The sequence below is a fragment of the Parapedobacter sp. 2B3 genome, assembly GCF_041925275.1.
In the GTDB taxonomy this organism is placed as follows: Bacteria; Bacteroidota; Bacteroidia; order Sphingobacteriales; family Sphingobacteriaceae; genus Parapedobacter; species Parapedobacter pyrenivorans_A.
Genome location: NZ_JBHEUZ010000002.1, coordinates 1 through 57,671 on the forward strand (window position 1 = coordinate 1; position 57,671 = coordinate 57,671).

Below are 57,671 nucleotides of genomic sequence, written 5' to 3' on the forward strand. Positions count from 1 at the left end.
CCTACAAAAGCAATAGATGGTATAAAATCGTCGAATACGCTAAAAATGCCGCTTGACGGAAATCTGTCGTGCACCCGAAAGCTACACGCAATCGATTGATTAACGTTAAAAATGCTATTTTTGCGGCCAGCGCCTAGCCGATGGTAGCGAGTTTTTGGTGCTTTACCGATGTGCGGGCGAATACATGTATTATAAGTTGCCGATGATGACACCGAAGCGAAAGCCACTGGATACCTTGGGATATAACTTTGTCCCTGCCGAATACCTGCCGAATGGGAAAGATGAATACGAACTACGCGACAAGCAGCAATTGACGAGTTATACCTATCGACAGCTCGATACCGTAGAAATCGATTTGCTTATCCGCAACGGGAACTATGCTTCCAACTGGACAGATGTGTGGGTCACCGACCAATTTATACCCGACCAAGTGCAACGGTCTAAGTTTTATGGCCGCGTACGTATCGGCGATATGGAAGCTAGTTTTTTGGATTACCGCGATCTGCATCTACCCATCGGCATCTATAACAGTGTTGTGGTAAGCTGCGACATCGGTGGTTACAATGCCATCCACAACGTACGTTACATGGCCCATTTCATCCTTGGCGATGACGTGGTGTTATTCAATATCAACGAGATGGAGACAAGCAGTAATGCAAAATTCGGCAATGGTATCCTTAAGGATGGCGACCCCGAAAGCAGCTTGATCGCGTTGGAGTTATGCAATGAGAACGGCGGCCGTGCTGTGCTCCCGTTCGATGGGATGCAGGCCTCGGATGTGTATCTTTGGACACGCAACCGGCACGATGACCAGCTCCAAAAGCGGTTCCGCGAAATGGCACTGGCCCGGTTCGATACACGCAGAGGTTATTACAGTACCATCGGCCACCGTACGGTAGTCAAAAATACGGACACCATCAAGGATGTCCGTATTGGTACGGATGCCTATATCAAAGGAGTCAATAAGCTAAAGAATGTGACAGTCAACTCCATCGCAGGTGCTTATACGCAGATTGGCGAAGGATGTGAGTTGGTTAATGGCATCGTGGGCCACGGCTGCCGGATCTTCTATGGCGTTAAGGCGGTACGGTTTATCCTCTCGGCATTTTCACAGCTGAAGTATGGTGCACGCCTCATCAATTCGTTTTTGGGAGATAACAGCACCATTTCCTGCTGTGAAGTGCTCAACTCGCTCATCTTTCCAGCGCATGAGCAGCACCACAACAATTCTTTTCTCTGTGCGGCATTGGTGATGGGGCAGAGCAACATGGCTGCGGGTGCAACCGTGGGGTCTAACCACAACTCCCGTGCTGCCGATGGTGAAATCGTGGCCGGCCGGGGCTTCTGGCCGGGGCTCTGCGTAAGCCTGAAGCATAACTCGCGCTTCGCTTCCTATACCCTCATCGCCAAGGGCGACTTCATGCACGAACTGGACATCCGGTTACCCTTTGCTATGGTGAGCAACGATGTGCCAAACGACCGGTTGGTCGTCTTACCGGCCTATTGGTTTTTATACAATATGTATGCGCTGATGCGCAATAACACCAAATTCCTTAACCGCGACCGCCGCTCACTGAAAAACCAGTACTTTGAGTATGATGTGTTAGCACCGGATACTGTTAATGAAATGTTTGCAGCACTGCATGAAATAGAGGTGGCGGTGGGCCATACATTCTTTCCGCAGGCAACCGATACGGATGAGTGCGCCCAGCGTGGGCGTGACATCCTTGCCGATGATAACATCGATTTGAGCACCAAGGAAATTACGTTGGCGGGGGTGGAAAACTCCAAACGCCGCGTGGTGCTTATTAAGGTACGTGATGGGTACCGTATCTACCGGCGGATGATAGCCTATTATGGGGCCACGCAACTGAAACAGTATTTTGACACCCATACATTTCCACAATTCACGGAAGAATTCGGAACAGACCAAGCGTCTTACCAACGAGAGATGTTTGAAGATGTGGGGGGACAGCTCTTCCGGAAGCAGGACCTGAATGCATTGCTGAGCGATATCCGCGACGGTAGCCTTAACGATTGGGGAGCGGTGCACCAATGTTACCACCAGTTAAGCGATGCATACCCCGCGCACAAGTTCGGGCATGCGCTCGCATCACTGCTTGAGATAAACGGCATGCAACGAAGTGGATTGACACCCGCATTTATCCAGCAGGTGATTGGTGAGAGTACCGTTACCAAACAATGGATTTGCCAAGAAATCTATAAAACCCGGGCAAAGGATTACCAAAATAAGTTCCGGCAGATGGTCTATGAAAACGAAGCGGAACGGGATGCCGTGGTAGGTTCCTTGGCAGACAATACCTTTATCCATCAGCAGGCAATGGAATACGAGCGGTACGTTTCATCCATCCCACAAGTAAAATAGATGCTTCCCTTGAGGGCAACGGCGTATTGTTTTTTTGTGTTTATTTGCAGTGATGAACGCTGTACATGTACGTTGCCTGATTTTATTTCCTATCGGTTTAAGCCTGTTGTTGCTTTTCGGGGCCTGTCAACCTACAAATGGCGGCAGCCGTGCAGAAGGGGTAACCCACACTGCGGTGGCGGATGATCCTGTAAGCGTAGGTGTTGGCGAGCAGGCAGCCGTACATGTGCCGGTAGCCGACGAGTCAGCTTATGAAACGAAGCTCCAAGCCTTGGCCAACGGCGATACCACAGGACGCTGGCCCGTCGCCAACCAGCCGCAGCCACTACCGGGCGCCATATTGCCCCATAAGCGGATTATCGCCTTCTACGGTAACCTTTATTCGACGAGGATGGGTATATTGGGAGAACTGCCACCGGATGAAATGCTGGCCAAGCTCGACGATGAGGTAGCCAATTGGAATGCAGCTGACACGACTACGGAAGCAATTCCCGCGTTGCATTATATCGCGGTTACCGCACAGGGTAGTGCCGGGCGTGATGGAAAATACCGTGCCCGCATGCCGTTCAGCCAGATCGATTCTGTACTGCGGATTGCCGAAAAAAGAGATGCGCTCGTGTTCCTCGATATCCAAGTTGGGTTCAGCTCGCTGCAAGCGGAGCTCCCGCGGTTGGATACGTTCCTGCGGATGCCACATGTGCACCTCGGTATCGACCCGGAGTTTTCCATGAAAGATGACCTGCCTCCGGGAAAACGCATCGGTCATTTCACTGCGGACGACATTAATTTTGCTGCCGCCCACCTTGCCGAACTGGTACGCGCAAACAATTTGCCCCCCAAGGCGCTCGTGGTACATCGCTTTACACAGGGGATGGTGAGAGATTACGAGCAGATTGAGCTCCGACCGGAGGTGCAGTTGATAATCGATATGGACGGATGGGGTGCCCCTGCACTGAAGAAAAACACGTATCACACCTACGTTTTCCGCGAACCGGTACAGTTCACCGGATTCAAATTTTTCTACAAGAATGACCTGATACCGGCCCCGCACCGTATGATGAGGCTGGATGAGGTGCTTGCGTTAACGCCCCGGCCGATATATATCCAGTATCAATAGTTGAGATACAGGTTATATAGTACACACCGATCGTCGTCGGTAAGTACGGCATTTACTTCATGTTGGATGTAGTGCAATTTAAAGGCCCTAGTCGCTGCGTCTAGGTTGCTCGTGTCATACCCGATAATACGCAGGGCATCGACCGCATTGAAGTGCTCGGGCGGGGTGGCCAGTGAATCGCTCGGCCAGTAGCCAAACCCATTTTCAGCTAGCCGTTTCCAAGGAAAAAATGCACTGGGATCCACTTTTCGGGTAGGCGCTATATCCGAATGTGCTATGAAATTGGCTGTGGGGATATTATATTTCCTTTTCAGCGTATCGAGCACGTTGAGCAGGCTATGGATCTGCGCTTCGGAGAAAGGCTCGCTTCCATTGTTGTCGAGTTCAATACCCAGCGATACGGAGTTTAGGTCTGTCACGCTACCCCACTTACCGGCCCCGGCGTGCCAAGCCCTCACGTAGTCACTGAGCATCTGGTACACCTCCCCGTCGCGGCCGATTACATAGTGGGCGCTGACTTGTGCGTGTGGGACAGTAAACGTACGTAAAGTTTGTTGGAGGCTGTCTTGGGCCGTGTGATGAATCACCACGTAGTTGGGCTTCCGTAGATTGAAATGTATGGCCCCTACCCAGCGTGGGTGGTCTTTTGCCTGCGAGTCTTCCGAAATGAGTACCCTCCCCGATGTATCGTATGTGGTGACGAGCCGTGGCGTAGCATAGGGCAGTGGCTCCCGCATCTGCTCGGTGAGCGCTTTCAGCTGTTTTTTATAAATGCGGTTGGTCTCAGCGTACCGATTGGTACTGCATGCCGATAGCATCACTGCCGCGCCGATTAGCGACACGGCTCCCTGTATCGTGTACGTGCGTATCATCCATTGGGTTATTTCGGAAGCTTAAAGAGCAGCCCCAGTGCCAGTGTTTGGCTCGTTTGAATTTCGTCGTCCAGGCGGCTGTCATACAGTAGGATGCCACTGAGCGTTACATTGATGATTCGTGTAACGGAGGCTGTAAGTGTCGCGTCCAAGCGGTGCGATGGATCTCCAAGCTCCTCGTAGTTGGCAAACATGTTGTAGCGGCTTTTAAGATTAAGGTTACGCGCGATATTGCGGTCGAGATTGGCCGTAATCTGAAAAGCGAGGTCATTGCGGAAATTCTTATCCGATTCCACGCCAAATCGGGTAGCACCATTGCGAGGGACCAAACGTTCATCTAAAATAAAGGTTTGGCGGGCCGTACCTGTGCCGATCCGTAAGGAGAATGTATTATCGGGCTTGTATTCGATACCGAGCGATTCCGTTAAATAACCGGGGGCCATGAAGTTGGAAATCGTATCGGTAACGGTGCCGTCCGATCCATACGTCAAACCCATATCAAACTGGCTTTCGAACGTAAGCGACGTAAACAGCGACCAATGGTTGGAAACTTTAAGTGAAAGTTTATTGTCCCAAAACACGCGGTCATTATTCTTACGGGGTTGTTGATCTTTGTTTTTCTGTTTCCCGTATTGCATGAGGAGCTCCGTGACGAAGTTGGTATTATTGCGCGTATAATCGGATTTGTGGTTGAGCAGAAGACCAACAGAGATGGAGTTGACCCCACCCCCGGTCCAATTGTCGCTGAATGACGATTGGTTGGCATTGATGCCGAACGACGACCAATGCCGCCAATAGATAACCTTCAGGTCCAGTGCCGATATGGGCAAGGTTATGGGGCGTATGTCAAGTTCAGGTTTTTCAACCTTCAGACTGTTGGAATCGGGTTTATGCCGCAACTCGTCGATATCATAAGTTTGGGCACTGGCCAATGGCACCCAACCCCATAGGATAATCAGCAAAAAGTAAAACTGTCGTCTCATATCTGGCGCTAAAATAACAAATATCGTGCTGTTTTTCCACAAGCTACTTTATTTCTCGGCAGTCGGAAGCGGCGGCAACCTATGGGCGGCTGGATTTTGCCGGTAACGGGCCAGCGACGAACGGATGTAGAATGCGAGATTATAGTCGTTTGCACTGAGTATGAAGAAATATGAAGGGCGGTACTGCCGCATGAAATCAACCAGAAGTTCTCCCCGCAGGCCCGTCACGCTACTTACCAGATCAGGTGTAAATCGGTAGTCGATAACAGACTCGCGGTAGTCGCGCTCGATGATTTCCTGGAGCCTGCGCGAATTTTTGCCCTCCCGGCTCATGAGTTTATATAGCGCATCGATACTCAACCCCGCCCCCGTGGGCCCCGTAGAGAAAATAGAACCTGCATTTCCCTTCGAGTACGCGGTACTGTATTCTCGCTTGTTCTCCTCGAGGCGTTCCTCAGGGCTGCGCCTTGCTATCACAGACACTTCATCCAGCCATATCGTAGCGCGCGCCATATGGAAGAGCACCACCGTCTTGTCGGATACGGTGAGGGTATCTGGGTGATATCCCTTAGCCGCGGCGATGAGGATATCGCCAGGTGATGCATCGATGGTAAACTCTCCCCGCGTATTGTTGTAGCCGCCGTGGTCATTTGCCGTATTGTATACGTATACCTGTGAAATCCGCTGGTTGGTATGGGTGTCAAATACAATCCCCTGAATGGTTGTTTGCGCGGCAGCAAAATGGCCCCACGTACCTAGCAGTAGCCCACAAAGAAAAATACCGATATGTTTCACTGTCGTAAAACTACGGCTAAGTTTGCAGTCGGCGAAAAAATTAACATCATTTAGCAACTACGATACGTTATTGTGACACCAGAATCAGCTGGCCGACGAAGAGCGATTGCGTTTTGAGCCCGTTGAGATCCATCAGCTCGGCGGTTTCCATTCCATATTTGCGGGCGATAGCTGCGAGGGTATCCCCCTGTTTTACCTCATGGATGTCTATGCGTACGGGTGCTTTGGTTTGGGCTATCGGGGCTTCTTCTGCTTTATTTTCCACGATTTCCGTTTGCACTACCGCCTCCCGTTGGATCTTTTCATCGCGAGTTTCCGGTCGGTCGTATTGGTACAGCTGGTATCGTTCGATAAGACTGATCAACAGGTCGGCATACTTGGGATTGGTGGCATATCCTGCTGCCTTGAGTCCCCGCGCCCATCCTTTATAGTCGTCCTTGTCAAGCTCGAACAGTGCGGCATAGCGCTTTCGCAGGAGAAACTGCGAGTGGTCATGGAAGGAATCTTCCGCCCGTTTGTATACACGGAAGCAATCATTGCGCTGGTCGTCGTCGTGATAGGTTTTCCCCCCACTCCACTCGGGTGTGCATTTGATGCCGAAATGGTTATTGGCTTGCCGGGCAAGCGTACTGTTACCGTTGCCCGATTCGAGCAGCGCCTGGGCAAGTTTGATGCTGGCAGGTATACCGTACTCTTCCATCTCGGCAATGGCGATGTCTTTGTACTGCTCAATATAGGTTAATCCCGATAGGCTGGTAGTGAGTTTGGGGGGCGGAGTAGCCTCTTCGTGCTTATGCGGGCGGTGGGCCGGTTGCTCCCGCTTGGTTATACGCGGGTTCTGAAGCACATCTTGCTTGGAAAGGCATGATGAGAGCGATATAGCCGCCAAGAATGCATATAAGCATCTTTTCATTGCAAAATCAATTGTTGGCCTATACGTAACCGCGAGCTGGTAAGTCCATTTTCCCGCTGGATAGCCCGCACGGTTGTACCGTACTCGCGTGCCAGATCATACAAGGTATCCCCCTTTTTTACCGTGTACCATGTCACCTCGGCCGGAGTCTCTGCAACAGCCAATACGGTATCGGATTCGGGTTTTTCGTCCAGTTCGTCGAGGCTGTACTTACGGATCATGCCGATTACCTTTGATGACCAGGATGGACTTTGGGCGTAACCCGACCGGGCAATGCCCTGTGCCCATTTCCTGTATTCGTGAGCCTTATAGAGGTCAAATAGCTTTTCGGTGCTTTCACGTCGTTTGAGGAAATCGATGAAATCTTGGTACGATTCCTCTACCGATTCGTAGCCTTTGTAAGCCGAGCGGATTTCCTTGCTATTGTTGGGGCCTTTGATTCCGAAATGATTATTGAGATACCGAGCTATTCTGCTGTTTCCGTGGGCACTTTCGTGCATGGCAACCGCCAATATGATGCTGGCGGGGCAACCGTATTCTTCCATGTACTGGATGGCCGTGGCTTTATGCTGTTCTATATATGCCTGGGGTGTAATCTGCTGGGCCATGGTCCGGGCAATAAAAACGGCAATAAAAAGAGAGGTTAGGCATAAGGTGATTACAGTAGTTTTGTTCGTTACGTTCATTCCTCATGATTTTTGCCCCTTCATCGTTTCCGCAACAGGAAAAGCCCGTCGCGAATGGGGAGAATTAACTTATCTATGCGTTCATCGTTGGCAAGTTGATGATTTAGTGCGGCAATCTGTTGGGTTTGGTTGTCGTTGGCCGCTGCAACCACTTTTCCTTTCCAAAGTACGTTATCGATCAAGATTAAACCACCGGGGCGGCTTTTTTCAAGGGCGAGCTCATAGTAGGTGCCGTTGTTTTTCTTATCGGCATCGATAAACACCAGGTCGAACGGCCCAGCTATCGTAGGGATGATCGCGGTGGCATCGCCGATGTGGTAATGGATGCTATCGTTGAAATCGGACAGCGCGAAGTATTCGCGTACGCGGTCTTCGAGCTCTACGTTGTTGTCGATCGTGTGGATCTCGCCCGTTGTTGCAAGCCCTTCTGCCAGGCATAGCGTGGCGTACCCTGTGAAAGTGCCTACTTCAAGTATTTTCGTTGGCGACACGAGCTTGCTCAGGAAGGCCAACAGGCGACCCTGGTAGTGGCCTGAAAGCATATGCGGCGCCGTTTCCTTTAAGTAGGTTTCCCTGTTTATGCGCTGTAGGAGCGTTGGCTCTGTGTCGCATGTTTGCTCCAAGTAGCCCGTCAATATGTTGTCGAACATATCCATCGCCGACAAAAGTACGGAACATGAGTGAAAGTAGAAAGCCCCGTGTTTCGTCCCGTAATTAAGCACTTTCGTCCCTCGGTGTCTCTGCTCCGTCCCTAAGTCCCTATCTTTGCCGCCATAACAATTGGAGGGCGTAACAATTTGGCTTTCAGGTTGTCTTAAGTCTATATAGCGATATCGGGAAAGCAAATGGAGAAACTGACGCAATTTTTTTGGTGGTGCAGCGGTGTCCATCAATCCACACTGGCTAAATACCCCGCCGAGCATAGCAAGTATGTGGGCATTGGGGCAACGATTTTTTTCACAGGGTTTTTTGCCGCCCTGTCGGGTGGATATGCCCTGTATTTTGTGTTCAGTGGCGACGGTGGTGCCATCGGTTACGCCGTGCTTTTCGGATTGCTATGGGGACTGGCGATTTTCAATATGGACCGTTATATCGTGTCGAGCATCAATAAGAATGCATCCGGCTCCAAACAGTTCTTACAAGCTACCCCACGTATCCTGTTGGCGATTCTTATCGGTATTGTTATTGCCCGTCCACTGGAAATCAAGGTATTCGATAAGGAAATCCGCGACCAGCTGCGGGTTACCTACCTCGATCGGCAACGGGCAAGCATCGATACCCTCAATCGTGCATTCGATAGTAAATACACCATTGAGTTGGCCAAAATTGACGAATTGAAAACGGAGCGGGATTCACTTGAGGCAACTATCAAAGCTGACCGTGTGAAGCTCAAGATGGAGACCTTTGGTGAAAAAAGTATAGAAACATCGGGTATCGTGGGGTATGGGCCCTATGCCAAGCAACGGCAGGCCGAATTGGAAAAGCAAGAACAGCACCTGGACACGTTGCGGTCGGCTATCGCGGGACAGGAAGCCTTCATCGGGCAACGCAAGCAATTCGAAGGATTGATGGATGCCCAGTTACTCACCGGGGCGCAAATGGATAGCGCTGTAAACCGGGCAGGGTTTGCCGACCGAAATGCTGCGTTGGGCGACTTGAAGTATTATCCCGACGGAAGCGTCAACAGTTCGAACTATTGGTCGATAACCTTCATTATGCTACTTTTCATTTTTTTCGAATGCTTGCCTGTATTTGTTAAGTTAATGAGCGCCCGCGATGCTTATGATGTCGCGCTGAAAGACCAACAGGTGACTGATGTCCATCGTTCGGGCAGGGATCGTGATTCAGAGATAGCTATTATGGATGGGGTGTATGATACCAAGGTACAGCAGGGCATCGAACGGCAAAAGGCACAATTGTGGGAAGGGTAACACTCCGAATCCCATTCATCCCCACTTTTCCTGTTTTCATCCCATTTTATTGTCCCATCTCGGCCATTTGGCGTTCTTTGTCGGAAAAGCATTAAACTATGAAGCTGAATCGTATTGAAATTATCTTGGCCACGGGCATTTACGCATTTGCAATCGTGCTCATCTTTAGCAATCAAGGCGGCGCCTGGGGCACACGCGACGCCGTTTCGTTGATGGGCTATGCTACTGTCATATACGGAGCGTATGTGGCATTCACGCAGTGGATTTCGTCGGCATTTTTCAAGGAACGGAAAATCGATCTGGGTATTGCATTTACGTTATTGCTCTTCTTTTTGGTTTGGTTGGGGCTCACCACCTGTGTTTGGGTACGCGATTACCACCGGTGGGGTGATGGGGAGTTCGTCATCCACCTCAAACGCGGTGAATCGCTGGGTGGCGCATTGCTTGTGTTCCTGCTGCTTTTTGTCTACGAAGGTATTAAGCGCCTCATCCGGTACTTGCAGGAAAATCATAATACGTTCGGTACGCGTATTGCCAAGGAAAGTTTGGTGGTGCTGGGCGGCGGGGCATTGGTTTTTATGATGTTGATGGCTATTGAGCAAGACCTTGCCGTACTCTGGCTGAGTTTGGTGCCCTATGCCTATCTTATTTTTGCATTGAATGTATACGGGTTGTTGCCGTTGAAAGAGAAACGGAGATATACGTTCTCAATGTACCTGCTTTTAGCCTTGGGGCTATCGTTTGTTGCTTTTGTGCCATTTGGGTTGTTTTTTTTGAACGTCACCGGGTCGGCAGGGCCTTTATATTTCGTCATGTGGATTTGCGCCAACCTCACCATGCTACCGCTCGCCAATTTCGTATACCAGCGGCAGAAGGAACGCATCGGTCAACTGGTAAATCTCCAAACCGAACTTGGACAGACATCGGCCGGGCTGAGCTTCCTACGGTCACAGATCAACCCACATTTCCTGTTCAATATTCTTAACACCCTATATGGAACCGCGCTACAGGAAGATGCCGAGCGTACGTCCACAGGTATCCAGAAATTGGGGGATATGATGCGTTTCATGCTCCACGAGAACAACCAAGACCGCATCCTGTTGGCCCGGGAGATTGAATACCTCCGCAACTACATCGACCTCCAGTTGTTGCGTACCGCCACATCTCCCGAGATCACTGTGGAATGTGATATCAAGGATGCGTTAGAGAGTACTTATATTGCGCCGATGCTGCTCATCCCGTTTGTGGAAAACGCGTTTAAACATGGTGTCAGCTTGAACGAGAAATCGTGGATCAAGGTTAGCCTCTATGAATCAGATGGGGAGTTGTATTTCGATGTGCACAACAGTATCCACCGCAAACCGGAGTCCGACCCGGAACGGCGCCATTCAGGCGTTGGGCTGGAGAACGTAAAACAACGCTTGGTTGTACTTTATCCAGACCGGCATGAGCTGGTGATCCGCGAAACCACCCAGGAGTATTTTGTGCACCTAACCATAACATTGCAACCAAGATGAAACGCATCGTACGCCAACGATTTGGCCAGTTCTCATAAACTTAGTATCTTGGGTCCCGATGATTACTGCCATTGCTATAGACGACGAACCCATAGCGCTTGATGTGGTGCGTAGCCACGCAGCCAAGGTGCCTTTTCTGGATCTACAAGCTACGTTTACCAATGCGTTCGAAGCGATGGACTATTTGCGGCAATACCCGGTGGATTTGCTTTTCCTCGATATCAAGATGCCTGATATCTCGGGGATCGAGTTTTTCAAGAGTCTAAGTAGGAAGCCACTCGTTGTTTTTACCACGGCTTACTCTGAACATGCCGTAGCAGGCTTTGAATTGGATGCCGTGGATTACTTGCTCAAGCCTTTCTCGTTACCGCGATTCCTGAAGGCGTGCAATAGAGCACAGGAATGGCTGGAGCTACGTGGCAAGGATATCAAACCGGCGTGTCTCTTCGTCAAAACCGGTTATGATCAAGTCAAAATCGATTTCGATACCATCGACTACCTCGAAGCGACCGGCAATTATGTCAACTTTGTGCTCGGCGATAACCACGTGCTGAGCCGCATGACGATTACCGAATGCGAAGCATTGTTGCCCGTCGACCGTTTCGTGCGTATCCATCGTTCGTTTATTGCGGCTATCAACAAAGTGCAGAAAATCGAGCGGCACCAACTTGCCATCAACGGGAGCATATTGCCCATCGGCGCATCGTATATGGGTGCGGTGAAGCAATTGACGCCGAAACAATCGATTTGACCAATTGTCCGTTTTCGAACACTTACTGCCCGATATCGAACAGCGATGGAAGTATGTTCTTTTTCAAGCAGCTTATAGTCATGCGATTGCGGTTTTGGCGCAAACAATGTTTGCATTATGCCAAAACGAAATAAAGACATGTTTTTACCGATACGTTATATCGTCTGTTTGTTTGCGGCCATTGGTGCGGCTGCCATGCAGGTCAACGCGCAAAGTATGCTCACCCCCGATACGCTTACCTTGGAGCGGAGCATCACCCTCGCCCTGACACATAATCGTAATGTACAGCAGAGTCGCTTGCTGGCCGAACATCAAGCCATCAACTTACGGCAGACCAAACAGAACCTATTGCCATCGCTGGAAGCGGGTATGGGCCACAGCTACAGCCAGGGCCGGTTTATCAACCCGACGACGAACCAATACGTGGAAGAGAATTTCATTTCAGGAAACCAGCATGTTAGTAGCTCGTTGATTTTATTTGACGGGTTACGAATGTTTCACAACATTACGCAGCAGGCCCATGCGTACCGCGCTACCCAATTGGAGGAAAAGCTGACGGAAGAACAGGTGGCACTGGATGTCACCGCGGCGTACATCAATGTGCTTACCGCAAAGGATATTGTGGCGCAGATCGATAGCCAGGTGGCGGTAACCCAACGGCAGGTAGAGCGTAGTACGGCACTTTTCGATGAAGGAGCAATTGCCCCGGGAGATTACTACGACCTCAAAGGGCAATACGCCAGCGACCTTAATAGCCTGAATACGGCGGAGAATACCTTGAGTGAGAATTTGCTGAGCTTATTCCGGCTGTTGAACCTACCCTATGACGAACGCGTATCACTTGCGCCGTTACAGGAATTGCCCCTGCCGAAGGCTCCCGTACCGGATGCCCAAGCCCTTTACCAAACGGCCTCCGAACGGTTGGGTATTGTCAAAGCTACGGACCATTGGCAACAGCAGGCAAAATTTTCGTTGAAAGCAGCCCGGTCGTCGTATCTCCCCACCTTATCGTTGGGCGCGGGGTTGTCTAGTAACTATTCGAAAGACGGCATGGGTAGTTATTATACCCAAATGCAGAACAACCTAGGTCGCTCGGTGGCGTTTTCACTTTCGATCCCCATTTTCTCACGATTTCAGGTGCGGAACAACGTGGCCCGGGCAAAGCTCAATGTGTTGGATGCCGAACAGGTAGCCCAGTCCCGTCGCCACGAACTGCAACAAACCGCCCATCAAGTACTCTTCAACTTGGAGGCGGCCAAGGAACGGTATAAGAACCTCTTAGAACAGGTTATCCACTATACGGAGTCGTTCCGCATCGCCGAAGTACGGTTCAATGCCGGGGCAATCAACTCCGTAGATTTTCTCTTTGCCAAAAACAAAATGGACAATGCCAATGCAAACCTGGTCATTGCGCGCTACCAATGGCATCTTCGGCAGCGTATTGTAGATTACTACAATGGGGAATTGCTGATCGGTGCAGCAAACTGACCTGGAAGTGGGTGGAAATGGTTAACCCCGACATGCACCTGCATACCGCTATCGAAGTTGGCGTTCGCATCGGCGATGACATGCAGCGCAATGGCTTCATGCCGTACGGTGACTAGCTGATAGAATCCTTTAAATTGGATGTCTTGCACACTAAATAGGCCTCGCTCGCTTTCGGTAATTGACAGCCACTCGGGATGGATGGCCATCGCTGTATGGGTATCTATATCCAGTAGTTGGGCCTCCGTCGCTTCGAGGATATTGCTTTTAGCTAGCAATCGCGCGGTATATGCATTTGGCGGCTGTTGGTACAGCTGCGTCGGCTGGCCTGTCGCCATCAACCTGCCGCCTTTCAACACAATCAATTCGTTGGCCATGGAAAGCACTTCGGCTGGGTCGTGCGATACGAGCACCACGGTGAGCCCGGTTTCTTCTACAATATTACGGATATCCCATTGCAGGGTTTCCCTGAACGAAGCATCCACCTGATTGAAGGGCTCATCCATGAGGAGTACTTCGGGGCTATTCACCAGTGCCCGAGCCAGCGCTACGCGTTGTTTTTCGCCACCACTCAGGTCGGCGATGCGCTGCTTGGCCAAGTGGTCGATTCGCAGGCGGCGCAGGCTGGCCGCCGTTTCCCGGTGTTTACCGTCGAGGTCAGTATTGGACAGTTGAGATGCCACATTGTCCCACACGTTGGCGTAGGTGTTGAGGTCGTCAAACCCCTGCGATACCATACGCATAGCCTCGTGGCCGGGGATGAGTTTTTCGCGCGGGCCCGGCACCCGCCAGCCGCGGTAACGGACTTCACCGTTGTCCGGCTCCAGCAACCCATAGATGAGTTTGAGTAGCGTACTCTTGCCGCTGCCACTCTCACCGATAATGGCGGTGGTTTTCCCTTCGGGAATACCGAAAGAAACGTCGGCGATGGCGACAATTGGTTCCTTGCCGGCGAAAGCACGGCTTATACGGTCACCATGGATCAACGGCAGGCCTATACGCTGTACATCATTCGGTACCGAACAGGAAGGAACATTTGTAGAGGGTATCGCCATAAATAAAGGAGGGTATTCAAAAAAGGATAGGGAACACAGATGAAACGGATTGAGCAGCTTAACACGGGTTTCTTATTGTTTGTAATCAATGTATTTGAAATATTAATCTGTGAGCATCCGTTTCATCAGTGTTATCCGCGTTCTATTTTATCTCGTTTTATACGCCCTCTGCAAAATTACGAAATATAACGCAATGATTTTAAAATCCGAGCGTCAAGCCGAAGGCCATGGTTTGCAAGCCAGCTTGGTTCGGACTGTTCTCGAACAGGTCATTGAAGTAGTATTTGGCATAGATGCCGAATGAACCCACGCCGAAGCGAGCGAAGGCACCGTAGCGGAATTGGGTGAAGTTATAATCGTCTTTGAACTTCTGCTTGCCCAATTCGTCGCTTTTGAACCGTTGCGTCCCTTTGAGCAGAAAGCCGCCTTCGGGCCCGAATGCAAACCGCAACCGGCCCAAGCCACTGTAATGTTTGCTCCGTAACTCGAAGGTAAGCGGCAGCCGAAGGTAGGTGGAAGTGAGCCGGTTTTTGGAGTAGTCTATGGTAGATTGCTCCCACGTAAGTGGTGTGGTGTTTTCTAAGAAATCGATGTCTTCTCGCAGTCGGATATAGGTCCAGTCGAACCCTGCCGAAAGGAAGAGACGGAAATTATCATTGAAGCGATAGCCCGCCTGCAGCAGGTCGAAACCGAAATTGACCGTTTTGCCAGGGCGGTACTTGAAATCGCGGTTGTTGCCGGATAGCGTGAAACTGCCGTTATCCATCAGTTTGACCAAGCCGAGGTCGATCCGCGAGAACGTAATGCCATAGATGGGATGTGACTTCCTGGTACGCTCCACGGTTACTTTTACGTCACCGCTGTCCTTATCACCTTTTTCGTACTCGTACGTTTTTTCTGATTTCTCGATGGTGATGACACCTTCATCTTTCCCGGGGATGGTGATACGTACTTTCCGCCGCTCCCCGGTTTCTACATCTTCCATAATGACCGTATCCATGGCGGTGCGATGGTTTACCCGGAGGGTATCCGTTTTCTTTTTTTCCTGTGCGGTCGCCGTCAGCAAGGCGGTGCAGCATAATAGGGTAAGGATCATGTATTTCATGTTGACTTTATATTAAAGGGTGAATTACTTTATTCGCTTTTTCTTGTTTTTTGCTAGGCTGAAATTAAAGTCGAGCTTCAACGAACCTTCGCCGTCGTTGGAGAACGTAATTAGCTTCTCGTCGCGCTGATCGACCGCGCCCACTACATAGTTCAGGATGTTGCTTACCCCAAAGGGTTGTTTCGATGCTTCCACTGCGGCCAACAAAGTTTCTTCCTCTTCCTCCATTATTACAGGTGGCTGGATATCAGGTACGGTCGCCGCTATCGCTTCCTCACTTACTGGCTGGTTTGCTGAGGGTGGTGTAGCCTGCTCATTGTTTTTTGCAAATACCTGTGTGGGCGAAGCGGTCTCTTCGGTAATCACGGGCTGGCTATCGGCGGCTTCGGCAGGCCGATTGGCAGGCGGCGTCTCGGCCATCTGTATTTCCTGTTTGCTTTCGTTTTTCGGCGTTCGGTTTCGCTTGGCGAACAGTTGTTTCAGCCGATCCATGTCTAATGGTTCTACCGCCGCAGCGGGCTCATGAGCAGGTTCTTCAATAGCCGGGGCATCTGCTTCTTCCTCCTGCGCTACCGGGTTTTGGAGGTAGGTTACTTCTACCGGGCGGTTATACCAATACACGAAGCCACAAACCACCAGTACACTCGCGGCAACCGATATCCATCGGATAGGAAACCGGCGTTGTTGTTTTATTGGAACGATGTTGCTTTGCTCCTGTTCGTCGAGCTTTGAGGCAATCTTATCCCACAGGCCACTAGGAACCCCGGGGCGGAAGCTTTCGAACTTACCCGCTAACTGCCTGTCAAATTCGTTTTTCTTATTTGGATTCATGAATCCCTCCTTCTAGTTGTTTTATCCGTTGTTTCAGCCACGCACGCGCCCTGGACAATTGTGACTTGGACGCACTTTCACTGACTTGCAGTGATTGGGCTATTTCCTTATGTGAGAATCCTTCTACCGCATACATATTGAATACCACCCGGTAGCCATCGGGAAGCGCCTGTATTAGCCGCAGCAGGTCCTCGCATTCCAAGTTGTCCATCGCAAACGTCTGCTGTACATCGTCGTACTCTTCGTTCAGCTCCACTTGTTGTCCGCTGCGCATGTTCCGACGGTATGCTTCGATGGCCGTGTTAACAATGACGCGCCGTATCCATCCTTCAAAGGAGCCGTCGCCCCGGTAGCTTCCGAGGTTGCTAAACACCTTGATGAAGCCAGCCTGCAACATGTCTTCCGCCTCGAATGTACTGTTGGCGTAGCGCATGCATACCCCAAGCATTTTCGATGCCAATGCGTTGTACAGTTGCTCCTGAGCCTGCCGGCTGCCGCCTTTGCAGCCTTCATACAAACTTTCTATCGTAACCGTTCGCTCCAATTCGGGTGTGTTTATTACTATGATGGTAATATCGATAAAAAGGTTGCACGGCAGGAAGGTTTTTTTTCGGCCGTCGTGTTTAGGAGTGCTGATCGCTTTTCCCCTTATAGGTGCGGTCGTTTGCAGTGATGGCTACTAACCAGCGGTAACTTAGGCGATTGATATCCGTACTTGGGGTTATTTGTTAAACATTAAGTACGAAGTCAACTTGCTTATTTTTCCGTTTGTAAAATGAAATACATCACAGAAAACAGCATTAATTCCGCTGCCGTCTTGCATTTTTGCTTTTACAGTCCCTTCGGCAATGACGATGTTTCCTTCTTCCACGAGCCGGGTTATAGTGATGTCAGGATGCCCGTCAGCATGGGGATGTTCGATTTCTTCATCAAACGCCGCTTTGCCACGATGTAGATAAAATCCGGGCATTTCCCACACCACGTCGTCCGTTAAACACGATAATATTTTTTCGTGGTCGGAAGCACGGAACCCATCCATGTATTTTTCTACGATTTGTTTTTGTCTGCTCATATTGTTGTCGGGGTCAACTTATTTTTGACCTCCTAGTGGTCAACCCTTACTTTTTGTTCTGATAAAAATCATGGCAATGGCGGTCGTTACCACCCCGAAAACAAAGGCAAAAACGGTCGAGTTGATTGCATAGTTTTTGTAATTGAAATGTGCCTCTGCTTCCGCAGTCGTTTTATAATAACCCAATTCCACAGAACGTTTGATTACATTTGGAAAATATTCGGGTGTAATCACATAAGAAGTAATCCATTGTGTAAGCGGACTCAATAGCGCGATGAAGGCCGAGAGTAAGATGCCCGAAACTAATCCTTGTGTGTAGCTTATTTGTGCGCTATAGAAATTTTTCTTCTTGTCTTCCAACGCCAGGACCATAAACCATATGGCGGGTATAGCAAAGAGATTGGTAAGATAGAGGTGATAGTCAATATATTTTCCGTGCAGTCCGCACAGTTTTTCTAGCAACATCCATACTAAGGTCATTAGGGTGAAATATATTGCCCATTTGATTTCGATTTTTAAGTTTCCCATCGTTCGTTTGTTTTCCTTCAGTATTTTTTGAGTGCATCCCTAATGATGCGGTTATTTTACCTTACACGAACATTCGTGATGCTCGCCGATGTACTTAATGGATTCCTTGCAGAGCTCCTGTAAAGCTGGGATATGGATGTCAGCAAGTTTTTTCACATAAATGCATGCTTTGCTCATTTTATATTTTCCGAGGTTGGTTAATGCTAATTTACTTTTTTCGGTATCGGAATAGATATAGAGCGAAAATGCGGCCTTTCTTGGAGAAAACCCCAAAACGGGGGCATCACCTTCATGTCCGCTTTTGTATTTGTAATGGTAATTGCCAAAACCGATAATGGATGGTCCCCACATTTTGGGCTCACAGCCTGTGATATCCTGCATGATTTTCAGGAGTTCAAAGCTATCTTGCCGCTTCTGATCGGTGTCGGCAAAGGCATTGATGAATTCGTGAACGTCTGCCGATGTATAGTTGGTTTTGTTTTTTGCCATAACGGGCTACTTAATTGACACCTACCACAAATATATGCAATGTGTTCGGTATGCAAGATAGCTTGTTTCCAGCAAAAAAGCCGTCTCGTTTCAAACGAGACGGCTTTCAAATTTTTTGGCTGTTATTCCGCTAGGCGAGCAACCGTACGGGCTCTTCCAGCAGTGATTTGAGGGTTTGCAGGAAGGCAGCCCCGGTGGCACCGTCCACCACGCGGTGGTCGCACGTAAGCGTTACCTTCATGATGTTGCCAGGAACAATCTCGCCGTTTTTTACCACAGGTACCTGGTCGATGCCGCCGATGGCGAGGATACAAGCGTCAGGCGCATTGATAATGGCAGTAAACTCATCGATACCAAACATACCCAGGTTGGAAACCGTGAAGGTAGAGCCTTCCCAGTCTGCAGGCTGCAATTTCTTGGCCTTAGCGCGTTGCGCAAATTCTTTGACTTCCGCTGAGATGTGCGACAATGATTTGCCGTCTGCAAAACGCACTACAGGCACCAGTAATCCCTCATCGACGGCTACGGCTACGCCGATGTTCACGTGTTCGTTGTAGCGGATGGTGTCGCCCTGCCATGAGGCATTGATTGCCGGATGTTGCTTCAATGCTACTGCGGCAGCTTTGATGACCATATCATTGAACGATACCTTCACAGGTGCCACTTCGTTGATTTTAGCACGGGCCGGGATGACATTATCCATGTTGATCTTGATGGTGAGGTAGAAATGCGGCACGAGGAATGATTCGGACAGCCTCCTGCTGATGGTTTTCCGCATTTGGGTAACCGGTTTTTCGGTATAACGTTCCTCGCCTACGTACTGCGGGATGCTGACGGTTGTTTTTGCCGCTTCGCCTGCCGGTGCTTGTGCCGCTGCACGAGCCGCCGGCTGCGCGGATGGGGTATATGACTCGATATCCTTTTTGATGATGCGGCCACCGTCGCCGGTGCCTTTCACATCGGCAAGGCTTATCCCTTTATCTTTGGCTATTTTACGGGCCAAGGGAGATACTTTCAAACGAGTGTCGTCCTCACTGGCGGATGACGTTTCTGTAGCGGCCGACTTTGGCTGTTCGGCGTCGGTTGTTTTTGGCTGCCCAGCATCCTTGTCGACTGACTTGGCCGTCGGCTCGGATTTTTTGCCGCTTTTTTGGTTAAGCAGGGGTGTCACGTCAGTGCCTTCCTCGCCTACGATGGCGATGATATCGTTCACCTTGGCAGCTTGTCCTTTTTCCACACCGACATATAAAAGTGTGCCGTCGGCATATGCAGTGACCTCCATCGTCGCTTTGTCCGTCTCTACGTCGGCAATCACATCGTCGCTTTTGATGGTATCGCCCACCTTGAAATGCCATTCGGCAATAACCCCCTCGGTCATGGTATCACTGAGCAATGGCATGGTAATGACGGTGGCACCCAGTGACTCAGCGGTAACTTCTTCCCCATTGTCGTCGGTGTCAGCACTTTCAGCGGATTGCTCTTCTTCTTTGGCTTCGGTCTTACCTGAATCGGCACCGGATTTGCCACTGCCACCATCGCTGAGCAACGTTTTATAATCTTCTCCTTCCTCACCCAATACCGCAATAACCGCATCGATGGGCACGGCTTCTCCTTCCTTCGGACCAATATACAATAGCGTCCCCTCCTGGTACGATTCGAAGTCCATCGTGGCTTTGTCGGTTTCGACTTCCGCTATCAAATCGCCTGAACTGACTTTGTCGCCCACTTTCTTGTGCCATTTTGCGATGACCCCTTCAGTCATGGTATCGCTCATTTTCGGCATTTTAACTACTTCAGCCATGTTATATTGCGGTTAATCTTTTTCTTAAACGTTAATTAGCTATCTTCAAATACTTCAATCCAAGATATAGGGGTAGTCGTCCTGCACATACACGTCTTTGTACAGCTCGCCCACTTCCGGATACGGGGATTCTTCGGCGAATTTGACACAGGCGTCGATGGTCTTCTTCACCTCGGCCTCCACTTCGGCAAACCATTCTTCATTTGCATATTTCTTTTCGGCGATGGTTGCTTTAGTGACAATCAGCGGATCGCGCCCTTTGTACTCTTCCAACTCCTCCTTGGTACGGTATTTTGCGGGGTCAGACATGGAGTGCCCTTTATACCGGTAGGTACGCATTTCGAGAAATGTAGGTCCTTCACCACTCCGTGCACGTTGCACGGCTTCATCCATCGCATTGTGCACGGCTACCACGTCCATGCCATCTACGGGTGCACTGGGCATGTCGAAACCAAGGCCCATCTTGTAGATATCGCTCATGTTGGTGGTGCGTCCTACGGAAGTCCCCATGGCATAACCGTTGTTCTCACACACGAAAATAACCGGCAGTTTCCATAGCATGGCCATGTTGAGGGTTTCGTTGAATGCTCCTTGCCTTACGGCACCATCGCCCATGTAGCATACGTTCACATTGTCAACACCGTTATATTTCTCTGCGAACGCGATTCCCGCGCCGAGCGCAATCTGCCCGCCCACAATACCGTGGCCACCCATGAATTTATGTTCTTTGCTAAAAAGATGCATGGAGCCACCCTTGCCCTTGGAGCAACCGGTGGCCTTACCGAAAAGTTCGGCCATAACCGCATCCGCGGATACACCCTTGGCGATGGCATGTGCATGGCAACGGTAGGCTGTGATCATCGAATCTTCGGGCCGCAACACCGACATGGCGCCTGCCACTACAGCTTCCTGGCCGATATAAAGGTGGCAAAAACCACGGATTTTTTGCTGTCCGTACAATTGGCCGGCCTTCTCTTCAAATTTGCGCATGAGCAGCATGGACTTATACCACTCCAAATACGTTTCTTTCTTTATCGGTGTCGAACTCATTTCAACGTCTGTTTGCTTATCGAATTTTTGGAAGGCAAACTTAGATAAAATTGTTGTGATATGCAATTGGCTACGCGCAACGGATGTTATAAAGAAGTGAAGTATTTCGCATTCGTTACAAAATATAATTACCTTTAGGTGCATTTTAAATTTCCAGACGATGATATTAGCTTCCTCGTTCCTTACCACGAAGAACAGAAACCATCACCTGAAAACCATGCTGGTAACGTTGTTCGCGACATCGCTTACACTTTTTGCCCGCAGCGGTTTGGCACAGGTGCCGCAGGAAAAAGCCTTGCTTTGGGAGGTTGCCGGGCCGGGGCTGGACCAACCGTCTTATCTCTTCGGGACCTTCCACCTCCTATGTGCAAGTGACATCGAACCGTCTGAAACACTGAGGGCGAAACTTGCCGCTACACAGGCGCTGTGCCTGGAGCTTGATTTTTCCGATCCCGCGCTCGTTGGCCAGATGATGCAGCAGGCCCCGATGCGGGGAGATACCTCATTGGCGCATTTCTTTTCGGAGGCTACGTATGAGCAGCTTTCCAGTGACTTCGAGCGTTTTACCGGAGCGCCGCTTCAATTCATGGCACGCATGAAGCCCTATCTGTTGATGCCTATGCTGATGATGCCGTTGCTGCAATGCGAGGTGAAAGGATGGGAGCAGACATTGGTCGACCATGCGGCCGAACAGGGTATCGGCGTGAAGGCCTTAGAAACCGTTGCGGATCAAATGGCGATTTTTGATGCCATTCCCTATCGCCTGCAAGCTGAGCAACTGCAAAAAAGCTTGGAAAGCACGGACAGTCTCGCGTCGGCAATGAAGGAGATGATTGCCTTATACAAGCAGGAGGATATCGTGAAGCTCTATCAATTGGTTACGGAAGAACCCACGTTACGGTCGTATTCCGGGCTGCTGCTTGACGAGCGCAATGAGCGGTGGATACCGATGATTGGCGAGCAGGCCCGGTTGGCACCCACCTTCTTTGCCGTGGGCGCGGGCCACCTCGGTGGCGAAAAAGGGGTGATAAACTTATTGCGCCAAGCCGGATATACGGTGTCGCCTGTTGCGCAATAAGGTTAACTACTCGCCTATAGCATAATACTTGAACCCGATGGCTGGTAGGTCGTTTCCACCGAGCAGTTTCCTGCCATCAAAAACGAAGGCGGGTTTCATCATGTGTTCCTTGATGCGGTGCCAGTCGTAGGTTCTGAACTCATCCCACTCGGTGAGCACGGCGATGGCGTGTGCCCGGTCGGCCGCATCGTACGGATCCGTCACCACCTGTACCAGCCGGCGGTTCTCCTCCGGGCTGCGTGTGCCCAGGTAGTCCAGGTCGGCATACACCTGTTCGGCGGAGACTTTGGGATCATATACGACGATATTGGCCTCCTCGTTGAGCAGCGCGTCGGCCACGTAGATGGCCGCCGATTCGCGCGTGTCGTTGGTGTCTTTCTTGAAGGCCCATCCCAAAAAGGCGATCTTCTTGCCCGATACCGTGTTGTACATGGCCTGCACGATGTTGTCGGCGAAGCGGCGCTTCTGGTGGTCGTTCATCGTGATGACCTGTTCCCAGTAGTGGGCCACCTCCTGCAGCCCGTAGCTGCGGGCGATGTACACCAGGTTGAGGATGTCCTTCTGGAAGCAGGAGCCCCCGAAGCCCACCGAGGCCTTGAGGAACTTGGGGCCGATGCGGCTGTCGGTGCCGATGGCGCGGGCCACCTCGTCCACGTTGGCACCCGTCTTCTCGCACAGCTCGGAGATGGCATTGATCGAGGATACCCGCTGGGCCAGGAAGGCGTTGGCCGTGAGCTTGGACAGCTCGGAGGACCACAGGTTGGTGGTGAGTATCCGCTCGCGCGGCACCCAGGCCGCGTAGATGTCTACCAGTGCCTGCACAGCCTCGGCGTCTTCCCCGCCGATGAGCACCCGGTCGGGGCTATGCAGGTCGGCGATGGCCGTGCCCTCGGCCAGGAACTCCGGGTTGGACAGGATGTGGAACCCCACCCCGTTGCCCGTGTTGTGCAGGATGCTCTTGAGCGTCTCGGCCGTGCGCACCGGAAGGGTCGATTTCTCCACCACGATCTTGTCGTCCTTGGCCACCGAGGCGATCTGCCGCGCGCACAGCTCGATGTATTTCAGGTCGGCCGCCATGCCCTTGCCCTTGCCGTAGGTCTTGGTAGGCGTGTTCACCGAGATGAAGATCATGTCGGCCGCGGCGATGGCCCCCTCCACGTCGGTGGAGAAGAACAGGTTGCGCCCGCGGGCCTCGCCCACCACCGCATCCAACCCCGGCTCGTAGACCGGCAGCTTGGACAGGTCCGCGTTGTTCCATGCAGCTATGCGCTCGGCATTGATATCAACGATCGTTACGTTGATATCCGGGCATTTCTGCGCAATCACCGACATGGTCGGGCCGCCAACGTAACCCGCTCCGATACAGCATATGTTTTTTATCTTCATCGTACTTTCAAATTAATCTCCGCGGAGGAAAATGTACTTGTTGCTTTGTGTGGCAAAAATAAAAAATAAACTAAGTAAAGGGGGGCTCTGATGTGGATGGTTTGCTACAAACCGCAATATTTTTAGGTTATCCTTGGTAGTTCTTCCTTATTCGTTAATTTTACCCTACCAAATAACGGCATGTGATTAAGCAAGAAGTTGTCGACAAAATACTGGATGCTGCCCGGGTGGAAGAGGTGGTGGGCGACTTCGTGGACCTCAAAAAGCGGGGTACCTCATTGATTGGACTATGCCCATTCCATAATGAGAAGACACCGTCGTTCAATGTCTCCGTGAGCAAGGGGATATACAAATGCTTCGGATGCGGGGCGGGTGGCGACTCGGTGCGCTTTGTCATGGAGCACGAAAAGTACTCCTATCCGGAAGCACTCAAGTACCTGGCGCAAAAATACCATATCGAAGTGGAGGAAACCGAGCGTACGCCGGAGCAGGTGGCTGCACAAGACAAGCGCGAAAGTCTCTTTATCGTTACGAATTGGGCAGGGAAATTTTTCAAGGAGACCCTTTGGGATGCGGAAGAGGGCCGCACCATCGGGCTCAATTATTTCCGCGAGCGGGGGTACCGCGACGACATCATCCGCAAGTTTGAGCTAGGTTATTCGCCCGAGGGATGGACGGCCCTGTATGATCGTGCGAAGGCGGTGGGCCATAAGGACGAGTTTTTAGAGACGACTGGGCTCATCATCCGCAAGGATGACAGTAGCGTGTACGATCGGTTCAGGGGCCGCGTGATGTTCCCCATCCATAACCTTACCGGGCGTATACTGGGCTTCGGTGGCCGTACCCTGAAAACCGACAAGAAAACGCCTAAATATGTCAATTCGCCGGAGAGTGAGGTTTACCACAAATCGGATGTGTTGTATGGCCTTTACTTTGCCAAAAAGCCGATTCTCGATGCAGACAATTGTTACCTTGTGGAAGGGTATGCCGATGTCTTATCCATGCACCAAGCAGGGGTGGAAAATGTCGTATCCTCGTCAGGCACCTCCCTCACCAGTGGGCAGGTGAGGTTGATTTCGCGGTATACAAAAAACGTGACCATCCTCTACGATGGTGACGAGGCAGGCATCAAGGCGTCGTTGCGCGGAACGGATATGCTCTTGGAAGAAGGGCTTAATGTAAAGGTGCTGCTTTTTCCCGATGGCAACGACCCCGACTCGTACGTCCAAAAGTTCGGATCGACCGCATTCAAACAGTATATAGCGGAGCACCAGCAGGATTTCATTTTCTATAAGACCCATGTGCTGCTGCGCGATGCGGGCAATGACCCGATAAAGCGTGCCAACGTAATCCACGATGTGGTGGAGAGCATCGCCCTGATCCCGGACGCCATCAAGGCGTCGGTATTTATTCGCGAATGCAGTGTACTGCTCGACATTGAGGAACGCTTGCTCATTGCCGAGCTCAATAAGCTGCGGATAGGTCATGCAAAGAAAGCCGACCGGAAAGCAGAATCCTTGCCGGTGCAATCTACGGAAGAAGCCACACCCGCAGCCACCGCGGAACCAGCCACAGATGGTGTCTCGTCCGACACGCTGCATGAACGGGAAATCATCCGGATTTTGCTGCATTACGGCAGCTACCCCGCTACGTGGGAAGAAGGCGAAATCCCCATAGCCCCCCTCCTGCTTAGCGGACTGAGCGACGTGTCTTTTGAAGATCCAACGTGTCTTGCCATCATGGACATTTACCGTGAGTTCATCGACCGCGGAGAGCTTCCGGATGAGCGTACGTTTATCACCCATCGAGACCGGCCCATCGCCGATTTGTCCATAGACTTACTCGCTGCCAAGTATAGCCTGAGCCCCAACTGGAACGATGAGAAGCGCAAAATTTATGTCTCGCATGAGTCGGAGCGATTGGAGGATTTGGTTTATAGTGCCGTATACCGCATAAAAAAACGGAAAGTGGAGAAGCAGATACTACAGCTAAGGGAGGAGATAAAGGACGAAACGGATACGGCCAATATGGAGATCATGCTGGCGAACTACCAGAGGTTGAAGGATGTATCGAAGATCATAGCGGAAAAACTAGGAACCATCGTTGTCAAGTAAATGAATACGCTTCAAAGAGGCAAACGGGGAGAAGAAGCAGCGGTAGGGCTGCTGCAACGGCAGGGTTACCGTATCCGGCACCAAAACTGGCGTTACAAAAACTTGGAGGTGGACATTATTGCCGATGACGGCGAAATATTGGTCTTCGTTGAGGTAAAGACCCGTGGCGACAGTGCCTATGGGATGCCTTACGAGTTTGTTGATTATACCAAGCAGGCCAGGCTTGTGCGAGCGGCGAACCATTACATCGCAGCAACGAAGTATGGTGGGGAAATCCGGTTTGATGTGGTTTCGATCTTGTATTCGGAGAAAAACGACACCTACAATATGCGGTTGATCCGCGATGCGTTTTGGCCGGATTGATGGGAAGTACGACTATCGTTCACGAAGAAAATAACTAAGTTTGTCCGCATGAACAGATTGATTTACATACCCGTGGCATTGCTTGTTTTCGTTGCATCATGCAATACACAGAAAAAAGCATCCAAATTCAGATTTGACATGCCCGAGGCAGGCACCTTGGTACCCTTGGGCGAATCGGTGCCGTTGAAAATGGTATTCCCAGAGGATGTCTCTTCGTTCGATTCGGTGGTGTATAGCATGGATGGTGAAGTGCTGGCGCGTAAAACCGATAGTACCATGGTAAGTCTCGACACGGAAAAAGCCGCGTTTGGTAGCCGGACACTCAGCGCCAAGCTTTACCACAACGGTGAGGAGCGCGTGGCGTATAGCAATATTGTGGTGGTGCCGCCTGCTCCGAAACGGTATGGTTTCAAGGTCGTGGCGGAATATCCGCATGATCTCAACGCATACACCCAAGGGCTTGAATTTGACGAAAACGGTGCCTTGTACGAAAGCACGGGCTTTGAAAGTTCAGGGCGGAATGGCAAATCATCACTCCGCAAGGTAAATTACCAGAACGGTGAGGTGCTTCAGAAGATCGAACTGGATACGCAGTATTTCGGCGAAGGGTTAACCTTGGTTGGCGATAAAATCATCCAACTGACCTGGCGAAGCGACGTGGGGTTCGTTTACAATAAGAATACATTCGCCAAGATCGGCGAATTTACCTACGGCCAAAGCAGGGAAGGATGGGGACTGTGCTACGACGGTACGCGGCTGATTAAGTCGGATGGCACCAGCCGGCTCTATTTCCTCAACAAAGACACGTATGCCGAGGAAGGGTTTATCGAGGTGTACGATAGCAAAGGGCCCTTGGATAGCCTCAATGAGTTGGAACTTATCGACGGCAAGGTATACGCCAATGTGTATACCAAAGATATCATCGTCATCATTGACCCTGAAACCGGCGCCGTAGAAGCCGAGATTAACCTAATCGGTATCCATCCGGAAAAAGCGGACTACAACAACGAGCTTAACGGGATTGCTTACGATCGTAGGGGCGGCCGGTTGTTTGTAACGGGTAAACTGTGGAGCAAGCTGTACCACATTGAGCTGATAGAACGATAATAGCGCGGCCATGCTGAGCGACATCAAGTATATTTTTAAGTACCGGGAAAATACCGTAGACCGGGTGATGCTTTATGTTAGTTTGGTGTGTGCACTCACTGTGCTCTTCCATCTTGGGTACAATACGGACAAAGCTACGGCACGGCAATTTACCGCTATTATCAAATGGCTGTTTTATGGTTTGTTTTTGCTAGGGGGCCTCCGTATAGGCTGTTCTATCCTGGCCGTGCGGAGGGTGGGCGTTGCCCATTACGGGGGGCTGGTGCTGTCGCTGTATTTCTTAATGGTTATTTTTGCCCGGGTAACGGGGGAATCGCATCTTGCCTTTCTCCGCAATGACGAATGGCTATACCTCGGTATCTTTGCGGTGTTTCTAACGGAGCTGTCAAAAAACAGCCTCTTTTTTGATAATTTCTATTTCAATCCCACCATTTTATTTGTAATCAGCTTTTTGGTGCTTATCCTGGCAGGTACCTTGTTGCTGATGCTGCCGAAGACGACGGCCGGCGCTCCCCTGCCTTTTGTGGACGCACTGTTTATGGCTACCAGTGCGGTGTGTATCACCGGGCTTGCCACAGTAGACATCGCTACCCGGTTTACCGAATTTGGCCACACGGTTGTACTCATCCTTATCCAATTGGGGGGGCTGGGCATCATGACATTTACCGGGTTCTTCGGTTATTTCTTCAGCGGAGGGTTCTCTTACAAAAACCAGTTGATGTACAGTGAATTTCTGGGGCAGAATAAGGTCGCTTCGGTTATCAACACGTTGTTGAAGATTATTTTCATCACGCTTTTTTTTGAAGTATTGGGAGCTGTTTTTATTTTCTTCAGCACCAAAGCTGGCGATTTTGAGACCTATGGTGACCGTATGTTCTTTGCGGCTTTCCATGCGGTATCGGCGTTTTGCAACGCAGGCTTCACCACGGTGGCCGGAGGGTTTAACCAAGCCGCCTTCCGCTTCAACTACGAGATGCAGGTGGTCCTTTCGTTGTTGTTTATTTTGGGGGGATTGGGCTTTGGAATCGTCTTTAATATCTATACGTTCATTAAGCGGTGGGTGGTTAACGTTTTCTCGCGGATGTTCCATGGCAAACCTTATACATACCGTGCATGGGTAATCAGTTTCAATACCCGGTTAATCATGTGGGTCACGCTGATACTCGTGATCTTTTCAACGGTTGTTACCTTCGCATTGGAATATAACCATTCCTTGGCGGCACACGATAAACTTTGGGGTAAATGGGTCGCGGCTTTTTTTACGGGCAACAGTGCCCGTACCGCCGGATTTAGCGTGGCCGATGCAGGTAGCTTTTCGATGCCCATGCTGGCCACAGCGATTTTCTTGATGTGGGTGGGCGCCTCACCCGGATCAACCGGTGGGGGTATCAAAACCACCACTTTTGCCGTTGCCTTGCTCAATATCGTCAACTTGGCCCGGGGGAAGGATAAGTTGGAAATCTTCGGCCGGGAAATATCGACAGACTCCATAAGCAAGGCGTTTGCGGTTGTTGCCCTTTCCTTTTTGGCGGTTGGCACCACCATGATTGGGCTTGCGATTACAGATGGGCATCTCGGGTTTGCATCCATCGCATTCGAAAGTTTCTCGGCTTACGCCACGTGCGGACTTAGTCTGGGTATCACACCGCAGCTTAGCGCCGCTGGTAAGGTTATTCTCATCTGCAGCATGTTTGTTGGCCGTGTGGGTTTGCTGACACTGCTCGTGGCATTGATCAAGAATACGAAAAACAGGAGCTATGAATACCCGCAGGAAAAGGTGTTGTTTTAACTAACATGTTATGAAGTTTATCGTTTTAGGATTGGGAAATTTCGGCAAGGCCCTTGCCATTCGCCTTACCGAATTGGGCCACGAGGTAATCGGCGCCGACAACCGCATGGCAAAGGTGGAGGCATTGAAGGAGAAAATAACGCATACTATACGCATGGATACGACGGATGCGGATGCCATGAGCGCACTGCCCCTCAAAGATGCGGATGCAGCCATCGTGGCGATCGGTGAGGACGAAGGTGCCTCCTTGCTTACCACGGCATTGCTCAAACAGTTCAGTGTAAAGCGTATTGTGGGCCGCGTGGTCTCCGACCTGCAAAAGACCGTGTTGGAGGCCATGGAAATCGATGAATACATCATGCCCGAAGAAGAGTCTGCGGCGCGATTAGCCATGCGGTTGGACAATACCGATATCGTGGATTCGTTTAAAATATCGGAACGGTATAGTATAGTCGAAACCAAGGTGCCTGCGAAGTATGTGGGGATGACCCTGAAAGATGCAAACCTGACCAATAAATTCAAGGTAATCGTACTCACTACTATCAAATCGACCGAAACGCTGGAAGGAGGCAAGATGAAGGTAAGCACAGAAGCCACCGGTATCGCCCAGTCGGATACGGTACTGGCAGAAGATGACATCTTGGTGTTGTTTGGCGAATTGAGGGATATCAACCGCCTTATCCAAAAGGGGGAGTAGTGGGCAACGACATTTTTATTATCGGGGAGTTCGCGAATACCACGCATTTTATATAAGTTTGGCCTTTATTCGAAAAGTAAGATACCCTAATTGAAACCATTGAATGAAAACCTGGTTCAACAATAATGCGACCCACCTAGCGATAATCGGTATTTTCATCGCTATCACCTTTATCTACTTCCCGCCTGCATGGCAGGGTAAGGTATTGTACCAGCACGACGTATTGCAGGCGCAGGCGGGTCAGCAAGAGATTCTGGAGGTCAAGGCGCGCGATGGCGATATGCCGTTGTGGACAAATTCCATGTTCAGTGGGATGCCCTCTTACCAGGTATTGATTGAATTGCCCAACAACATCGGTACGTATTTGATGCGGGGTTTCAAATCGGTATTCCCCCATCCTATTGACGTGGTGCTGCTTTATTTGATAGGTGCTTACCTCTTGTTCAGTGTACTCCGGGTAAAACCCTGGCTTGCCGCTGTGGGGGCGATTGCATTTGCGTTTTCATCGTACAACTTCATCTATATCGAGGCCGGCCATGCAAACAAGACCTATGCGATTGCGTTCATGGCGCCGATATTGGCCGGTATCCTGTTGGCCTTCCGTGGCAAGTACCTGTGGGGAGCGGTGATATTGGCCTTATTTATGGCGCTCGAAATCCGGGTAAACCATATCCAGGTGACCTATTACCTCTTTTTGGTAGTGTTGATTTTGGCGGGAATAGAGGCATATGGCGCTATCCGCGAGAAACGGTTGCTGGCATTTGGCAAAGCCATCGGTTACCAGCTCGTCGCTGTGCTGGTGGCGGTAGCGGTAAATGCTTCCTTGTTGTGGACCACGTATGAATACAGCAAGGAGACCCTGCGAGGGAAGGCTAACCTGAAAACCGAAAACACACAGCGGGCAGACAATGGCGTGAGTCGAGACTACGCGTACCACTGGAGCCAGGGTGTGGGCGAAAGCATCACCTTCTTAATACCCAATGCCTACGGCGGCGGCATGTCCACACGGCTGGATGGACAATCCAACGTGGCCAAGCTCGTGATGAACAAAGGAGCCGACCCGGCCCAAGCGGCCGGCTTTGCGGCAAACCTACCGACCTATTGGGGTGAAAAGCCAGGTACATCCGGCCCGTGGTATTTCGGCGCGAGTGTGGTGTTTTTATTCGTTTTGGGGTTAATCATTGTGCCCGGTCGGTTCAAATGGTGGCTTGCCGGTGCTACGGCATTGGTATTGCTGCTTTCGTTCGGACGGCATTTCCCGCTCGTTTCCGACCTGTTTTTCTACTATTTCCCCATGTACAATAAGCTTCGGGCGGTAGAATCTATCTTGATCATTGCTTCGCTGTTGATTCCGGTTTTGGGCGTGTTGGCGATAAATGAAATCGTTACGAACGGTGCCAGCGTCAAAAAGCTTGACAGGAAACTGCTCTATGTGTTTTACGGCGTAGGCGGTATTGCGCTGCTGATTGCGGCGTTACCTGATCTGTTTTTCAGTTTCAAGAGCTCAAACCATCAAGCCATGACCCAGCAGTATGGTCAGCAGCTGCAAGATAATACCTTCGCCAACGAGCTGATGGCGGCGTTGGTAAAGGACCGGGCGTCAATGGCCCGGGCCGATGCATTCCGCTCGCTCCTGTTTGTGGCAGCTACATTTGCATTGCTTTGGCTACTGGTCAAAGGCAAGCTGAAAGCACAGGCCGTGGTGGTAATGCTGGGCGTTGTGACACTGATCGATCTTTGGGGTGTAGATAGGCGCTACCTGAATGACGACCGGTTTGCAGACAACTTGCAGCTGACGCGGCAGTTTAACCCGGAACGGGAGGTCGACAAACTTATTTTGATGGACAAAGACCCGAACTACCGCGTGTTCGATATTACAACGAACCCGTTTGCCGATGCACGCACATCGTATTTCCATAAGTCCATCGGTGGCTACCATGCCGCTAAGCTGATGCGTTACCAAGAGCTCATAGAAAGGCAGTTTTCCGGTGCCATCAATGAAGATGTGCTGGATATGCTCAATACACGTTACCTGATTACCGCCGACAATGAAAATAATCAGCGTATTCAACGGCGGAGTACCGCTGTGGGCAACGCTTGGTTTGTAGAGAAAGTGACCTTGGTGGCGAGTAATGAAGAAGAAATGGACGCCATCAATGCGTTTGACCCATTGAAAGAGGCATTTGTCCATGAAGAGTTCAAACCTTTATTGGATGAAACACGGCTGAGCCGCCCCGAAAATGCAACGATTGAACTCACATCATACCGACCGGATCATCTGGTCTACGAATACTCTGCCCCGCGCGACGCGCTTGCGATTTTTTCCGAAATCTGGTATGACAAGGGTTGGAAAGCCTTCGTTGATGGCGAAGAACTTCCTATCCTGCGGGCCAACTACGTGTTGCGCGCGTTGCAGTTGCCGGGCGGGAATCATCAGGTGGAGTTTAAGTTTGAACCCAGATCCTATCACTTAGGCGAGACCATCTCGTTGATCGGATCGATTATACTGGTACTGGGGCTGGCGGCTGCGTTGTGGTTTGAGTTCAGGCAAAAAGGCGAATTTTGAGGCATACGTTTTTTTGGACAAAAAAACGAAGAAAAGTGTGCCATATTTCGGGGTAGGGCAAAAATCCGTTTGGCGCACTTTTTTTGTGAATATACGTTGGTTATATCAAAAACCTCGATTTTGGCGTTCTCTAAAAATGTCTGCACGCGTGTAAAAGTAAATTGCATGCGTGTAGATGCAAATTACACTAGTGAAAACGTGATTTGTACGCGTGTAAAAGATAATTGCACGAGTGCTAAATGGAATTTCATTCGCGCAAAAGCAAATGGCATGCGTGTAAAAGCAAACTTCAATAATGTAAAAATGATTTTCAAGCGTGCAGAAGATAATTGCACGGGTGCTAAATGGAGTTTCATCCGCGCAAAAGCAAATTGCATGCGTGTAAAAGCAAACTTCAATAATGTAAAAATGATTTTCAAGCGTGCAGAAGATAATTGCACGGGTGCTAAATGGAGTTTCATCCACGCAAAAGCAAATGGCATGCGTGTAAAAGGAAACTTCAATAATGTAAAAATGATTTTCAAGCGTGCAGAAGATAATTGCACGGGTGCTAAATGGAATTTCATCTACGCAAAAGCAAATGGCATGCGTGTAACTGCAAATTAGATGAGCGTACCCTCATTTAACTTGGTAGCTTCTGTGCAAATAAGAAAGGAAATCGTGAATCGAACCCCTGCAATACGGAATGACACGTTTATAATCAATTGCTTATTACCGTTTCCAGTTGATTTTCCTGAATATGATTTGTTTATAGCCATCGTTTTCGAAGAGCACGCCCAGGTGCCCGTGGTCAATCCTCACCAAATCGGAATACGCTGCTTACACGCAGGGTGAGGTTATCCCTAAGCGCCGTGTCTGGCGCATTGCAAAAGGCCAATAGCCGCTCGCCGTTTCGGCCATTGAATGCCAACAAACTACCTTGTTTAACCGGATCGGGCAGCTGTCGGTCGTAATACATATCCATCGTCGTCCGCTACGAACACGGGGACCTCGCCGTCGGCCTGCGCACCGCTGGCCCTTGCAAACGCCACGGCCAAAAGGACCAATATGCCTTTTGTTACAGGTATCATCGTCATATCCTTTGTGTATTCGTATTTATCGCCGCCATACCGTGGCGGATCAGGAAAAGAGCTTCAGTTGGGGGTCCGTTACCCGGAATGTCCGTCTGTGGTGCTGTGTGAGACCATGCTTCATGACCGCATTCCGATGTTGAATGGTTGGGTAACCCTTGTTCTGGTTCCAACCGTATTCGGGAAATTCCGTAGCTAGGTTGTCCATATATTCGTCGCGATAGGTTTTTGCCAGTATGGAAGCAGCAGCGATGGAAAGATACTTGCCATCCCCCTTCACTACACAGCAATGCGGAACCTGCTGATAAGGGATAAACCTGTTCCCGTCTACTAAGATAAACTCAGCTTCTATTGCCAGCATATCAAGCGCCCGATGCATGGCAAGGTACGATGCGTTATGGATGTTGATACGGTCAATCTCCTGCGGGCTCACGCTGGCCACGGCGAAGGCCAGCGCCTCGGTCTCTACCGTGCCGCGCAATGCATAGCGTTGGGTGGCGGACAGTTGCTTGGAGTCGGTAAGTATGTCGTGGCGGAATGTGTCTGGGAAGATAACCGCCGCCGCAAACACTGGGCCGGCAAGGCAGCCCCGCCCCGCCTCATCGCAGCCGGCTTCTACAAGTATATCCTGGTATCTAGAAAGTAGCATTCTCTTGTTAGCTTTCGTTACAACGGGGTAAACTTAGATAAGTTGTATGGTATATGCAAGTTACCGATGGACTAGATAGAAGTACACTTGCCTTTTTATTTCCGTGCAATTATATTTAAAGCAACTTTCTCTAAGTTTGCGACTGAACCGCAAAAGAGTTTAAAAACACACTTGTAATAATTCTTATACAATTAAACTTAATCATGAAGGAAATGTCAAAACCACGCATTATGGCAACACAGATGGCTATAGTAATTTGCACGATTTGGATGCTAGTGGTCGCTAACCCTGCGTTTGCGCAGCGCAACAAGGGCAATGTCCAGCAATCGCTGGATTGGGCCACCGGCATTACCGTAAATGGGAAACTCGATGACTGGGGCGATTCTTTGCAATACGAACATGCCACCCAGCACTTCTATTATCACATTAAGAACGATGCGGAGCACGTATATGTAGCCATACGCGTTATCGATAAAGACCGACAGATGCAGATTTTTGCACAGGGGCTCGCTTTTATGGTCAATACAAAAGGAAAGAAGCGCGACGGCCCCACGGTTTATTTTCCGGTAGCCGATCGGTTGGCATTCCGTTCCATTATGTCTGCGGATAACGACGACCGGCCCGATGATATGCGGAAAGGGGCATTGGCGGCTATACGTGCCATCCATGTGATGCGGTTTGACGATGTGCTGGACGGGCAGATTTCACTGGAAAACACCTATGGCATCCATGCCCAAGCAACGTTGGATAGCGCCGGCGCACTATGCGTGGAAATGGTGGTGCCGTTAAATCGGCTGGGGATTTCGGTCGATGGCGGTGACGAATTTGCGTTCAATGTCAAAATCAACGGTATTATGGTTCCCGGTAGCGGCACCTCTGCCCGCACCATGCGTCGTGGCTATGGCTATCCGTATGGCTATGGTTATGGTTATCCATATGGCTATGGTAGCCAAATGCCGTCAAAACCCCGGGAAGAAGCCGGTGTATGGGTAAAAGCACCGCTGGCTAAGGAGTAACAAGCTTAATTATTCAACTATAACGGATGAACATTTTCAATCAATCAGCCATTAGACAAACAAGGAAGACAGGTCTGCTGGTCGCTTTTTTTATGGCTTTGGGATTTGCCGGTTTGGCGCAAACCAGTAAGCGGGTAATCGGTACGCTCAGCGACCAAAACGGTGCTACCATAGCCGGGGCATCGGTCAAATTGGTGTCCGACTTGGATTCGGTCCAGACCAGCTCGGGTACAGGGGGCATCTTTTCATTCAACAACATAAAAGGCAACAGTTTTGTAGTGACCGTGACCAGTCTGGGGTTCGATACACTTCAGCAGCGGCACGTATTCGAAGCCGGAAAGAACGAACTAAAGGTGTCACTAACCCTACGTGAGGCGAGCCATATGCTCGCTGAGGTATCCGTTACAGGGGCTGCTGCCATCACGGTAAAGGAAGATACGTTGGAATACGCCACGAAAGATCTTCGACTACGCGAGGGAGCACTGGTGGAGGATGCGCTCAAGAAGCTGGACGGCGTGGAGGTGGATAAAGATGGAAATGTAACGGCGCAGGGAGAATCCGTAACTCGGGCGCGGATCAATGGCAAGGACTTCTTCGGAGGAGACATCAAGGCGGCCATCCAGAACCTGCCGGCAGAGATCGTAGAGAAAATCCAGATCGTAGACGATTATGGCGATATGGCCAATATTACCGGAAATCGGTCGGGCGATCCGGAGCGGGTGCTGAACCTGGAAATCGCTCCCAGCCGCAATACGGGCGATTTCGGAAACTTCCGCGTGGGAGGGGGTACCGAAGAGCGGTATCAGGTGACCGGTTCGTACGGTAAATTCAAGGAAGGCATGCAGCTTTCGATGCTCGGCAACTTGAATAATGTCAACGCCAGCTTGTTCGATTTTAATACCCGCAGCGGCGGTGCCCGCCGTGGGCCAGGGGGAGGCAGCTTCGGGCGTGGTTTCGGCGGTGGTGGCTGGGGTGGCTCCAATGGCCTCACCAATACGCAGTCTATCGGCATAAATTACCGGCAGGATTTCAATGATAAGCTGACAATGTATGGGGAATACAGTTTTGGCCACACGGACAACTCGACCCTGAGTGACGAATTTCGCGAGATTTTTTTGCAGGAATCCACTACATACGTAACCAGCAATACGGATAACGGTAGCATGGGCAACGACCATCGGTTTAGCTGGAATGTGGAATATAAGCCTGATGACAAGAACTACATCAAGTTCTCACCGAATTTCAGTCTCCGCCATAACCGTGCTGATAACCTGTCATTGAGCAGCAATACCCTTGGCCAGCAATTGATAAATGAGCTAACTAACCGACAACTCAATAAATCGGTGGCGCCGAACTACGGCGCGAGTGGTTTGTACAACCGACGGTTGAGTGACAACGGGCGGAACGTCTTCTTCAATTTCTCTCTGAATACCGCCACCACGGAGCAGGACCAAGAACGTATCCTCAATACGTTGGTGTATGAAACCTCGATCGAGGACCTCGACAGCGTATACCAGCAACATTTGGTGGATTTGCAGAACAAGAACCTGAATGGCGGTGCGTCCATGTCTTATATAGAGCCTTTGGGGCAATACAGCACATTGGAGTTAAGTTATGATTTCAATTTCGCTTCGTATGACAACGACCGCCAGGCGAACGCCTATGACATAGACGGTCTCCTCATCGACAACCCGGAATACAACAATAACCGGAATTACGACTACACCTTTTACACCCACCGCGGCTCACTCACCTACCGGTATCGCAACGATAAATGGAATTACTCATTGGGTGTGGCCGCGCAGCCCAATCTACTGCGGGGAGGTGCCGATATTGACGGACAGGTAATCGACATCAACCGGAACGGTTTCAATTGGATGCCAGTGGCCCGGTTAGAATACGAAGTGTCGCGGACTAAGCGGTTCAGTGTCAATTATTCAGGCCGGGCCAATGAGCCCAGCTTTACGCAATTGCAGCCCTTTACAGATTATTCCAATGTGAATGCTCCCATAACGGGTAATCCTGACCTGGCTGCCGAATTTTCGCATGAGCTACGGCTCAATTACCGCAACTTCAACATCGGTGAGGGTTCATCTTTCTTTATCGGCGCTACCGGATCGTTGTCTGAAGATAAAATCGTAACCAACCGCACCACCTCCGTGGATGATTCGATCGGGTTGGTACAGGCAACGGAATACCTGAATACGGATGGATTCTATAGTACACGGGGTTACTATAATTTTTCCAAGCCATTTGCCAACCGTACGTACACATTGACATTTGGCGGGATGGTATCCTACAACAACAACATCTCCTTCACGACGACGGAAGAAGACCTCGCGGGGACTCCGATACTAAACACGATGCGGAATGTGGCCAAAAATTGGGTGCTTTCCCAGCGGCTGGGCTTCCGATTTAACCCCAAAGAAACCATCGATATCACGCCGGGTGTAAGTTATACCTACAACACCACGCAGAATACGGTTTCGTCAGGGAACAACAGGAACGTGTCTACGTGGGCGGTAACGCTAAATGGGTCAGTAAACCTGACTCCTACATGGGTGGTTGGTGCTGATTTTGCAAAGACGAGTAATAGTGGATATAATAGCGCCGTGGATGCCAACCCGATGATCATCAATGCCTATATCGAAAAGCAGTTTTTGAAAGGCCGCAACGGTGCCATCCGCTTCCAGGCATATGACTTGCTCAATGAGCAGACCAATGTGTCGAGGAGCGTTACCGAAGATATGATCATCGATAGTCGGACGAACCGGTTGGCGCGTTATTTTCTCCTTACGTTATCTTATCGTTTTTCCAATTTCGCTGGCGGGCGGATGGGGTTTGATGGGCCCGGCGGCCCAGGAGGGCCTGATATGCGTCGCGGCCCCGGAGGTGGCGGATGATGCTAATTTTTCGCTATCTTGCGCCGCAATGGAGTGCGAGCTTATTCTTTTAACCAATGGTATCCGGGTTGTATTGCACCAGGTGGCATCGCCTGTGTCGCACGCCTGTATGGTAGTCAATGCGGGGGCGCGAGACGAGGAAGAGGGGCAATACGGGTTGGCCCACTTTATCGAGCACCTGCTGTTTAAACGTACCCACAAGCGGAATACCAACCAGATCCTCAATCGACTGGAGGTTGTGGGCGGCGATTTGAATGCCTATACGACCAAAGAGTACACTTGCATACATGCTTCCTTCTTGTCACCATACCTGGAGCGTACGTTGGATCTGTTTGAGGACTTATTTTTCCATTCGGTCTTCCCGGAAGATGAAATGGAAAAGGAAAAAGGGGTCATCCTCGACGAAATGGCCTCTTATCTGGATAGCCCCGAAGACGCCATTATGGATGACTTTGAAGACTTGGTGTTTGAAGGGCATGGATTGGGGCACAACATTTTGGGCACGGCTACCGATTTGCAGGCACTTTCCAAGGCAGATATCACTCACTTCATCCAGCAAACCTACAACACCCATGAAATTGTCATCGGCATCAGCGGTAATTATAAGGCAACGAAAGTCCGCCAACTGGCCGAAAAGATCATGGGCAAGCTTCCCGAAAACAACCATCGGAAGAGCCGTTCTGGACCGCCGGCCCTCGCCTCCCGGCAAGCTATCTATCGTAAGCCAATCAATCAGGTGCACCACGTAATGGGTACGAAAGCCTATGGCGTGCACGACGACAGAAAAATCGGCCTACTTTTGCTGAACAACCTGTTGGGTGGTATGGGTATGAGTTCGCGGCTCAACTTAGTGGTACGTGAGAAACACGGAATAGCCTACACGATTGAGTCGAATTACACACCTTATTCAGACACCGGCCTGTTTTATATTTACTTTGGCACCGATGAAGAAAAGGCGGGAAAGGCCCGGCGACTTGTGCTGAAAGAGCTTAGAAAGCTACGGGAACATTCGCTCGGCGTGATGCAGCTTTATCAGGCGAAGCAGAAATTCAAAGGGCAGATTGCACTGGCTGAAGAAAACCGCCTGAGCTTGATTATTTCCATGACCAAGAATCTGCTGGATTACGGCCGCGTGCAAACATTGGAGGAATTGTTCGCCCAAATAGACGCGGTGGATAGCGTGCAACTGTTGGGCATCGCTAATGATATATTGGATGAGAGCAGACTATCCATGTTGAGTTTTGTGCCTGAGTAGTGATGTATGTAAGGTGTGCCGGTTTTGCCTTTCACTGCACGATTTTTTTTCACTGCCGGGGCAAGTCGGCACTTCAAAAAAAGCAAGTCAAGAATGCACGATAGGCAATGGCTGTAGACGAGAATCAATTTCGGTTAGGTTTATCTCGGTAAATGCTATATCTTTGGCTCTATTAGCCATTTGGATCGAACCAACGGTTTTGGGGCTATAAATACATCGCAATTTTTAACGTTAATTATGAGAAAAAACAGGTTATCAGGCAAGGGTTCCACCCGCAGGGATTTCATCAAGACGGGTGCTGCCGCCGCCGCAGGTTTCATGATTGTTCCGCGTCACGTATTGGGCGGAGCGGGCTTTGTCGCCCCGAGCGACAAGTTGAATATAGCTGGCGTAGGAGTTGGTGGTAAAGGCCACTCGGATGTGAAAAATGCATGGAATAAAGGCAAGGAAAATATCGTTGCGCTGGTGGATGTTGACTTGAACCTGGGCAAGAAATGTTTCGATGACTTCCCCAACGCGAAGCGCTACCAGGATTACCGGAAGATGCTGGACGAGATGGGTAAGGATATCGATGCGGTGATCGTATCGACGCCGGACCACACCCATGCGATTGTCGCGCTGACGGCCATGGAGATGGGCAAGCACGTGTACGTGCAGAAGCCGCTGGCACACAGTTTGCACGAGACACGCGTGCTGACAGAGGCGGCGCGCCGTTACAAAGTGGTGAGCCAGATGGGCAACCAGGGTGCCTCCAACCCGGCACAGCTGCAATTGGTGGATTGGTTTGACAAGGGGCTGATTGGCGATGTGCACGAAGTGCATGTGTGGACGAACCGACCGATATGGCCGCAGGGCATCCCCTTCCCCACGCAGAAGGAACGGGTGCCGGACCACCTGGACTGGGACCTTTGGGTGGGTCCTGCTGAGTGGGTCGATTACAGCCCTGCGTGGCACCCCTTCAAATGGCACGGTTGGTGGAATACCGGCACGGGCGCCCTGGGCGACATGGGCTGCCATTTGATCGATTCGCCGTTCCGCACGCTGCGGTTGGGCTACCCCACCGAAGTGGAGGCAAGTGTTGGCCAGGTGTTCCTGAAAGACTGGACGCCGGAATACATCCCGCAAGGGTGCCCGCCATCGTCGGCCATCCAGCTGAAATTCCCAGCGACCAGCCACAACAAATCGGAAGTAAAGATGACCTGGTACGACGGAGGCATCCGTCCGTTCCACCCGGACCTGATCCCGGCAGACGATCCACTGGGCGATGGTGATAGCAGCAACGGCGTGATCATGATTGGTTCGAAAGGGGTGATGACATGCGGTACGTATGGCAACCGGCCGATGCTGTACCTGAAAGGGGGAGAAAAGCTTACCTTGACCGAAGGTGCCTTCAAGAACAGCTATTCGGACCTGCCTGAATTTGGCCACCAAGTGGCATGGACTGATGCTTGCAAGGCAGGATTCAACAGCAAGGCACATAAATCGTTGACCTCCTCGTTCGACTATGCTGGGCCAATGACGGAAACGGTCATCATGGGCAACCTGGCCATACGCAGCTACATGCATTTGGAGCCAAATGCCGATGGCAACGGATCGAGCTTCAGCGGCCGCAAGAAGCTGCTGTGGGATGGAAAGAACCAACGGATTACCAACTACGAACCGGCCAACCAGTTCGTGAAGCGCAAATACCGCGAAGGGTGGAGGCAAGTGTAATCACTTGCCCCCATTTAGTTGAGAAGGCATGAAAACGCCAGGAGCGATTTCCAAAACCATAGCCGTGGCATTCGGATGGTTCGCGGCCATCCATTTGGGGCTTGCTCAGCAACGATTGCCACTCTATCCGGATGGTGTGCCTAATGCGAAAGCGGCTGAAAACCTCGAGCGCAATGAGCCAAATGCATTGGTGGATAGCCTAGCTTTCGACGTGTCGGAGCCTAAAATGGAGCTGTTTTTGGCGCCTCAAGACCGGGCGACAGGCACTGCGGTGATCGTTTGCCCTGGTGGTGGCTACCATACCTTGCTAACCAAACGTGAGGGAAGCGACGTGGCCCGGGCATTCAACCAACTTGGCGTAACGGCTATCGTATTGCGTTATAGGTTGCCTAACGATCGTATTATGGTAGACCGGAGCATCGGTCCGCTGCAAGACCTGCAGCAGGCTATCAAAACGGTTCGCGAGCGTGCCGGCGAGTGGCGGATTGATCCGCAGCGTATCGGCGTAATGGGTTTTTCTGCCGGAGGGCACTTGGCTGCTACGGCGGGAACACACCATGCCGATGTGTACATCGCCAATCCGGAACACACCAGCCTGCGACCCGACTTTATGTTGCTCATCAATCCGGTAATTAGTTTTATGGATTCGGTAGGCCATGTCGGATCGCGCGGAAATCTGTTGGGAGACCGTCCAAACGATAAGCAGCTCTTTTATTTCTCTAACGAGCTGCATGTAGATGCATCGACCCCACCTACTTTTCTGGTGCATTCAGGGGACGACGAGGTAGTCCCGGTAGAAAATAGCTTCTATTTTTATCGCAGCCTCCGGCAACATCATGTCGTGGCAGCCATACATATTTATGCGAAGGGAGAGCATGGCTTTCTTACCGCACCATCAGTTGACGAATGGTTTGGCAGATGCATATATTGGATGGAGCAGCTCGGACTGAAGTAACACGCCGTTGGCCATGGTTATTTTCGCATATTCCTCTATCTTTGCTGTTGCATCCGTGCACGGACGATGCAAATAAACTAGAACGACGACATGAAGAAAGCGTATATTTTTCCCGGGCAGGGGGCCCAGTTCGTAGGGATGGGCAAAGACCTATACAATCATAGCGAAGAAACAAGATTCCTGTTTGAGCAGGCCAATGAGATTCTCGGCTTCCGGATTACGGATGTGATGTTTGGCGGTACCGACGAAGAACTCAAACAAACGCGGGTTACGCAACCGGCTATTTTTTTACATTCAGTGATTTTGGCGAAGGCACTGGGAGCTTCTTTTGAGGCCGATATGGTGGCGGGACATTCGTTGGGCGAATTTTCGGCTTTGGTATCTGCGGGAGCTCTTGGTTATGAAGATGGGCTGCGCTTGGTGGCCGCGCGGGCAAATGCCATGCAGAAAGCTACCGAAATCCAACCGTCGGCCATGGCAGCGATTTTAGGGCTCGACGATTTCACGGTGGAGGACATTTGCCAGCGGGTGAGCGAGGTGGTGGTTCCGGCCAATTACAATTGCCCGGGACAACTGGTTATCTCAGGTACCGTAGCAGGTGTAGATAGCGCCTGCGAACTGCTGTTGGAAGCAGGGGCCAAGCGGGCACTAAAGCTGAATGTAGGCGGGGCGTTCCACTCGCCGTTGATGGAAGCTGCTAAAGTAGAGTTGCAAGCGGCCATAGAATCGGTAACGATAAGCGAGCCAGTATGCCCTATTTACCAAAACGTGGATGCCAAAGCATATACCGATCCGGCGTCGATAAAGCATAATCTCATTGAGCAGCTTACCGGACCAGTACGATGGACACAAACGATACTACATATGATCGAAGATGGGGCCAGCTCGTTTACGGAGGTCGGACCGGGCAATGTATTGCAAGGGCTGGTCAAAAAGGTGGACCGCCAAGCAGAAACAGCCGCCGCTGTACTATAGGCCGAATGCGGTTTTTACCTTATCAACGTAATCCAGCTTTTCCCATGTGAATAGTTCGACAGCGATGGTGGTTGTTTTCCCATTGCTGTTTTCAAACGTCTTGGTCACGCTGCGGGGTTCGCGCCCCATGTGGCCGTAGGCTGCCGTCTCCGAATAGATGGGGTTGCGCAGCTTGAGGCGTGTTTCGATGCCGTAAGGTGTCATATCGAACAGTTCATGGATTTTTCGGGCAATTTCACCATCCGTCAAACCCACGCGGGCCGTACCGTACGTGTTGACATAAATGCCAATCGGGTCCTTCACGCCGATGGCGTACGATATCTGCACCAATAATTCGTCGGCTACTCCGGCAGCAACCAGGTTCTTGGCAATGTGGCGGGTGGCATAAGCTGCTGAACGGTCCACTTTGGAGGGGTCCTTACCCGAGAAAGCACCGCCACCATGCCCCCCCTTGCCGCCATAGGTATCCACGATGATTTTCCTTCCGGTCAGTCCGGTGTCTCCGTGGGGGCCGCCGATTACGAACTTGCCCGTGGGGTTGATGTGGTATTTGATATCGTCGGTGAATAATTGCTGGAGCGCGGGCTTCAACTGCGCTTTTACCCGCGGGACCAGGATGTGGATGATATCTGATTTGATCTTTTCGAGCATGGCCGCTTCGTTGTCAAAGTCGTCGTGCTGGGTAGATACCACAATCGCATCGATACGGACGGGTTTATGGTTGTCGTCGTACTCCAACGTCACCTGTGCCTTCGAGTCGGGCCGCAGGTAAGTGATTTCCTTCTGCTCACGGCGCAGGGCGGCGAGCTCGTACAGCAACCTGTGTGCAAGGTCGAGCGCCAATGGCATGAGGTTCTCCGTCTCATTGCTGGCGTAGCCAAACATGATGCCTTGATCGCCAGCACCCTGTTCCTGCTTCTCCTCGCGGTCTACGCCTTGGTTGATGTCGGGCGACTGCTCATGGATGGCGGAAAGGATGCCACATGAATTGGCCTCAAACATGTATTCGGATTTCGTGTATCCAATACGTTCGATGACCGAACGTGCAATTTTGGGTACATCAAGGTATATCTTAGATTTGACTTCACCGGCCAGTACGACTTGTCCGGTAGTGACCAACGTTTCAATGGCTACCCGGGAATCGGCATCCCATGCGAGGAAATTGTCAATGAGTGCATCGGATATTTGGTCGGCAATTTTGTCGGGATGTCCTTCGGAAACTGATTCTGAGGTGAATAAATAAGGCATGTACAAATATATTTGAAGCTGCAAAGCTACGATACTTTTGTGTTTTTCAAAATGGAAATAAAGGGGCGGTTTGTGTTAAGTTTGTAATAAATTATGGCTCCGGTCTATGCAATGTCCCGGCAATGCTGGTACATTTGTAGAGAATATAGCTACTGCATGGCGAAGAAGCGACGGATTTTGTTTGTGGTTAACCCGATATCGGGGGGACGGAAAAAGAAAGGCTTCGAGAAACGGGTGTTGGCCGATCTCGATACCGCATCGTTCGATACCGCATTCGCTTTTACGGAGTTTGCGGGCCATGCGAATGCGCTGGCAGCCGAAGCGGTAGCAGACGGGGCGGAGGTGGTGGTGGCCGTAGGAGGAGATGGCACTATCAACGAAATAGCTACTGCCCTGACCGGTACGGAGACTGCTCTCGGTATTATTCCGGAGGGCTCGGGCAATGGATTGGCACTGTACTTAGGTATCCCGTTGAATGAGCGGGCGGCCATACGACGGCTGAACAGAGCTGAGCATATAACCATTGATAGCGGTACCATAAACGGGCTTCCGTTTTTCAATATGGCGGGTATCGGGTTTGACGCCTCCGTCAGCGATCGGTTCGCGAACGACAATATGAGGGGGCCGCTCGGTTATATGAAAGCGGTGGTTAGTGAAATCAGTACCTACAAGCCAAAAAAATACCAGTTGGATATCGATGGACGGACGATAGAGCGCGAGGCCTTTATGGTCAGTGTTGCCAACTCGCCCCAATACGGCAACAATGCTTACGTGGCACCGCAAGCGTCCGTAACCGACGGTATATTGGATGTTTGTATTATCCATAAGTTTCCATTATATACGATTCCGATGATGGTGTATCACCTTTTTAATAAGACAGCCGATCAATCGGAATATGTGGAAATCATCCCCGGTAGGCGGATCCGCATAGAACGGGAGGCCGCTGATGCGGTACATGTAGACGGCGAACCCAAGGAAATGGGAATGGTGTTGGATATTTTAGTAGAACCGGCTACCTTGCGGATACTTTGCTGAAGCGAGGTACATTAGGCAATTTATTAGGAAAACCATCGTTTAGTAAGACATGGAGTTTAGGGATTTATGAAAAGGAAACAGCGCTACACGGGTATTGTATATTCAACGGATGAGCATTTCGCTTATGATGAGCCGGAAGCGGGCGACGTGGAAACGTTGCCGAACCGGCAGCAAGACCTGCGCGTGATGCTGGATCGGAAAATGCGTGGTGGGAAGACCGTTACGCTGGTGAAGGGTTTCGTGGGTTCTGCCGCCGATTTGGAAGCGTTGGGCAAAAAGCTCAAACAAAAATGTGGGGTGGGGGGGAGCGCTAAAGACGGTGAAATTATCGTGCAGGGCGATTTCAAGCAACGTATCTTGCAACTCTTATCGGATGAAGGATACCAGGTAAAACCCGTGGGGGGATAAGCCGCAAACAACGAACGTAACAATGATAACATACGAGCCGACTGGGCGGAATGATAGCGGAGTTGGTTTAAATGATTGGGTGCTAACAGATTGATGGGTGGTGAAAGAAGGAGCTTTATCAAAATAAATGTATAAATGCCGTTTGTGTATTGCTAAAACCAATTTATTTGAATGTTTAATTTGCAATTACAAAAAAAAATAGTTTTCATTGTAAAAAAATTGCTTTTGGATTACTAGAAGCGGGTTTTGTTTAGGGTGTGCTGATGCTGCTGCTGCGTGCCCCTAGCATGTTGAGAGGTTACTAAACAATTATTGGCAAAGATTTTATAATTGGTTTAAAACACTATATTTGCTTTGGCCGTTAGGACGGCCAACCATGGAATAAATTGCATAAATTACATAAAAAATCATAGTTAACAACATTTAAGTCTAAAATTCAGAAAAATGGCAAACGCACCAAAAACAAGTACAGCACAACAAGAAAAAAGCAATTCGAGCTCGAATGTCTTTGCAAGTCTGGCAATCATCATCTGTTTCATAATCGGGGCATTGGTTTGGAAATATATCATGGGCGACCCAAACAACTTTATCGACAATGACCCCGCTAACCAACCGAAACCCGGAAACTATTTTGGCATGGTTTACCACGCTGGTTATGTGGTTCCTGTACTGTTGGGCCTGTTCCTCATGGTGTGGGTTTTTTCAATCGAGCGTTTCATCGTGATCAGCCGCGCTTCCGGTAAAGGCAATGTGGGTAACTTTGTACGCCGTGTGCAATCGTTAATCGGCGGTGGAAACATCGATTCGGCTATCTCGGAATGCGACAAGCAGAAGGGCTCTGTTGCAAACGTAATCAAAGCAGGTCTCTTGAAATACAAAGATGTGTCTGCTAACCCGAACCTGGACACCGAGCAAGCCACCGTAGCTATCCAAAAAGAAATCGAGGAAGCGACGGCGTTGGAAATGCCGATGCTCGAGAAAAACCTCACCATTATCGCTACATTGGTATCCATCGGTACGCTGACCGGTCTATTGGGTACAGTAACCGGGATGATCCGGGCATTTGCTGCGTTGGCAACGGGTGGTTCACCAGATTCGGCCCAATTAGCAAACGGTATCTCCGAGGCCTTGGTAAATACGGCTACGGGTATCGCTACCTCGGCAATTGCCATCGTATTCTACAATATCTTTACGTCAAAGATCGATACGCTTACCTACTCGATTGATGAGGCTGGCTTTTCCATTGTACAAACATACGCGGCTAGCCACAAATAGCATATTTTCATCCGGTTTTATGGAAAGCCGGATGAAAGTGCATCTTATCAATAAATAGTAATTAAAGAGTAACGCTATGCCAAGGGCAAAAGTTAAAAGAACAAGTACGGCGATAGACATGACGGCCATGTGCGATGTGTCCTTTCTGCTGCTCACATTTTTTATATTGACGGCGACAGCAAGGCAGCCAGAGCCACTGGAAGTAGACACGCCGGCGTCTGTGACGCAGGTGAAGGTTCCGGATGAAAACCTTGGATTGATTACCGTCGGCGATGACGGGAAGATTTTCTTCGGCGTCAAAGGCCGCGATGTCAAAGAGCGTATGCTGCAATTGATGTCAGAGAAGTATTCCATACCGTTTACCGCAGAAGAGACCGCACGTTTTGCCGTGATGGAAACATTTGGCGTGCCGATGGGGAACCTCAAGGAGATCATCAACATGGATGCCAACGACCGGGTTCGAGAAGGGTTACAGCCGGGCATTCCGTCCGATTCGACCAAAGAGCTTTCCAACCAGCTGTTCCATTGGATATATTCCGCTCGGGTGGCCACCAAAGAACTGAAAGATCAGGAGATGCGGCTTTCAATCAAGGGGGATGCTGAGGAGAAGTACCCTTCTATAAAGCAGGTAATCGATGTTTTGCAAAGCCAGAATGTGAATAAATTCAGCTTAATCACAGCTTTGCGTAGCAGTGATTTCTAGCGGGGAGGGTTTTTGTTAACAGTTTAAGATTTTAATGCAATGGCAGAATTAAATCAAGATAGTGGTGGCGGTGGGAAAAAAGGTGGTAAGATAAGGAGTAAGAAGGCCGGAGGACGGGTGGATCTTACCGCGATGGTAGATCTGGCTTTCCTGCTGATTACGTTCTTCATGCTTACAACATCCCTCAACAAGCCGAACGCCATGGACGTGGCGATGCCGGATAAGAATGAAGAAGATCCCGAAGATCGATTGGAGGTTGCCGACAACCGTACGATGACCCTCCTGTTGGGCTCCGATAATAAAATCGAATGGTACATGGGGACTTATAGCGAGCCCATTGAAGGACCGGAAATTGTTGGTTATGGGAAAGATGGGATACGCCCTCTCCTGTTGGAAAAATTGAAACAGGTGCCGCAAATTACCGGCGATCCGGAAAAGGGGCTCATCGTGGTGATACGGCCTAGTGATAAGTCCACCCACCGTAATCTCGTGGATATCCTGGATGAGATGAATATTGTGGAAGCTAAGCAGTTTACAATCGGAACCATCAGTGAGCCGGAGATTGAGGTTTTGGAGCGAGACGGCATATACAATGATTAACGATTACCACGTAAAACAATAGATTATGTTTGGTACTAAATTAGATATTTTCAAGAAGGAATGGCTCGATGTGGTGTTTGAAGGGCGGAATAAAGAATATGGAGCCTACGAGCTTCGAAAACTTTCGCCTAGGGCCACCAATATCGGAGTAGTCGTCGCTTCGGTCGCTTTCGTGGTGCTGCTCATGGCACCGGCGATAGCCAGGTGGCTCGGCGTGGACATGAAGTCGGGCGACGATATGGAAAAACTGATTGAAACAGAGGTGGTGCTTTCGGAACCTCCCCCAGTGAACGAGGAGGAACCCCCCCCACCCCCACCGGTGGAGCCGCCACCCCCACGTGTAGACCAGGTACGGATGCCGGAGATGAAAGTGGTGCCGGCCGAGCAGGTGCAGGATGAAGAACCCCCTACCGTGGAGCAATTGAAGTTGGCCGATCCGGGGTCGAAAACCATCGAAGGTGATCCCAATGCCGAAATCCGGATTGATTTGCCGGTTGGCGAAGGGGAGATTGATGCTGAGGTGACGGAGTCGAATAGTAATGAGATTTTCCAATCGGTAGAAATCGATCCGAAACCTCCAGGAGGTATGCCGGCTTTCATGGCGTGGATTGCAAAGAACTATGACTATCCGCAGGGTGCTATTGAGGCTGGCGTGAACGGCCAGGTGCAGGTATCGTTCGTCGTAGAACGGGACGGTAGTTTGACGGATATCAAGATTGTCCGCGACTTAAAGTACGGCACGGGTGAAGCGGCAGTGAAGTTGCTCGGGAAAGCTGCCAAATGGAGCCCCGGTGTTCAGAACGGAAGGCCTGTACGGGTGGCGTACACCCTGCCTATCCGGCTTAACCTCCAACAGTAGAATTGGTGTCGCACGATTACAGAGATAATAATGGCAGACAGAAATCGCCCACAAAGCGGTTTCTGTCTGTTTTGGGCCTGTTCATGTTTGGCTTCTACCTAGTGTTGGGGTTGGTGGTAATCTTTTGGAAAGATTTCCCCTTGGCACTGGATAGCACCTATCGGATACTATTCGGAATACTATTGGTGGTTTATTCATTTTTCCGGTTCGTACGGCTTTGGCAAAGCCGATAGTAGCGGAGGGATACGGAAAAAAAAGGGTTATTTTTTCATAGCTATGAAAAAATTAGTATTATTACGGCACATTTTTGGTCTTTTGGTTCTTTTTGGGGCATGTAACAACCCGCATCCAAAGGAGAACCAAACCATCGTGGGCGGTAAGCTGCAAGTACTGGTGGATGAGACATTGCTTCCGGTTATGGAAGAGCAAGTGGCGGTTTTTGAACACTTGTATAAACAAGCAGACGTGGCGTTGTCTGCGGCTCAGGAAAACCAGATCGTAACCAAACTTGTGAATAACGAAGTAGCGGTTGTGGTGCTCACCAGACAGTTGAATAGTGAGGAAATGACGTTCTTTGAAGCCCGCCAGTTTCAGCCTAGGGTGTATCAGTTTGCTCAAGATGCTTTGGCGTTGGTTATAAACAAAAACAGCGCCGATTCGGCGGTGACCGTAGATGATATCATCCGGGTGATGCAAGGGAAAGAACCTGTGGGGCATGTAAGTCGGCTGGTGTTCGACAATCCAAATTCCAGTACGGTGCGTTATTTGAAAGAACTGGCCGGCGTAGATTCGCTGCCAACCGAAGGGGTATATGCACTGAAGTCGAATAGCGAGGTGCTGAAATACGTCTATGAAACGCCAAAAACGATCGGTGTGTTGGGGCTAAGTTGGGTAGTGCGGCTAGACAGCACGCTTCAACAGTACGCCGATGGCATAAAGGTGATAGGTGTGCGTAACCAAGTCGGCAAGCCGGGATCGGATGGTTTTTATAAGCCTTCGCAATCGAATTTGGCCGAAGGGATTTACCCGCTGTCGCGTTCGGTTTACATTATCAACGCAGAACCCCGGAAAGGTTTAGGCATGGGGTTTGCAGCGTTTCTAACAGGGTTGTCCGGACAACGGATTATCCTGAAGTCGGGCTTAATGCCAGATAGCCTGCCGCCGAGGGAATTGATTATTAGGAAGTAAATAGATTAAACACTTAATAGAGTAAAAATGATGAAAAAAGCAATGATATGGGGTATATCCCTTGCTTTTGTGGTTACGGGAGTACAGGCGCAAAGCTTGGACGATGCGAAGAAGGCGATTGATGCGGAGCAGTTTGCCAAAGCCAAGCAAATGTTAGAGACGCTTGTGAAGAACAAGCCGAAGGATGGTGAGAATTACTTTTACTTAGGGCTCGTATACATACATAACGAGCACTTGGATTCGGCAAAAGTCTTTTTCGACCAAGGATTGACTGCTGATCCAAAGAATAACCTGAATAAGGTTGGGCAGGGAATCATCGAATTGTATAGCGGTAAAGAGACTGCCGCAACTGCTAAATTTTCGGAGGCGACCGCTAAGCTAAAGCGGAAAGAATACCTGGAATTATACCACATCGGTAGAGCGTATATAGACGCGCCAGAACCTAATTACCAAAAGGCCGTCGAGTACCTGGACCAGGCCAAAGCGAAAAATGCAACAGACCCAATGATCCCGTTGGCTTTGGGCGACGCATATTTCGGCTTGGAAAGTGCCAGCCCAGCGTATGTAAACTACCGGGATGCGGCACTGCTAGACGATAACCTGACCCGTGCAAAGGTACAGTTGCAGGTGATTACCCGCTTATCCCATGCATGGCAGGAGGCAATTGATGGTTTGAAGCAGATAGCTACGGAGGTGCCTGATTATGCACCGACATACCGCGAACTAGCCGAAACATACCACGCATGGGCCAATACGGCCACGACCATTGATGATTATAACGCGCGTAACCGCGAGGCGGTGACGTTCTATAAGCAATATATGGATAAAACCGACTATACGGTGGACTCGCGGATCCGTTATGCGGACTTCTTGGTTTATGTGAAGGATTATCAAGAGTTGCAAGTACAGGCAGCTGAGCTTGCGCAGTTAGAGGATGTGAACCCGAAGGTATTGCGTTATTTGGGGTATTCTGCCTACGAAAACAAGCAATTCCAGGAAAGTAAGGAAGCATTGGATAAGCTGTTTACGCGCATGGAGGCCGAGCGTATCATCCCACGCGATTACCTACATTTGGGCCTGTCCGATATCAAATTGGCAACCCAAAGTAATCCGACTGATGAAGCATTATTCAATGAGGGTATTGCCCAGTTGGAGAAAGCGGTGGCAGCGGACTCATCCATCGCTGATGATCTGAACGATGTAGGTAAGGAAATTTTCGGCGATAAGAGATTTTTGGATGCCTCGAAGGTATTTGAAATCGCGGCATCTACCCCAGCATCGCGCAACTTTATCTACGATAATTTCTACCTTGGATATGCTGCCTACTATGCCGTAGCAACGAAGCCGGTAGCCCAGCGGGGGCAGGCAGAAACGGAGCTGCTGCATAAAGCGGACACGGCTTTCGGTGTGGTCATCGAGAAAGCACCTACCACGCAGGATGCGTACTTGTTCCGTGCAAACGTGAACAACCTATTGGATGATTCTGAAAATCCCCAAGGTCTTGCCGAGCCTTATTTCTTGAAATATATCGCCATGGTAAAGGAAAAGGGGGATGCTGAAATTCAGAAGAATAAAGCCAGATTGATTGATGCGTATAGCACAATCGCCGTGGTTAGCGTGAAGCGCGGCGAATACCAGAAGGGACGTGACCTAATCAGTGAGATCCTGAAACTCGATCCGGAGAATGCTTGGGCCAAGCAAACCCTGCAATTTTTGGAGCAGGAAACCGCTACGCCAGCCGCTGATTCTGCCGGTAGATAGCCCTAACGGTTAAATAATGAGTTTGATAAAGCGCTAGTTTCCGAATTAGCGCTTTATTTTTTAGTTTTGCCGTACATTAATACAGTATACAGACACGATGGAATCGGAATTATTGAGTACCCCCCAGGATTATTTGCCCATATTGATCCAACTGATCGTCGCGGCGGGATTTGGCGTGGGAACAATCATCATTACGCACCTCATTGGACCCAAGGTAAAGACCGAAAATAAGCTGGGCGCGTTCGAGTCAGGTATAGAGGTCATTGGAAATGCCCGTCAGCCGTTTTCGATAAAATACTTTATCGTGGCAATCCTATTCGTCATTTTTGATATCGAGGTCATTTTCATGTATCCTTGGGCAGTCAATTTCCGCGAATTCGGCTTATCCGGACTGATTGAAATGTTTGTGTTTATGGGGCTGTTGTTGCTTGGATTCATCTATATCATCAAGCGGAAAGCATTGGAATGGGACTGAATCACCAAACGTTAGAACGTTTCTAAATAATATAATTCACCCGATAAGCACCTAATATATTGTAATTTTGTGACTCGTCTATACTGTGATATAGATGAGTTTTTTTTGAGGTAAGACCGGAGTAAGCATGAGTGATATTAAATTGGCGCCTGCGCCACCAGGTGTAGAGGGGTCGGGTTTTTTTGCGACGACGCTGGACAAAGCCATTGGATTGGCGAGGGCCAATTCGTTGTGGCCGCTTCCGTTTGCGACGTCGTGCTGTGGTATCGAGTTTATGGCCACGATGGGTGCTACGTATGATTTGGCCCGATTCGGAGCGGAGCGGCCAAGTTTTTCGCCGCGGCAGGCCGACATGTTGCTGGTGATGGGTACCATCGCCAAGAAGATGGCGCCTGTGCTTAAACAAGTATATACACAGATGGCCGAACCCCGGTGGGTAATTGCCGTTGGCGCCTGTGCGTCGAGCGGCGGAATATTCGATACCTACTCGGTTTTGCAGGGTATTGACGAGGTAATCCCCGTCGACGTATACGTACCGGGATGCCCGCCCCGGCCGGAGGCCATTTTGGATGGCGTGATGCGGTTGCAGGAAATCGTGAAGAACGAATCGCTGAATAGGCGCAATTCGCCGGAATACAAGGCTTTACTCGACAAGTACGGAATATAGACCAATGGCTAAACTCAATAATAACACGGTATTGCAACGCCTTAAGGGTCGGTTTGCCGACGATGTGATTCGTAACGTAACGGAACCTTTCGGCTTGCTGACAATCGAAACCGATACGATGCAGATTTTGGATGTCCTTGAGTTTCTGAAAACCGACGCAGCATTGCAGTTTGGGTATTTGACGGATATTACGGCAGTGCATTACCCCGGCTTGGAAAATGAGTTTGCGGTGGTCTACCATGTGCACAGCTTGGTGAACAACGTGCGCATCCGCATCAAGGTATTCCTCAAAGGCGGATACCCTGCCATCCCCACGGCTACCGTGTTGTGGGATGGTGCCAACTGGATGGAACGCGAAACCTACGATTTTTTTGGGATACAGTTCGTGGGGCATCCCGATCTGAGGCGGATATTGAACGTGGACGATATGGAGGTATTCCCCATGCGGAAAGAGTATCCATTGGAAGACCCCAACAAGATAGATAAGAAAGACTATTTCTTCGGAAGATAAGATATGATGAGCGATTCGGTTTCCAAAATATCGGGCAATAAACCTGTTTTCAGCGACAACGACCCGCAAGACGAGTTGTTTACACTCAATCTCGGGCCTACGCACCCCGCAACACATGGGGTGTTCCAGAATGTCCTTCAAGTTGATGGAGAGCGTATTGTCACTGGTGTTTCCACCATCGGATATATCCACCGTGCATTTGAGAAAATAGCCGAACACCGGCCCTATTACCAGATCACACCGCTTACCGACCGCCTTAACTATTGCTCTTCGCCCATCAACAACATGGGCTGGCACATGACGGTGGAAAAGCTGCTCGATATCGAGATACCCAAGCGGGTCCAATACATGCGGGTAATCGTCATGGAATTGGCACGTATCACCGACCATATCATCTGTAATGGGATTCTGGGGGTGGATACCGGTGCATTCTCCGGTTTCCTCTATGTGTTGCAGGAACGGGAGTTTATTTACGAAATCTACGAAGAGATCTGCGGGGCACGGCTTACGACCAACATCGGCCGGATCGGTGGGTTCGAGCGGGACTTCAACGAGACGGCTTTCGCCAAGATTCGCGAATTCCTGAAACGCTTCCCACCTGTGCTGAAGGAGTTTGAAGAACTTTTTAACCGTAACCGGATTTTTATCGACCGCACGGCAGATGTGGCGGCGGTGGATGCCGAAACCGCATTGGGCTACAGTTGGAGCGGACCGATATTGCGGGCCACGGGTGTCGATTACGACGTTCGGGTAAACGAACCTTACTCATCGTATGAAGAGTTTGAGTTCGATATCCCCGTTGGGACCAAGGGGGATGTTTACGATCGCTTCATGGTACGGAACAATGAGATGTGGGAAAGCCTCAAAATTATCGAACAGGCGCTGGACAAGATCGAAAAGGAGCCAACGGGTATTTTCCACGCCGATGTACCCGAGTTTTACCTACCGCCCAAGGAACAGGTCTATAACAACATGGAAGCCTTGATCTACCATTTCAAGATCGTGATGGGCGAAATCGATGCGCCGAAGAACGAGGTTTACCACAGCGTGGAAGGGGCAAACGGTGAGTTGGGCTTTTACCTGATCAGCGATGGTGGCAGATCGCCTTATCGGCTGCACTTCCGTAGGCCATCATTCATCAATTACCAGATGTATGCCCCCATGAGCAGCGGGATGCTGCTCTCCGATGCCATCATCAACATGAGTAGCTTAAATGTTATAGCAGGAGAATTGGATGCTTAGTGTGAAACATAATGAACCCGTCGAGTTCACGGAAGAAATGCTGGGCAGGTTTGCCGAGATTGTAGCGCGCTATCCCGAAGGGCGGCAGAAGTCGGCGTTATTGCCGATCCTGCACGAGGTGCAGGCGGTATACGGTTGGCTGAGCGTCCCGGCAATGGACAGCGTGGCGGCTTACCTGGAGATCGAACCCATCGAGGTGTATGAAGTGGCCACCTTCTACACGATGTTTTTCTTGCGGCCGCAGGGCAAATTTGCGTTGGAGGTGTGCCGTACGGGACCATGTTGCCTGGTGGGGGCCGAACGCATCATGGCACACCTGGAGCAGCGGCTCGGTGTGAAGGAGGGCGAAGTGACTGCCGATGGACTATTCAGCTGGCGGGGTGTGGAGTGTTTGGCCGCGTGTGGTTACGGACCGGTTTTGCAAATCGGGCCGGAATATACCTTTCATGAAAACCTCACGGAAGAAAAGGTAGACGAACTGATAAAGGAACTTAAGAATAAAGCTGAAGGGCGAGAGCTGACGGCTGAAAGCTGATAATTATGGCTCGTAAGTTATTATTGACACATATCGACGTTCCAGGCATCCAAACGCTGGAAGTGTACCGCCAAAAGGGCGGATATCGGGCTGTTGAGAAAGCATTGAAGACGCTCACCCCCGATGAGGTGGTTGAAGAGGTGAAAACATCGGGCTTGCGGGGCCGGGGGGGGGCCGGTTTCCCGACGGGAATGAAATGGAGCTTCCTGGCTAAACCCGAAGGTGTACCCCGGTATTTGGTATGTAATGCCGATGAGTCTGAACCGGGTACGTTCAAAGACCGTTACCTAATGACGTATATCCCCCACGCGTTGATCGAGGGCATGATCGTGTCGAGTTATGCATTGGGTGCCCATACCTCATACATCTACGTGCGCGGCGAGATGATGCCGCAGATACGGATTCTCGAGAAAGCCATTGCTGAAGCGAAAAATGCGGGATTTCTCGGTAAAAATATCCTGGGCACCGGTTACGATTTAGAACTATATGTGCAGCCCGGCGGAGGTGCTTACATCTGCGGCGAAGAAACCGCACTGCTGGAATCGTTGGAGGGTAAACGGGGCAATCCGCGGATTAAGCCGCCTTTCCCTGCCGTATCGGGGCTTTACAACTGCCCTACGGTGGTAAACAACGTTGAATCCATCGCTGCCACGGTGCCGATCATCAACGACGGTGGCGAGGAATACGCCAAAATCGGCGTGGGGCGCAGCACCGGAACCAAGCTGATTTCTGCCGGCGGCAACTTGAATAAGCCGGGCGTTTACGAGATTGAGTTGGGGCTGCCTGTAGAAGAATTTATCTACTCCGATGAATACTGTGGTGGCATCGCCAACGGCAAGCGCCTGAAAGCGGTGGTGGCCGGCGGCTCATCGGTACCCATTCTGCCGGCCAACCTGATGGTGAAGACCGTGAGCGGTGAGTCGCGCCTGATGACCTACGAGTCGCTCGCCGATGGCGGCTTCCAAAGCGGTACCATGTTGGGGTCCGGTGGGTTTATCGCCTTTGATGAGGACCAGTGCATCGTGCGCAACACGTGGAATTTCACCCGGTTTTACCATCACGAAAGCTGCGGCCAATGTTCGCCATGCCGTGAAGGTACGGGATGGATGGAGAAAGTGTTGCACAATATCGAACATGGCCATGGCTCTTATAGCGACATCGACCTGTTGGTGAATGTTGCCAAGAACATCGAGGGCAATACGATATGTCCGCTCGGTGATGCCGCGGCATGGCCGGTAGGCAGTGCGATCCGCCATTTCAGGGACGAGTTTGAGTGGCACGTGGCAAACGGCCGGGAGGCGCAGACCCGCAACTACGGGCTAGCGCACTATGCCGACCCGTTGGAGCCGGTGGTCTGAAAGAAGAAGTTTGAATGACGAAATTAACAGGGCCGAAAGCCGATGGCTGATGGCTTAGAGCTGAGAAAAAATGGCTGAAGACGTTAAATTCAAGGTAAGTATTGATGGTATTCCGGTGGAGGTTTCTCCCGGAACAACGATATTGAACGCTGCCCGCGAGATTGGCGGTGACGTTGTCCCACCGGCCATGTGCTATTATTCCAAGTTGGAAGGCAGCGGAGGCAAATGCCGCACCTGTTTGGTAAAGGTGAGCAAGGGGTCGGAAAAAGACCCGCGCCCCATGCCGAAGTTGGTGGCGTCATGCCGCACGACGGTGATGGATGGAATGGAAGTGCAGAATATCACGTCGCCGGAAGTGCTGGAAGCACGCAAGGGCGTAGTGGAGATGCTGTTGATCAACCACCCGCTTGACTGCCCCATATGCGACCAGGCGGGCGAATGCCACCTGCAGGACCTCAGCTATGAACATGGCTTAGCAGACACCCGTTACGAATTTGAACGGCGTACGTTTGATAAGATCGATATCGGCGATAAGATACAGCTGCACATGACGCGTTGCATCCTGTGCTACCGCTGCGTGATGGTGGCAGACCAGCTTACACCGCAGAGGGTACATGGTATCCTCGGGCGTGGCGATGCTGCCGAAATCTCCACCTATATTGAAAAAGCGGTGGACAATGAGTTTTCCGGCAACATGATCGACGTATGCCCGGTGGGTGCACTAACGGACAAAACATTCCGCTTCAAAAACCGGGTGTGGTTTACCAAGCCGGTTGAGGCCCATCGCGATTGCCCCACGTGCA

55 protein-coding genes (1 of these 55 running past the window's edge) are annotated in these 57,671 nt (G+C 50.5%); 35 read left to right on the plus strand and 20 right to left on the minus strand.

Annotation, left to right across the window (positions count from 1 at the left end; translation table 11 throughout):
• The first annotated feature begins 202 nt into the window (after nucleotides 1-202).
• Both ACEVG1_RS02440 and ACEVG1_RS02445 read left to right on the plus strand, forming a co-directional pair.
• Nucleotides 203-2,386, plus strand: a complete 2,184-nt coding sequence (locus tag ACEVG1_RS02440) for a DUF4954 family protein (RefSeq protein WP_374741966.1) — start codon at nucleotides 203-205, stop codon at nucleotides 2,384-2,386.
• A 52-nt stretch (nucleotides 2,387-2,438) separates the two neighbouring features.
• Nucleotides 2,439-3,503 (plus strand): hypothetical protein, encoded by a 1,065-nt coding sequence (locus ACEVG1_RS02445; RefSeq protein WP_374741967.1) that lies wholly within the window; start codon nucleotides 2,439-2,441, stop codon nucleotides 3,501-3,503.
• Here ACEVG1_RS02445 and ACEVG1_RS02450 read toward each other — a convergent pair.
• From ACEVG1_RS02450 to ACEVG1_RS02475, 6 genes are all read right to left on the minus strand, one after another.
• Entirely contained in the window at nucleotides 3,497-4,375 is an 879-nt protein-coding gene (locus ACEVG1_RS02450; protein WP_374741968.1) for an N-acetylmuramoyl-L-alanine amidase, read from the minus strand. The two genes, ACEVG1_RS02445 and ACEVG1_RS02450, sit on opposite strands and share 7 nt — an antisense overlap.
• Nucleotides 4,376-4,383: 8 nt before the next feature.
• Entirely contained in the window at nucleotides 4,384-5,358 is a 975-nt protein-coding gene (locus tag ACEVG1_RS02455) for a DUF3078 domain-containing protein (protein ID WP_374741969.1), read from the minus strand.
• Nucleotides 5,359-5,406: 48 nt separating this feature from the next.
• Complete coding sequence (locus tag ACEVG1_RS02460) at nucleotides 5,407-6,153, minus strand: hypothetical protein (RefSeq protein ID WP_374741970.1); 747 nt, start codon at nucleotides 6,151-6,153, stop codon at nucleotides 5,407-5,409.
• 67 nt (nucleotides 6,154-6,220) lie between these two features.
• The gene (locus ACEVG1_RS02465) at nucleotides 6,221-7,066 is read right to left on the minus strand and encodes a glucosaminidase domain-containing protein (RefSeq protein WP_374741971.1); all 846 of its coding nucleotides are present in this window, start codon (nucleotides 7,064-7,066) and stop codon (nucleotides 6,221-6,223) included.
• A complete protein-coding gene (locus ACEVG1_RS02470; RefSeq protein WP_374741972.1) occupies nucleotides 7,063-7,752 on the minus strand; it encodes a glucosaminidase domain-containing protein in 690 nt (229 codons plus the stop codon). Before ACEVG1_RS02470 ends, ACEVG1_RS02465 begins: the two co-directional genes overlap by 4 nt.
• Before the next feature lie 20 nt (nucleotides 7,753-7,772).
• On the minus strand, nucleotides 7,773-8,408 hold the full coding sequence (locus ACEVG1_RS02475; RefSeq protein ID WP_374741973.1) for an O-methyltransferase: 636 nt from the start codon (nucleotides 8,406-8,408) through the stop codon (nucleotides 7,773-7,775).
• Between the two features lie 189 nt (nucleotides 8,409-8,597).
• On the opposite strand from ACEVG1_RS02475, the gene ACEVG1_RS02480 reads away from it, so the two are divergent.
• The 4 genes from ACEVG1_RS02480 (at nucleotide 8,598) to ACEVG1_RS02495 (ending at nucleotide 13,439) form a co-directional block, all read left to right on the plus strand.
• Entirely contained in the window at nucleotides 8,598-9,683 is a 1,086-nt protein-coding gene (locus tag ACEVG1_RS02480; RefSeq protein WP_374741974.1) for a DUF4407 domain-containing protein, read from the plus strand.
• A 98-nt stretch (nucleotides 9,684-9,781) separates the two neighbouring features.
• Nucleotides 9,782-11,200, plus strand: a complete 1,419-nt coding sequence (locus ACEVG1_RS02485; protein WP_374741975.1) for a sensor histidine kinase — start codon at nucleotides 9,782-9,784, stop codon at nucleotides 11,198-11,200.
• A 58-nt stretch (nucleotides 11,201-11,258) separates the two neighbouring features.
• Nucleotides 11,259-11,951 carry a LytR/AlgR family response regulator transcription factor gene (locus tag ACEVG1_RS02490; protein WP_374741976.1) on the plus strand — a complete coding sequence of 231 codons (693 nt, stop codon included), beginning with the start codon at nucleotides 11,259-11,261 and terminating at the stop codon, nucleotides 11,949-11,951.
• Nucleotides 11,952-12,089: 138 nt separating this feature from the next.
• On the plus strand, nucleotides 12,090-13,439 hold the full coding sequence (locus ACEVG1_RS02495) for a TolC family protein (protein WP_374741977.1): 1,350 nt from the start codon (nucleotides 12,090-12,092) through the stop codon (nucleotides 13,437-13,439).
• On the opposite strand, the gene ACEVG1_RS02500 is transcribed toward ACEVG1_RS02495, so the two are convergent.
• The 9 genes from ACEVG1_RS02500 to pdhA all read right to left on the minus strand — a co-directional run bounded on the left by ACEVG1_RS02500 (nucleotide 13,403) and on the right by pdhA (nucleotide 21,367).
• Nucleotides 13,403-14,491, minus strand: a complete 1,089-nt coding sequence (locus ACEVG1_RS02500) for an ABC transporter ATP-binding protein (protein WP_374741978.1) — start codon at nucleotides 14,489-14,491, stop codon at nucleotides 13,403-13,405. The genes ACEVG1_RS02495 and ACEVG1_RS02500 overlap by 37 nt on opposite strands.
• Nucleotides 14,492-14,690: 199 nt before the next feature.
• On the minus strand, nucleotides 14,691-15,596 hold the full coding sequence (locus tag ACEVG1_RS02505; protein ID WP_374741979.1) for an outer membrane beta-barrel protein: 906 nt from the start codon (nucleotides 15,594-15,596) through the stop codon (nucleotides 14,691-14,693).
• A gap of 24 nt (nucleotides 15,597-15,620) precedes the next feature.
• The gene (locus ACEVG1_RS02510) at nucleotides 15,621-16,427 is read right to left on the minus strand and encodes a hypothetical protein (protein ID WP_374741980.1); all 807 of its coding nucleotides are present in this window, start codon (nucleotides 16,425-16,427) and stop codon (nucleotides 15,621-15,623) included.
• Entirely contained in the window at nucleotides 16,414-16,971 is a 558-nt protein-coding gene (locus tag ACEVG1_RS02515; protein WP_374741981.1) for an RNA polymerase sigma factor, read from the minus strand. The genes ACEVG1_RS02510 and ACEVG1_RS02515 overlap by 14 nt, the downstream gene beginning before the upstream one ends.
• A 177-nt stretch (nucleotides 16,972-17,148) precedes the next feature.
• Nucleotides 17,149-17,499 carry a nuclear transport factor 2 family protein gene (locus ACEVG1_RS02520; RefSeq protein WP_374741982.1) on the minus strand — a complete coding sequence of 117 codons (351 nt, stop codon included), beginning with the start codon at nucleotides 17,497-17,499 and terminating at the stop codon, nucleotides 17,149-17,151.
• 39 nt (nucleotides 17,500-17,538) lie between these two features.
• Nucleotides 17,539-18,027, minus strand: a complete 489-nt coding sequence (locus ACEVG1_RS02525; protein WP_374741983.1) for a DUF4199 domain-containing protein — start codon at nucleotides 18,025-18,027, stop codon at nucleotides 17,539-17,541.
• Nucleotides 18,028-18,078: 51 nt separating this feature from the next.
• Nucleotides 18,079-18,516 carry a DUF1801 domain-containing protein gene (locus ACEVG1_RS02530; protein WP_374741984.1) on the minus strand — a complete coding sequence of 146 codons (438 nt, stop codon included), beginning with the start codon at nucleotides 18,514-18,516 and terminating at the stop codon, nucleotides 18,079-18,081.
• A 130-nt stretch (nucleotides 18,517-18,646) separates the two neighbouring features.
• Nucleotides 18,647-20,317, minus strand: a complete 1,671-nt coding sequence (locus ACEVG1_RS02535) for a pyruvate dehydrogenase complex dihydrolipoamide acetyltransferase (RefSeq protein ID WP_374741985.1) — start codon at nucleotides 20,315-20,317, stop codon at nucleotides 18,647-18,649.
• Between the two features lie 54 nt (nucleotides 20,318-20,371).
• Nucleotides 20,372-21,367, minus strand: coding sequence for a pyruvate dehydrogenase (acetyl-transferring) E1 component subunit alpha (gene pdhA / locus ACEVG1_RS02540; RefSeq protein WP_374741986.1), 996 nt, complete (start codon nucleotides 21,365-21,367; stop codon nucleotides 20,372-20,374).
• Nucleotides 21,368-21,527: 160 nt separating this feature from the next.
• Here pdhA and ACEVG1_RS02545 point away from each other — a divergent pair, with 160 nt between their 5' ends.
• Nucleotides 21,528-22,445: a TraB/GumN family protein gene (locus ACEVG1_RS02545; protein ID WP_374741987.1), complete on the plus strand. Its 918-nt coding sequence runs from the start codon at nucleotides 21,528-21,530 to the stop codon at nucleotides 22,443-22,445.
• Nucleotides 22,446-22,451: 6 nt separating this feature from the next.
• Here the strand turns inward: ACEVG1_RS02545 and ACEVG1_RS02550 are convergent, their stop codons facing one another.
• The gene (locus ACEVG1_RS02550) at nucleotides 22,452-23,831 is read right to left on the minus strand and encodes a nucleotide sugar dehydrogenase (protein WP_374741988.1); all 1,380 of its coding nucleotides are present in this window, start codon (nucleotides 23,829-23,831) and stop codon (nucleotides 22,452-22,454) included.
• A 182-nt stretch (nucleotides 23,832-24,013) separates the two neighbouring features.
• Here ACEVG1_RS02550 and dnaG point away from each other — a divergent pair, with 182 nt between their 5' ends.
• The 7 genes from dnaG to ACEVG1_RS02585 all read left to right on the plus strand — a co-directional run bounded on the left by dnaG (nucleotide 24,014) and on the right by ACEVG1_RS02585 (nucleotide 33,073).
• The gene (dnaG, locus tag ACEVG1_RS02555; protein ID WP_374741989.1) at nucleotides 24,014-25,945 is read left to right on the plus strand and encodes a DNA primase; all 1,932 of its coding nucleotides are present in this window, start codon (nucleotides 24,014-24,016) and stop codon (nucleotides 25,943-25,945) included.
• Nucleotides 25,946-26,308 (plus strand): YraN family protein, encoded by a 363-nt coding sequence (locus ACEVG1_RS02560; RefSeq protein WP_374741990.1) that lies wholly within the window; start codon nucleotides 25,946-25,948, stop codon nucleotides 26,306-26,308. It abuts the gene before it with no gap.
• 48 nt (nucleotides 26,309-26,356) lie between these two features.
• The gene (locus ACEVG1_RS02565; RefSeq protein ID WP_374741991.1) at nucleotides 26,357-27,415 is read left to right on the plus strand and encodes a glutaminyl-peptide cyclotransferase; all 1,059 of its coding nucleotides are present in this window, start codon (nucleotides 26,357-26,359) and stop codon (nucleotides 27,413-27,415) included.
• 10 nt (nucleotides 27,416-27,425) lie between these two features.
• A complete protein-coding gene (locus ACEVG1_RS02570; RefSeq protein WP_374741992.1) occupies nucleotides 27,426-29,204 on the plus strand; it encodes a TrkH family potassium uptake protein in 1,779 nt (592 codons plus the stop codon).
• Between the two features lie 10 nt (nucleotides 29,205-29,214).
• Nucleotides 29,215-29,901 (plus strand): TrkA family potassium uptake protein, encoded by a 687-nt coding sequence (locus ACEVG1_RS02575; protein WP_374741993.1) that lies wholly within the window; start codon nucleotides 29,215-29,217, stop codon nucleotides 29,899-29,901.
• A 103-nt stretch (nucleotides 29,902-30,004) separates the two neighbouring features.
• Complete coding sequence (locus tag ACEVG1_RS02580; RefSeq protein ID WP_374741994.1) at nucleotides 30,005-32,467, plus strand: YfhO family protein; 2,463 nt, start codon at nucleotides 30,005-30,007, stop codon at nucleotides 32,465-32,467.
• A gap of 165 nt (nucleotides 32,468-32,632) precedes the next feature.
• The gene (locus tag ACEVG1_RS02585) at nucleotides 32,633-33,073 is read left to right on the plus strand and encodes a hypothetical protein (RefSeq protein ID WP_374741995.1); all 441 of its coding nucleotides are present in this window, start codon (nucleotides 32,633-32,635) and stop codon (nucleotides 33,071-33,073) included.
• A 184-nt stretch (nucleotides 33,074-33,257) separates the two neighbouring features.
• On the opposite strand, the gene ACEVG1_RS02590 is transcribed toward ACEVG1_RS02585, so the two are convergent.
• From ACEVG1_RS02590 to ACEVG1_RS02600, 3 genes are read right to left on the minus strand one after another with little or no spacing between them, the layout of a single operon-like run.
• Nucleotides 33,258-33,431, minus strand: a complete 174-nt coding sequence (locus tag ACEVG1_RS02590) for a hypothetical protein (protein ID WP_374741996.1) — start codon at nucleotides 33,429-33,431, stop codon at nucleotides 33,258-33,260.
• Nucleotides 33,391-33,537 (minus strand): hypothetical protein, encoded by a 147-nt coding sequence (locus ACEVG1_RS02595; protein WP_374741997.1) that lies wholly within the window; start codon nucleotides 33,535-33,537, stop codon nucleotides 33,391-33,393. The genes ACEVG1_RS02590 and ACEVG1_RS02595 overlap by 41 nt, the downstream gene beginning before the upstream one ends.
• Before the next feature lie 49 nt (nucleotides 33,538-33,586).
• A complete protein-coding gene (locus ACEVG1_RS02600; protein ID WP_374741998.1) occupies nucleotides 33,587-34,186 on the minus strand; it encodes a ribonuclease HII in 600 nt (199 codons plus the stop codon).
• A gap of 242 nt (nucleotides 34,187-34,428) precedes the next feature.
• On the opposite strand from ACEVG1_RS02600, the gene ACEVG1_RS02605 reads away from it, so the two are divergent.
• The 6 genes from ACEVG1_RS02605 to fabD all read left to right on the plus strand — a co-directional run bounded on the left by ACEVG1_RS02605 (nucleotide 34,429) and on the right by fabD (nucleotide 43,003).
• Nucleotides 34,429-35,202: a hypothetical protein gene (locus tag ACEVG1_RS02605; RefSeq protein ID WP_374741999.1), complete on the plus strand. Its 774-nt coding sequence runs from the start codon at nucleotides 34,429-34,431 to the stop codon at nucleotides 35,200-35,202.
• Nucleotides 35,203-35,228: 26 nt separating this feature from the next.
• The gene (locus tag ACEVG1_RS02610; RefSeq protein ID WP_374742000.1) at nucleotides 35,229-38,105 is read left to right on the plus strand and encodes a TonB-dependent receptor; all 2,877 of its coding nucleotides are present in this window, start codon (nucleotides 35,229-35,231) and stop codon (nucleotides 38,103-38,105) included.
• Between the two features lie 28 nt (nucleotides 38,106-38,133).
• Nucleotides 38,134-39,360, plus strand: coding sequence for a M16 family metallopeptidase (locus tag ACEVG1_RS02615; protein WP_374742001.1), 1,227 nt, complete (start codon nucleotides 38,134-38,136; stop codon nucleotides 39,358-39,360).
• A 237-nt stretch (nucleotides 39,361-39,597) separates the two neighbouring features.
• Nucleotides 39,598-41,073 carry a Gfo/Idh/MocA family protein gene (locus ACEVG1_RS02620; protein ID WP_374742002.1) on the plus strand — a complete coding sequence of 492 codons (1,476 nt, stop codon included), beginning with the start codon at nucleotides 39,598-39,600 and terminating at the stop codon, nucleotides 41,071-41,073.
• 28 nt (nucleotides 41,074-41,101) lie between these two features.
• Nucleotides 41,102-42,028 carry an alpha/beta hydrolase gene (locus ACEVG1_RS02625; RefSeq protein ID WP_374742003.1) on the plus strand — a complete coding sequence of 309 codons (927 nt, stop codon included), beginning with the start codon at nucleotides 41,102-41,104 and terminating at the stop codon, nucleotides 42,026-42,028.
• 90 nt (nucleotides 42,029-42,118) lie between these two features.
• Nucleotides 42,119-43,003, plus strand: a complete 885-nt coding sequence (fabD, locus tag ACEVG1_RS02630; RefSeq protein ID WP_374742004.1) for an ACP S-malonyltransferase — start codon at nucleotides 42,119-42,121, stop codon at nucleotides 43,001-43,003.
• Here the strand turns inward: fabD and metK are convergent.
• Nucleotides 42,998-44,251: a methionine adenosyltransferase gene (metK, locus tag ACEVG1_RS02635; protein ID WP_374742005.1), complete on the minus strand. Its 1,254-nt coding sequence runs from the start codon at nucleotides 44,249-44,251 to the stop codon at nucleotides 42,998-43,000. The genes fabD and metK overlap by 6 nt on opposite strands.
• Nucleotides 44,252-44,407: 156 nt before the next feature.
• Here metK and ACEVG1_RS02640 point away from each other — a divergent pair, with 156 nt between their 5' ends.
• The 15 genes from ACEVG1_RS02640 to ACEVG1_RS02710 all read left to right on the plus strand — a co-directional run.
• Nucleotides 44,408-45,286 (plus strand): diacylglycerol kinase family protein, encoded by an 879-nt coding sequence (locus tag ACEVG1_RS02640; RefSeq protein WP_374742006.1) that lies wholly within the window; start codon nucleotides 44,408-44,410, stop codon nucleotides 45,284-45,286.
• 66 nt (nucleotides 45,287-45,352) lie between these two features.
• The gene (locus ACEVG1_RS02645) at nucleotides 45,353-45,694 is read left to right on the plus strand and encodes a translation initiation factor (RefSeq protein ID WP_374742007.1); all 342 of its coding nucleotides are present in this window, start codon (nucleotides 45,353-45,355) and stop codon (nucleotides 45,692-45,694) included.
• 444 nt (nucleotides 45,695-46,138) lie between these two features.
• A complete protein-coding gene (locus ACEVG1_RS02650) occupies nucleotides 46,139-46,969 on the plus strand; it encodes a MotA/TolQ/ExbB proton channel family protein (protein WP_374742008.1) in 831 nt (276 codons plus the stop codon).
• A gap of 76 nt (nucleotides 46,970-47,045) precedes the next feature.
• Nucleotides 47,046-47,672 (plus strand): ExbD/TolR family protein, encoded by a 627-nt coding sequence (locus tag ACEVG1_RS02655; RefSeq protein ID WP_374742009.1) that lies wholly within the window; start codon nucleotides 47,046-47,048, stop codon nucleotides 47,670-47,672.
• 39 nt (nucleotides 47,673-47,711) lie between these two features.
• Nucleotides 47,712-48,272 (plus strand): ExbD/TolR family protein, encoded by a 561-nt coding sequence (locus tag ACEVG1_RS02660; RefSeq protein ID WP_374742010.1) that lies wholly within the window; start codon nucleotides 47,712-47,714, stop codon nucleotides 48,270-48,272.
• 25 nt (nucleotides 48,273-48,297) lie between these two features.
• Complete coding sequence (locus ACEVG1_RS02665) at nucleotides 48,298-49,131, plus strand: energy transducer TonB (RefSeq protein ID WP_374742011.1); 834 nt, start codon at nucleotides 48,298-48,300, stop codon at nucleotides 49,129-49,131.
• Nucleotides 49,132-49,407: 276 nt separating this feature from the next.
• Nucleotides 49,408-50,319, plus strand: coding sequence for a PstS family phosphate ABC transporter substrate-binding protein (locus ACEVG1_RS02670; RefSeq protein ID WP_374742012.1), 912 nt, complete (start codon nucleotides 49,408-49,410; stop codon nucleotides 50,317-50,319).
• A 27-nt stretch (nucleotides 50,320-50,346) separates the two neighbouring features.
• A complete protein-coding gene (locus tag ACEVG1_RS02675; protein WP_374742013.1) occupies nucleotides 50,347-52,080 on the plus strand; it encodes a tetratricopeptide repeat protein in 1,734 nt (577 codons plus the stop codon).
• Between the two features lie 97 nt (nucleotides 52,081-52,177).
• Nucleotides 52,178-52,555 carry an NADH-quinone oxidoreductase subunit A gene (locus ACEVG1_RS02680; protein WP_374742014.1) on the plus strand — a complete coding sequence of 126 codons (378 nt, stop codon included), beginning with the start codon at nucleotides 52,178-52,180 and terminating at the stop codon, nucleotides 52,553-52,555.
• Between the two features lie 127 nt (nucleotides 52,556-52,682).
• Nucleotides 52,683-53,222, plus strand: coding sequence for an NADH-quinone oxidoreductase subunit B (locus tag ACEVG1_RS02685; RefSeq protein WP_374742015.1), 540 nt, complete (start codon nucleotides 52,683-52,685; stop codon nucleotides 53,220-53,222).
• Between the two features lie 4 nt (nucleotides 53,223-53,226).
• Nucleotides 53,227-53,733: an NADH-quinone oxidoreductase subunit C gene (locus ACEVG1_RS02690; RefSeq protein ID WP_374742016.1), complete on the plus strand. Its 507-nt coding sequence runs from the start codon at nucleotides 53,227-53,229 to the stop codon at nucleotides 53,731-53,733.
• Nucleotides 53,734-53,739: 6 nt separating this feature from the next.
• Nucleotides 53,740-54,975 carry an NADH-quinone oxidoreductase subunit D gene (locus tag ACEVG1_RS02695; RefSeq protein WP_374742362.1) on the plus strand — a complete coding sequence of 412 codons (1,236 nt, stop codon included), beginning with the start codon at nucleotides 53,740-53,742 and terminating at the stop codon, nucleotides 54,973-54,975.
• Nucleotides 54,968-55,510 (plus strand): NADH-quinone oxidoreductase subunit NuoE, encoded by a 543-nt coding sequence (gene nuoE / locus ACEVG1_RS02700; RefSeq protein ID WP_374742017.1) that lies wholly within the window; start codon nucleotides 54,968-54,970, stop codon nucleotides 55,508-55,510. The genes ACEVG1_RS02695 and nuoE overlap by 8 nt, the downstream gene beginning before the upstream one ends.
• 5 nt (nucleotides 55,511-55,515) lie before the next feature.
• Nucleotides 55,516-56,868 carry an NADH-quinone oxidoreductase subunit NuoF gene (gene nuoF / locus ACEVG1_RS02705; RefSeq protein ID WP_374742018.1) on the plus strand — a complete coding sequence of 451 codons (1,353 nt, stop codon included), beginning with the start codon at nucleotides 55,516-55,518 and terminating at the stop codon, nucleotides 56,866-56,868.
• A gap of 70 nt (nucleotides 56,869-56,938) precedes the next feature.
• On the plus strand, nucleotides 56,939-57,671 hold the 5' portion of the coding sequence (locus ACEVG1_RS02710; protein WP_374742019.1) for a 2Fe-2S iron-sulfur cluster-binding protein. The gene runs 284 nt beyond the window's last position; only the first 733 of its 1,017 coding nucleotides appear in the window; the start codon lies at nucleotides 56,939-56,941; the stop codon falls past the right edge of the window.

Coding starts and splice junctions, on each gene's coding strand:
- ACEVG1_RS02605 (WP_374741999.1), top strand. CDS start 34,429: ATGGCTATAGTAATTTGCACGATTTGGATGCTAGTGGTCGCTAACCCT.
- ACEVG1_RS02620 (WP_374742002.1), top strand. CDS start 39,598: ATGAGAAAAAACAGGTTATCAGGCAAGGGTTCCACCCGCAGGGATTTC.
- ACEVG1_RS02615 (WP_374742001.1), top strand. CDS start 38,134: ATGGAGTGCGAGCTTATTCTTTTAACCAATGGTATCCGGGTTGTATTG.
- ACEVG1_RS02450 (WP_374741968.1), bottom strand. CDS start 4,375: ATGATACGCACGTACACGATACAGGGAGCCGTGTCGCTAATCGGCGCG.
- ACEVG1_RS02590 (WP_374741996.1), bottom strand. CDS start 33,431: ATGGATATGTATTACGACCGACAGCTGCCCGATCCGGTTAAACAAGGT.
- ACEVG1_RS02480 (WP_374741974.1), top strand. CDS start 8,598: ATGGAGAAACTGACGCAATTTTTTTGGTGGTGCAGCGGTGTCCATCAA.
- ACEVG1_RS02525 (WP_374741983.1), bottom strand. CDS start 18,027: ATGGGAAACTTAAAAATCGAAATCAAATGGGCAATATATTTCACCCTA.
- ACEVG1_RS02585 (WP_374741995.1), top strand. CDS start 32,633: ATGCGTGTAGATGCAAATTACACTAGTGAAAACGTGATTTGTACGCGT.
- ACEVG1_RS02570 (WP_374741992.1), top strand. CDS start 27,426: ATGCTGAGCGACATCAAGTATATTTTTAAGTACCGGGAAAATACCGTA.
- ACEVG1_RS02595 (WP_374741997.1), bottom strand. CDS start 33,537: ATGATACCTGTAACAAAAGGCATATTGGTCCTTTTGGCCGTGGCGTTT.
- ACEVG1_RS02445 (WP_374741967.1), top strand. CDS start 2,439: ATGAACGCTGTACATGTACGTTGCCTGATTTTATTTCCTATCGGTTTA.
- pdhA (WP_374741986.1), bottom strand. CDS start 21,367: ATGAGTTCGACACCGATAAAGAAAGAAACGTATTTGGAGTGGTATAAG.
- ACEVG1_RS02520 (WP_374741982.1), bottom strand. CDS start 17,499: ATGAGCAGACAAAAACAAATCGTAGAAAAATACATGGATGGGTTCCGT.
- fabD (WP_374742004.1), top strand. CDS start 42,119: ATGAAGAAAGCGTATATTTTTCCCGGGCAGGGGGCCCAGTTCGTAGGG.
- ACEVG1_RS02535 (WP_374741985.1), bottom strand. CDS start 20,317: ATGGCTGAAGTAGTTAAAATGCCGAAAATGAGCGATACCATGACTGAA.
- ACEVG1_RS02670 (WP_374742012.1), top strand. CDS start 49,408: ATGAAAAAATTAGTATTATTACGGCACATTTTTGGTCTTTTGGTTCTT.
- ACEVG1_RS02640 (WP_374742006.1), top strand. CDS start 44,408: ATGGCGAAGAAGCGACGGATTTTGTTTGTGGTTAACCCGATATCGGGG.
- ACEVG1_RS02655 (WP_374742009.1), top strand. CDS start 47,046: ATGCCAAGGGCAAAAGTTAAAAGAACAAGTACGGCGATAGACATGACG.
- ACEVG1_RS02675 (WP_374742013.1), top strand. CDS start 50,347: ATGATGAAAAAAGCAATGATATGGGGTATATCCCTTGCTTTTGTGGTT.
- ACEVG1_RS02685 (WP_374742015.1), top strand. CDS start 52,683: ATGAGTGATATTAAATTGGCGCCTGCGCCACCAGGTGTAGAGGGGTCG.
- ACEVG1_RS02625 (WP_374742003.1), top strand. CDS start 41,102: ATGAAAACGCCAGGAGCGATTTCCAAAACCATAGCCGTGGCATTCGGA.
- ACEVG1_RS02510 (WP_374741980.1), bottom strand. CDS start 16,427: ATGAATCCAAATAAGAAAAACGAATTTGACAGGCAGTTAGCGGGTAAG.
- ACEVG1_RS02495 (WP_374741977.1), top strand. CDS start 12,090: ATGTTTTTACCGATACGTTATATCGTCTGTTTGTTTGCGGCCATTGGT.
- ACEVG1_RS02645 (WP_374742007.1), top strand. CDS start 45,353: ATGAAAAGGAAACAGCGCTACACGGGTATTGTATATTCAACGGATGAG.
- ACEVG1_RS02455 (WP_374741969.1), bottom strand. CDS start 5,358: ATGAGACGACAGTTTTACTTTTTGCTGATTATCCTATGGGGTTGGGTG.
- ACEVG1_RS02580 (WP_374741994.1), top strand. CDS start 30,005: ATGAAAACCTGGTTCAACAATAATGCGACCCACCTAGCGATAATCGGT.
- ACEVG1_RS02485 (WP_374741975.1), top strand. CDS start 9,782: ATGAAGCTGAATCGTATTGAAATTATCTTGGCCACGGGCATTTACGCA.
- metK (WP_374742005.1), bottom strand. CDS start 44,251: ATGCCTTATTTATTCACCTCAGAATCAGTTTCCGAAGGACATCCCGAC.
- ACEVG1_RS02600 (WP_374741998.1), bottom strand. CDS start 34,186: ATGCTACTTTCTAGATACCAGGATATACTTGTAGAAGCCGGCTGCGAT.
- ACEVG1_RS02665 (WP_374742011.1), top strand. CDS start 48,298: ATGTTTGGTACTAAATTAGATATTTTCAAGAAGGAATGGCTCGATGTG.
- ACEVG1_RS02610 (WP_374742000.1), top strand. CDS start 35,229: ATGAACATTTTCAATCAATCAGCCATTAGACAAACAAGGAAGACAGGT.
- ACEVG1_RS02530 (WP_374741984.1), bottom strand. CDS start 18,516: ATGGCAAAAAACAAAACCAACTATACATCGGCAGACGTTCACGAATTC.
- ACEVG1_RS02550 (WP_374741988.1), bottom strand. CDS start 23,831: ATGAAGATAAAAAACATATGCTGTATCGGAGCGGGTTACGTTGGCGGC.
- ACEVG1_RS02560 (WP_374741990.1), top strand. CDS start 25,946: ATGAATACGCTTCAAAGAGGCAAACGGGGAGAAGAAGCAGCGGTAGGG.
- ACEVG1_RS02650 (WP_374742008.1), top strand. CDS start 46,139: ATGGCAAACGCACCAAAAACAAGTACAGCACAACAAGAAAAAAGCAAT.
- ACEVG1_RS02440 (WP_374741966.1), top strand. CDS start 203: ATGATGACACCGAAGCGAAAGCCACTGGATACCTTGGGATATAACTTT.
- ACEVG1_RS02490 (WP_374741976.1), top strand. CDS start 11,259: ATGATTACTGCCATTGCTATAGACGACGAACCCATAGCGCTTGATGTG.
- ACEVG1_RS02470 (WP_374741972.1), bottom strand. CDS start 7,752: ATGAACGTAACGAACAAAACTACTGTAATCACCTTATGCCTAACCTCT.
- ACEVG1_RS02695 (WP_374742362.1), top strand. CDS start 53,740: ATGAGCGATTCGGTTTCCAAAATATCGGGCAATAAACCTGTTTTCAGC.
- nuoF (WP_374742018.1), top strand. CDS start 55,516: ATGGCTCGTAAGTTATTATTGACACATATCGACGTTCCAGGCATCCAA.
- ACEVG1_RS02680 (WP_374742014.1), top strand. CDS start 52,178: ATGGAATCGGAATTATTGAGTACCCCCCAGGATTATTTGCCCATATTG.
- ACEVG1_RS02565 (WP_374741991.1), top strand. CDS start 26,357: ATGAACAGATTGATTTACATACCCGTGGCATTGCTTGTTTTCGTTGCA.
- ACEVG1_RS02545 (WP_374741987.1), top strand. CDS start 21,528: ATGATATTAGCTTCCTCGTTCCTTACCACGAAGAACAGAAACCATCAC.
- ACEVG1_RS02575 (WP_374741993.1), top strand. CDS start 29,215: ATGAAGTTTATCGTTTTAGGATTGGGAAATTTCGGCAAGGCCCTTGCC.
- ACEVG1_RS02690 (WP_374742016.1), top strand. CDS start 53,227: ATGGCTAAACTCAATAATAACACGGTATTGCAACGCCTTAAGGGTCGG.
- ACEVG1_RS02465 (WP_374741971.1), bottom strand. CDS start 7,066: ATGAAAAGATGCTTATATGCATTCTTGGCGGCTATATCGCTCTCATCA.
- ACEVG1_RS02505 (WP_374741979.1), bottom strand. CDS start 15,596: ATGAAATACATGATCCTTACCCTATTATGCTGCACCGCCTTGCTGACG.
- ACEVG1_RS02500 (WP_374741978.1), bottom strand. CDS start 14,491: ATGGCGATACCCTCTACAAATGTTCCTTCCTGTTCGGTACCGAATGAT.
- ACEVG1_RS02660 (WP_374742010.1), top strand. CDS start 47,712: ATGGCAGAATTAAATCAAGATAGTGGTGGCGGTGGGAAAAAAGGTGGT.
- nuoE (WP_374742017.1), top strand. CDS start 54,968: ATGCTTAGTGTGAAACATAATGAACCCGTCGAGTTCACGGAAGAAATG.
- ACEVG1_RS02475 (WP_374741973.1), bottom strand. CDS start 8,408: ATGGATATGTTCGACAACATATTGACGGGCTACTTGGAGCAAACATGC.